This window comes from Picosynechococcus sp. PCC 7002 (assembly GCF_963860125.1).
GTDB lineage: Bacteria > Cyanobacteriota > Cyanobacteriia > Cyanobacteriales > MRBY01 > MRBY01.
In genome coordinates this window covers 2,922,747-2,980,417 of the sequence record NZ_CAWLFA010000001.1, presented here as the reverse complement: position 1 = coordinate 2,980,417, position 57,671 = coordinate 2,922,747, and the positions used below count along the sequence as shown (strand labels likewise).

The window sequence follows — 57,671 nt, the reverse complement described above, 5'->3', positions numbered from 1 at the left end:
TTTAAGGGTCGGCATGATCCCGTTAGGGCTTGTTTTGTCACGGTAGAAGGTTTTACCGTTTTCGCGCACCTCATCATAGGGTTCCCTATGGTAGAGAATGACGAGAGAAGATTTCATTAAGACCTCCAGGGGTTGGTATGGTTCAGATAAAAAAAGGCCGCTTGCGGTAACAATGGGCCTGTGTCCAGCAGATGTTGTGGGCCGGGGGCACCGGGTAAAAATGATTTGCAACCTGGATCTTGGGGGGCAAACCGTTGGCGATCGCCGTTACACAGCACCCAAATCAACCATTGGCTCTAGCCTTGAACTCACTCCCCACAACCAGAGGCACAACACTGGGGCAATGCTCACCAACAAATATTTAGAGGCCCAGCGTCAAGGGCGTTGCCATTATTTCCCGACGAACGGCAAATTTAGTGGGGAAGCTCACCTGGGGAAGCTGGGTTTCAAAACTTCCGAGGGCTTGTTTCATGGGCCGTAAAAACTACAAAAATGGTCGATAAATGGCCATCGTATTCAATTGGACACTTTTTCATTATAACATTTTTCTCAGTTTATGTTTTTGGCTGAGTTAGTGATGGCTTGCCGGAGGGAAAGATAATGATTTATTATGGGTGGGACTTTTTATTTAAACGGTTATCTGTGGGGTGAAAGCTCGTCGAAAGGTTAATCTTTCGGGCAAAACTTAATCTTAAATTAAGGTAGTTTTAAGCTCAAAAAATCGATGCATCACAAAGATTCCTGATGCTTTCTGAAGTAATTAAGGTATGAATAGCCGCATTTTAAAGTGATTTTTTGGGGGCGATCGCCGACAAATTGATAGCCGAAAAAATAATTTGATTCTGTCAGGATATATTGATTTATCTCATCGACTCATCAGTTATCTTTGCTGTTTTGCGATCAAAAGATAAGTCATTCGGCAGATGCGAGGATGCATGGGTTGGCAACGGGCGATCGCCCCAGGCACCCGATCCGATGAATTAGTTGTTGTTACGGTTACTTAGATAGTGAATACGGCCTCTCAAATTCAGCTTAGCGAAGCAGACACCCAAATTTTGTTAGATTGGGCAGCCCAAGTGACCCATTCCAATGAAAGTTATTTCCACAAGGGGCAACGCCTCGCCAAACGCTTGGGGGCCCATTACCGGGCGGATGGCCTCACGGAGATCGGTTTCTGGACACCGGAACTGGCAGGGGAAGTGATCCAAACAAACCGCGATATTTTCTTAGAAGTCTTTACCCCCCTCGAAGCGGTAGACTTTAGCGCCCCCAGCCAAACCATTAAGTGCCGCCGGGACTGTGTAGAACTCAAACAGCAGGGGGAATTCTGTTGGGGGGTAGTTGCGGGGATGCATCCAGGCACGAGGAAGCAAATGGGCTCTCTGTACTGGTTGCGCTACTGTGATCGCCTCCAGAATGAAATTTCGATCATCCGTGATGTTTTGGCCTATTCTCTGCCCTATGGGGTTTTTGGGCCAGCGGAACTCTACGACATGGACAGCCTCCAGCGGCAGCGGACAGACCTTGCCTATTTTGAGGCCCATTCGACCCCCCTCGACCCCGACCAAGCCTCCTGGGAACGGCCGATCCTTGATAATGCCAATGAAGTGCTGCCCCGGGTGCCAGCCCCTTTAAATATTTTGCAGGTTCACCTCAAAACAGCATCCCCCGAAGGAACCCTAGCGGGCCTGACCCAGGTTTACCAGCGCCTCTCGGAAAAGATTGCCGCCGGAGAACCCCTCACCGCTGCCGAACAAAATTATGTCGGTTACGACGCGCTGCAGTTGCTCCCCATTGAACCCACCATTGAATATCGCCTTGAGGGGGACAACCGCCACCACGAATTTTTTGCGATCGCCCCCAATGAAGCTATTGAAACCGGAGAAATGGCCTGTGGCCTCGAAGTAGAAGTCACCCTCCGCAAGGCCAAAACCCAAAATTGGGGCTATGATGTGCCGATTTTAGGGTCGGCGGCGACCAACCCAACAATCCTCAGTAGCCTCCGTCCCGATGAATTGGTGGACTTTATCAGTACCCTCCATAATTTTGCGGGGGGGCCGATCCAAATTATTTATGATCTGGTCTATGGCCATGCGGACAATCAATCGTTGGAACTCCTGAACAATCAGTACCTCAAAGGCCCAAATATGTACGGGCAGGATCTGAACCACCAATTACCCCAAGTGCGGGCGATCCTTCTAGAGTTGCAACGGCGGCGTATTAACTCCGGGGCCGACGGCATTCGCATTGATGGCGGGCAAGATTTCCGCTTCTTTAATCCCCTTTCCGGTCGCGTTGAGCAGGATGATGCTTATCTGTTGGCGATGAGTGATGTGATTCAGGATATTGGCGATCGCCAACGGTTACTCTTCACCATCTTTGAAGACGGTCGGCCCTGGCCCGAAGAAGGCTGGGAAAATTCTTCAACCTATCGCGATTTGATCGAATTACGCCCAGAATCCTACCAGTGGGGGCCATTGATTTTTGCCCACAATACACCCACCATCGAAGGGTTTTGGGATTATAAATGGAACCGCATTATTGAAGTGATGTTCCAAGGCGATCGCTGGATCACCGGTTGTGCCAACCACGATACGGTGCGTCGGGGGAACCAAATCGATGCCCAAGCCGCCGCCATTAACTGGCATTTGGGCGCGACCCTCAACGAAGTTATTTTAAATGCCTACGATAATCCGGCGACTACCCTCTGGGTCTATGGCTTTATGCCCGGCCTGCCGATGGATTTTATTAATTCTTTGATGCGGGCACCCTGGGGCTTTTTCCGCAATACTGACGAACTTTATGGGGTCAAAGTCGCGGCGGAAGAAGTGGGCTTTTTGGACTGGCAGATTACTCCTGAATTATTTGCTAAACCCTGGGCCTTCCGGCACCTCAAACAGTTGGGCTTTGAGGATCTAGATTTTCTGAAGCGGTTTATGCGCGCCTTGAACGAGGCGATGATCGTCACAGATTACGATTTACAGAGAACCGCCGATCTGTGCCAACGTTGTATTGGTAATCCCGACGGGGTCTGTGAAGTCAAACCGATGCAGGAAATTGGGGAGTCCGATCACCAGGCTTTCCTCGACCATTTAACGGTGCCGAAACTGAAGACCATTGCCATGGCGTTTATGGAGGATGGCCACGAAACCTGTCGGGTTTCCCATTATCTCGACCGGGTTGATTCCGCCCAGACGGAATTTAACTTAGCCCTGCGGGAATATCGTCGCGCTCACCCTTGGCTGCGGGAAAATCTCCAGGAAGGCGATCGCTTTAATCGCCTCAGCAATGAGGAACACACGATCTTTTACGGTCTGCGCACGGAACCCCTTGAGGATGAAAGTGACCAAACCCCAGAACAAATCGTGATGGTGACCCACATGGGCGGCGAACCAACCACCATTACCCTCGGTGATTGGCTCCAGTTGGATCTTTCTGAATGGCGTGTGGCGATCGCCACCCCTGGTTTAGACATTGGTCAAACAGAAGATGCGCTGAAGATCTTTGAATTAAAAGATAGCCAAGGCCTCGTTCTTGAGCGTATTTTTGACGAGTAAAAGCTAATGGTCTTGTTAGATCATTCATCCTAGGACTATCGAATGATGTTGCAAAATCAGAAAAGATAGGTTGCAGATAGTCCATAATGATCTGACAAGTCACGCACCATTGTTCCACCAAATAAATTCAAGAAATCACCTTTCCCTGGCAGTTCATACTGGGAGGCTGTACGAAATTTTGTAAGATCAAGTGTTGTGCGATTCGGTTGAATGCTTTCATTACTGACTAATACATAGTCTAGCCATTCAGATGGATCATTTGGATAGCGATATTTTGCGAGATCATTCATGCGAGGATCAAAAGTATAACCCTGGGGAATATTTCCTAAAAACTGAGCATTTAAAGTCTCAAGAGCATTGTCATATTCAGCAGTTTGATAATTAAAGTTCAGGTCACCAGCGATAATGATTGCTTCTCTCCGTGCTTGTGCTCCCCCTGTTTTTTGATTAATAAAAGTCTCCAATTGTCTTAATTGATTTGCTCTGACACCGCTATTTTCCGTATCTGCTTGTAGATGAGTCCCAAAAATATGATAGATGATCCCTTCTTTATTAATTTTGGCGTACACAGCCCCCTTATTCGATTGACAATCAAAACCGCTACAATCAGAAAAAATAATCTGGTCAGTTGCCATGATCGGCCAGTGACTTTGCAGATATACCCCACCATCTTCTAGTTTTCCGTTGTTCATATCTACTACTTCAGTAGCAGAGAAATACCCCGCTTCTTTTAAACTGCGCGATAAGTTGTTTCGAGCTTCATTATCGAAGGCTTCATTAATGACAATGACATCCCATGGGTTTGAATTACGAATCGCTGTGGCAATTTCTTGGGCGCGGTAATTTTGCATGAGATTGCCTTGGCCGGGAATATTGCGGCTTAAGAGCATTACATTGTAATTGAGAATAGAGAAACTTTTGCTCTCAAGATTATTTGAAAATTCAAGCTGGCAGACAGACATAACCCCTGAAATTGTTGTCCACCAGTGACCAGTCCAGGTTCCTCCTTCTTCCTGAGCGAGTCGGGGACACTTGATATTCGCATCACTTTGATTCCAAATTGGTCCAGCTTCAACGGCGCGAGTGGTATTTGCAGTCGCAGGTAAACTCAAAGAAAATAGGAGGCTAATCGTTGAAGTTGTGAAACAGGAAAAGAGAGCAAGTTTGTTAAACATAACTTTTGTCGCTTTGAGTAGTAATTTTGTTGCTTTACGGGGGTGTATTTTGGGGTTGAATTTGACCCAAATAATATTTGATCTGATTACCTTGTGTTTGAGATGCTTACCGTAAAATACTTGATAAGTAAAATAGGCTCCTTGTTTTGAAGCCCTTAGATTACTAATTTGTCAATCGTCATATCCGGTATTAGCGGTAGAAAGAAGTCACAGCATATAGATCGCTCTTCGGCTCGTTATTTTGTCCATAGGAGATCATCTTGCGGTAAACATCCAACTGAAGCTGAACATTCCGGGAGGAATCATTGAGATAGATAGACCAGTCGTCGCGTCCTGTTTCCTGGAAGGTGAATGTTACTTGACCATTAGCATTGAACTCTTGCCAAACTCCGGGACTGGTTTCTCGTAGATGACCATTTGCAAATCTCGCTAGGGTGACGTCGGAAGCCGTAATCGGATATAGATCACTTTTCGGCCCGTTATTTTGCCCATAGGAGATCATCTTGCGGTACAAATCTAACTGAAGCTGGACATTCCGAGAGGCGTCATTGAGATAAACAGACCAGTCGTCGCGTCCTGTTTCCTGGAAGGTGAATGTTACTTGACCGTTGGCATTGAACTCTTGCCAAACCCCAGGACTTGTTTCTTGCAGATAGCCATTCGCAAATTTGATCAGGGTTCCGGTTACGGCATTCGGTGTAGGAGTTGTTGGGTTTACGGGCGGTGTCGGGTTTGTGGGAGGTGCTGGCGTGGATGGTGTTTGACCAATGATTTGACCGCCTTGACCAGAGACAACCCAACCTGCTTGCAACCACTTGGGTAAATATTGACGACGAATCGTATTGACTTGGTCAGGATCGAGATGCGTAAACCATTCGTCCTCTAGTGTATCTAAGCCAATTGTTGTAATTGAACCATCTTCGTTGCGCTGAGGGATAACGAGGAAATCACCTGAACTAACAGGACGAATTTGCGCACCAACTTTGCGGATAGCACGACTTTCACCCGTAGAGGAGCGATACACCTGTTCAGCATAGGGAACCTCAAACGTTATCTTACGGATGATCGCTGTATGAGCTGGTGCCATAAATGCCCAATTAAATTCCGAAGCGCTCATTTTTTCCTGGGATTCGGAACTTGCTTCATTAATGGAACGTTGCCATTCTGCACGGGCCTCTGCCCCAAAGGTTCCAGCCACAGTCTCCGGACTTTCATAGGTGATCGAAATTCCAGCGCCGACGGTATTAGTCGTGTCTTTAGATACAGAAACGCCATCAACCCGACTCCAGCTTTCTGTAATGCGCATTACTTCCTGCTCAAGAGTACCTGGGTTATTGCTGAATTGGGCCAAAGTAATTCTGATCGGGTTATTCACAACGGGGCCAGCAGGCGTAACCGTTACCCTAGGTAGTGCTCCCCCTGTGCGATTGAAGGAGACGGGATCGTAATCTAAAAATTTACGAATTGAGAATTCAGACCATCCGTCTGCATCATCTTTACGATTACAGGTGGTATCACGGTAAACCCGGACATAGTTGGCGGCCCATTTATCAGCTAGCCAGCCATCGACATCAATGGTGACTCTATTGATAAGGCCAATATCTAAGGTTTCATGGACAAATTCATCTAAATCATTATTTTCATGGCTACCTTGCAGTGTGAATTGTTCACTCGTGCCATTTTCGCCGTGCATCGTCATGTAAATGGGATTATCTGTACCAGAGCCGGAATCTGTGTAAGTTTTGACAGAGATACAGTAGGGAATGGTGCTTTGGGCTTGGGCGGGTTGGACTGTGCCCACGAATCCCAGCGTCAGTAAGCTTCCAAGGGCGGCATTTTTGAGGAGGGGAGAGGAATCAAAGTTAAACATAATTCTTAGTCTTTGTAAAAAGTCAGTCAGTTATGAATCAGTTGCAAGGTAGTAGTTATAGAAAAATTTGTCCTATGCAGTTTTTGATGGTTATGAACTGGAATTATTATTATTAATGAAGCCTTGAAACTACTACTAAAAGAGAGTTTCAGGAAAATTTCGATTTTAATCATTGAATATAGACATCACACATAATCTGTCTTATATCCAAAGAACATTATTAAGATTCAGTGGGAAAAACTTCAAAAAACTTGTATCTTTGCTGAGAGTGCTGAGTCGTTTTATTTAAGCTGAATGCAAGCAAATTCAAATAGTGCCATTACTTTTGCATCCTAAAGCTGCATATTACAGCAAAAAAGTATTCTGTTTTACAAAACAGCTTGCATTGAAATATTTCTTATGAACTTTTCCGGATCTTGAGGCCTAACTTTTACAATTTCTCCATTGAAAAATCTGCTATTTTCACCGCCGTTTCTTCATCGACTTGAAGTGTGTTCTGTTATAGATTCCCCTCATCAATTCAGATCAGACTGTAATGAAATACGGCCAAATATAGTCGGTTGAAGAAAGTGGCTTCAACCCTGAACAAAGGGAGCATCAAGACAAAAGTGGCAGCTTTCACAGTTATGATTTTGGGGCTTCGTTAGCTAGGGATGCACTCGCATTTTTATGTTGGGAGATGAGAGCCAGAGTCGTGGCGATCGCCAAACAAACCACCCCGATCAAGCCTTGCAAACGGTTTGCTTCTGTTGGTACCCACTGGGACAAAACCATCCCCGCAAGGCCAGAAATTCCAAAAAAGATGCCGATGCCCAGGCCAGCCCAATCCCCCGGAATTGTCTTAAAAATGTAGGGTAAAGTGCCGTTTCTGACGGTCGCCAAGGCCCAGGCCCAGAGCAAAGCAATAACCACATAACCGCCATCCTGGGCGGGCGCCCCCAACAGCAGCAAGAGAATGACGGTCAACCAACCAAAGGCAACACCCAAGAGGGGATATCGCTGCCACCGGAGCGTTAGCCAACCTACAGGGATCGCCAAGATCGCCACCAGCAAATTTAAGCCTTGGCCGACGGTGAGTCCTAACGTCAGCGGAATCGCTCCAAATAAACCAAGCCACCGCTGTAAAACAATTGCACTTCCCCAAGTAAAGGCGATCGCCATAAGGATCGTTTGTACAAAACCCAGCCAGGGTAAGGGGCTTGGGGTAGGGGCTTCCTCAATTAGGGGCGCAGCAGGCTTCGGCAGCACCAACCCTAAACACAAAGAGGCGATTAACAACGTCACTGATCCCGCGAGGAAAGCCGGTAAAGCTCCCACCGCTAACAATCCATTTTGAATACTCGGTTTCAGAACGCCCATCACCCCGATCACCATCGTCAGCACAGAGATGGCGAGGGGCAACTCGGCGCGGCTGGGGGTACTTTTGAGCAGTAGCACGTAAATCGGGGTACGAAACATCGTCATCGCCAAGGCCCAAGCAATGGCAACTGCGGGCAACACCCACCGCAATGGCAATTGAAACACTCCCAAGATTGGCAGGCCAATGAAAATAGCCGCCGCTAAAATCACCCCCAAGCTGATTAAAGGCAACCGACTCCCTAAAAAACGCTGTTGGCGATCACTCAAGGCCCCAAATACCGGTTCCATCACCACCGCCAGTAAAACCTCTACCGTCAACAGTTGCGCCGTAAAATCCTCTGAAAATCCCCACCCGCCCAACAACGTACCGAGATAGGCACGATAGGCAATCCACATTAAAGTAATCGCTGCCTGGATTGCGGCGATCGCCATTACCCGTCGCCAAAGAATATTGTTCTGTTTGGTTGCCATAAACTTGTTCTATGCCGCCACAATTTTTTTCACCATAGCGAAGAACGTTTAGCCCGCTATAAAAGCCTTACATCTTGCAATCTTGCGATAAAAAACTAAGCTATCCCAACCAATCTAGAGAACAAAAAATTAAGTATTTATTTACAGGATCAATCCTGTTTTATTTGGCTGGACTGGATAGGCGATCGCCCGCTTGGAGTTTGCGGCGGATCTCAGCGTGAAACCCTTGGGTAATCGGATAAAAATAAGCCAGGATCAATCCCCCAATTAGCAACACCGTCCCCAAAGGGCCAATTACCAACCGAATCACCCAGAGGGCAGAATCAGGCTGTACCGCCGGGGGACTCCCCGGAACCCGCTCAATGTAACCCGCCCAATCGAGGGCCTTGCCGACAATGTAAATCCCAAAGGCAATGCCGAGCTTTTGGAGCATCACCATAAATGCATAGAAAACCCCTTCCCGTCGCTGCCCGGTGCGCAGTTCATCGAGTTCGATCACATCCGGCAACATCGACCAGGGAATCAAATAGGCCGTTGAAACCCCCAGGCCCGCCATAAATCCCAACAAAAACAGCCATTTTTCTTGACCCGGTTGCAGGAAAAATAAACCTGCCTGGGCGACAATCCAGAACCCCATGCCTAGAGCATAAACGGTGCGTTTACCCCAACGGCGACTGAGGCGACTCCAGACAAATAACATCAGTAGGGCTGTTCCCTGCACCACTAGGGCAAACTGGGTAAAGACAAAATCCGAAAGCCCCAGCCAACTCACCACAAAGTATTGCATCACCACCGCCGTAAGTTGCGCCCCCAGCCAGGAACAGAGATAAATGCCCATCACCAGCAGAAACGGGCGATTATTAAAAACAATCTGTAGTTGCTGCACCAAGGATAAACGGGGTTGGTGGCGCTGTTGGTGCTGTTGGCGATACTGCTCCATGAACTGCACCCGCTGCCATGTACCACGCACACACCAATACATACTGCCAAGGGCGATCGCCGCTGTGATTACCGCCAACACAAGATAACGCTGGGATACCACCGGCACCACCCGAAACACTCCCTGGGCCAGGGCCAGCGCCAAAATACTGCTTCCAATGGCAAAGGTAAACCGAAAACTATTGAGTTGAGTGCGCTCATTATAATCAGACGTCAACTCTGGGGTGAGGGCGACGTAGGGTAAAAAAATGACTGTGTAGGCCGTATTGAAAATCAGCGCCAAGGTAATGTAATAGATCAACAACCACTGGGTATTTGTTGTGGGAATTCCCCACATAGCCACAAAGCACAACGCAAACGGAACCACCCCAAAGATCATCCAGGGAAAACGCCGGCCCCAGCGAGAAGTGGTGTGATCGCTCAACCAGCCCACAACAGGATCACTAATGGCATCCATTACCTTGCCCACCATCAGAATTAAGGCACTTTTATCCGGTGGTAAACCCGCCACATCCGTAAAAAAAAATAAGACAAAAAAGACCAGGATATTCCCAGTCATAGAAACACCAACAGTGCCTGCGCCATAGGCCAATTGGGTACTCAGTTTGAGGGGAGCGAGGGCCTGATGGGGCGGATTAGAAGACGGATTGGACATTAACAAGTTCACGCAACAGTCTAAAAACTAACACTATTTGCCCAGAGCCGATGCCCTTGATGGTGTTTTAGCCACTTTACTGAGCAGTGTAAAATGAGATTATCCTAAGCAATGATGCCCATGCCTGAAAGTGGAACCAGTGAAAAACTAGACCGAATTGAAGCTACTTTGGAAAAATTGGGTTCTGAAATCAGTTCCCTTGGCGATAAGGTCGGCAAGTTAGATGGTGATGTGCGGATTATTAATGACCGCGTCGATACATACCAAAAAGCCTCTACCCAAGTCGTTAACCTTGCTTTTAGCCTGATTGTGGCGGCAACATTGGCGATTATTATTCCGATCATCTTTGGCAGATAATCCAAGGCGATCGCCACAGTCAAAAAAATTTTCTATCCCATAATTGGGAACACTGCATCGATCAACTTTATTGTGACAAACTAGCTTTGGAATTTTTTGTCACTAAGATCAACATAGTAAAATGGCGACTGTAGCAAGCACGGGTAAATTGTCAATTACAGTTTTGCCCTAAGGTTCGCGTGAATATTTCACCCCCCATTCAACTTGTCGAAGCCCCCACCCAAGCTTTACTGACCTGGGCTAAGGCGATCGCCACGGGCACCCCAGACCCATTTCAGCGGGGGCAACAACTGAGTCAGAAATTGGGCGCAACCTATGGCAGTGATGGCCTAACCCAAATAGGATTCTGGATTCCGGAGGTGGGCGATCGCCCCGTTTACCTCGAAATTTTTACGCCCATGGAGGCAATCGATTTTCGCCTTGCTGATCAAGTCATTCCGTTCCGTCGGGAGGTGCTAGAACTGCCGCGCCAGGGGGAATTTGCCTGGGCCGTTGTGGCGGGTCTCAAAGCTGGCACCCGTACCCAAGCGGGATCGTTTTACTGGTTGCGCAGTGGTGAACAGATTATCCGCGATGTCTTTGCCCACTCTCTGCCCTACGGTGTGTTTGCGCCAGCCGAGCTGTACGACATGGCGCAACTGGAGCGCGACAGGGCCGACCGCGACTATTTTCACCAGGAAACTTGGGTCACACCGCCCCGCAATATTTTGCAGATTCATGTGGGTACCGCTTCCCCCACGGGCACCCTAGCCGGACTCAGCCGCATTTACCGTGACCTCGCCCGCAAATTGGCCAATAGCCAACCCCTCACCGCCGCTGAAAAAAACTATGTGGGCTTTGATGCGATTGAACTGTTACCCATTGAACCCACGGTGGAATTTCGCCCCGCCGAAAATGAAATGATTCATGCTTTTTGGCAAATTCGGGCGATCACCAACCAAGAAGTGCAAGTCCACCTGAAAAAACCAGACACCCAAAATTGGGGCTATGACGATCTGATTTTAGGGGCCGCGGCCACCAGTCCCGCCCTCCTCAGTACCCTCAGACCCACCGAAGTTGTGGATTTTATTGCCACGCTCCACACTGCCTTTGCCCGCCCGATCCAGATTATTTTTGACCTGGTTTATGGGCATATCCATCACCAAGCCCTGGGATTAATCAATGCGCGATTTTTCCGGGGCGCAAATATGTATGGCCATGATACAAACCAGCAAAATCCGATGGTGCGGGCTGTTCTCCTGGAGTTGCAACGGCGAAAAATTAATCTAGGGGCCGATGGGATTCGGGTGGATGGGGGTCAAGATTTTCAGGTGTCCGACGCCATTTCCGGCCAACTAGACTATGACAATGATTTCCTGCTGAAGATGGCTGCGGTACCCCAAACCGTTGGTACAGCGACTCGCGAGTTGTACACCATTTATGAAGATGGCCGCCCCTGGCCCAATGTCGGTTGGGAAGATATGGCTACCCATTTGGATTTAATTTACCTAAAGCCCGATTGTTTTCAGTGGAGTCCGTTGATCTTCGAGCATAATACGCCCACGTTACAGGGATTTTGGCAACGGGAATGGCGGGATGTGTGCAAAATTATGGCCCATGGCGATCGCTGGGTGACCGGTTGCGCCAACCATGACACGGTACGCAAGGGCAACCACATCAACACCGCCGCAATTCGGATTAATGAATATTTAGGGGATTCTTTGCCGGAAATTTTACAAAATGCCTACGATAATCCAGCAACCCAACTGTGGATCCATGGCTTTAGCCCAGGAATTCCGATGGATTTTTTAAATGCATTAATGCACACTCCCTGGGGCTTTTTTCGGAATACAGATGACCAATATGCCGTCAAAATTATGGCGGACGAAATTGGCTTTCTCTATTGGCAAATTACGCCGGAAATTTACCGACAATCCTGGGCGTTTCGGCGGTTTAAAACCATGGGCTTTTATGATCTCTCGTTAATGCGGCAGTTCTTTAAGGCAGTGGAACAGGCCATTGAAGCGATTGGCTATGATCTACCAAAGCTGGCGATTTTTCTGCAAACCGAATTAGAACCACAATTTGATTTTTTAAAGCCGATTACCATTGCCAACCTGAAGGAAATAGCGATCGCCTTTATGGAGGATGGCCACGAGGCTTGTCGGGTCTCCCATTATTGTGGATCGGTACCGGATGAGCGGGCGAGCTTTAATTTACGCTTGCGGCAATATCGCCAGGCCCAGCCTTGGCTGCGAAATCATCTCGATCCTGCAAGGGGCGATCGCCTGCACCATTGGTCGGATCACCAACGCACCATTTTCTACGGCAGGCGCACCAATCCCGACACCCAGCAGCGGCTTGTGTTAGTGGCGCACATGGCCGGGGCTCCGAAGACCGTTGAGATTGGCAAATGGCTCGCCCTGGATTTGGATCGTTGGCAGTTGGCGATCGCCACACCGACTTTGAAGATCAACACCATCTATGACTTAGCCCAAATTCACTTGCACAATGGCGAAGGTTTTCTGTTATCTGAAATTCCTCCCTAAATGATGTCTTTTGAGCCTAAAAACACACTTTTTTGACCTAATTTAACCCATTTAAAAAACTTTATTTAATAATGACCATGGCCCATCAAAAATACATTCTTGCGTTAGACCTCGGTACCACTGGTAATCGTGCCCTTTTGTTTAACCACAAAGGCGATATTGTTGCCCAAGCCTATAAAGAATTAACCCAATATTATCCCCAGCCGGGCTGGGTCGAACATGATGCGACGGAAATTTGGAACGACACCAAAGCCGTCATGCAACAGGTCGTCAACAATAGCAGCATTGAAACCCAGGATATCGCGGCGATCGGCCTGACGGTGCAGCGGGAAACCTGTGTCCTCTGGGATAAAACCACTGGCAAACCACTTCATAAAGCAATTGTCTGGCAGGATCGGCGGACGGCTCCCCTCTGTCAAACCCTCAGTGCGGCAGGCAAAGCGGCAGAAATTTACGATAAAACGGGCTTGGTGTTGGATGCTTATTTTTCGGCGACGAAACTGAATTGGTTATTAAGCTGGGCTAAGGAAAATAGTGCCATTAACCCCAATAATGTCCTCGCTGGAACCATTGACACCTGGGCCTTGTGGAACCTCACGGGAGGCAAAGTCCACGCCACAGATCACAGTAATGCCAGCCGGACAATGTTGCTCAATCTCAACCAAAAAGATTGGGATCCGGATTTGTTGGATTTATTCGATATTCCCCGCCAGATGATGCCAACGGTGCAGTCGAGCCTAGGGGAATTTGGCAAAACCGATCCAAGTTTATTGGGGGCGGCAATTCCGATCACCGCCATCTTTGGGGATCAACAGGCGGCCCTCTATGCCCATGGTTGCGATCGCCCCGGCTTATTAAAATGCACCTATGGCACAGGGGCGTTTTTGGTGGCGCACACGGGCGACGAGATTAAACGCTCCAAACATAAGCTCCTAACGACCATCGCGCAACCATTGGATACAAGCCCATCACGATGGCACAAATCTCGATATTGGCTATGCCCTCGAAGGGAGTATGTTCACCGCTGGGGCTTGTATCCAATGGTTGCGCGATGGCCTACAAATTATCGAAACGGCGGCGGAAACGAATGATCTTGCCCAAGGGGTGAATGATAATGGCGGCGCTTATTTTGTTCCGGCTTTAAGTGGTCTGGGAGCGCCCCACTGGGATATGAGTGCCAGGGGCGCATTTCTGGGTTTAACGAGAGGCGTCAAAAAAGAACACATGGTACGGGCTGTCCTAGAGGCGATCGCCTACCAAGCCAAAGAAGTAGTCGAAGCGATTAACCAAGATTCCGGTACGCCGATCCAAGAATTAAAAGTCGATGGCGGCGCGTGCAATAACGACTTTCTGATGCAATTCCAAGCTGACGTGTTGGGTATTCCCGTGGAACGTCCCGCTGTCCTCGATGCCACGGCCCAGGGGGCAGCCTTTGCCGCTGGATTAGCTGTCGGTTTTTGGGATGATTACCAAACCCTGGTGCAAAACCGCAAAATTGATTACGTCTTTAAGCCCAGTGCCAACGCCTCCCAAGCCCAAGCCCATTTCAAAGTCTGGCAAAAAGCCGTTGAACGAGCGAAAAACTGGGCCTAACCCCCTCTTGCCTACAGCATCTCCCCCAGGGGAGAATTCTTCCTGTTTCAACTCCCTCTAACGTAAACCCATTGAATTTAAAAAAGACTTTATGACTGCTTTACTGCTCCATGACCAACATTATTCCCTTGATCATGAAGCCTTTCTCTCAACCCTCAGCAACACAGAAAATTTACTCATTATTCAAGATCTAGATGGCGTTTGCATGGGGTTAGTCAAAGACCCCTTAACCCGCAAAATTGATCCTGACTATATCCGCGCCACACGCAAGTTTAGAGACCACTTCTTTGTCCTCACCAACGGTGAACATGAAGGCAGAAGGGGAGTAAATCGCATCGTTGAACGGGCATTTCGCAATGTTGAAGCCAAAGAGGAAACAAGCTATTTACCTGGTTTAGCAGCAGGGGGTGTGCAATGGCAGACAGATAATGGCCAAATTTCCCATCCCGGTGTTAGCCAAGCAGAACTCGATTTCCTTGCCACAGTGCCAGATTTAATTGGTCAAAGTTTAGGACAATTTTTTACTAAATATGTTGATATTTTTCCCGCTGAGCTTCAACCTGAGCTGATCCATGCTTCTGTTTTAGATAATCTCGTTTCACCGACGGCAAATTTAAACGTCCTGGCCGAATATTTAGGCGATCGCCTTGAGATTTACCAAGACCTCCAGCGCACCATGGAAACCCTGATGAATGATTTGCTAGAAAAAGCTGGCCAACAGGGTTTAGACAATAGTTTTTTCGTGCACTATGCGCCCAATTTAGGCAGAGATAATGTGGGGAAAGAAATTGTCCGCTTTGCCACAGCCAAGGATTCTGGCACCACAGATTTTCAGTTTATGGTGTGTGGTGCCGTCAAAGAAGCGGGGGTTTTAGTGCTGCTGAATTATTACTATGCCCAACGCACGGGCCACTATCCCCTAGGAGAAACCTTTAACGCCCGCCAAGCGCCCCAAAACCACGAGGAACTATTGCAACTGGTGCAAGACAATTTCGATCCGCAATTGATGCCTTTAATCGTTGGCGTCGGCGATACGGTCACAAGTCACACCGAAGGCGATCAAGTTCGACGGGGGGGGAGCGATCGCCTATTCCTGCAGCTCGTCCAAGACATTGGTAAATGGGCAAAGAGCGGCAATCTCGTCGTGTATATCGACAGCTCCCAGGGAGAATTAAAAAATCGGATTCCCTTAAAACTGGGGACAATCAATGGTCAAACCCAAGTGATTGAGGGCATTACTGATCCGGCTGATCCGTTACAAATTAACGTTGCTTTTCCGGGCGGGTTTGAACAATACACCGCCCTTTTTCAGCAGGCCGCCGCAAACCGATCTGGAACATAGTTGAGGTTAATTTAAGCCTTAGACAAGCTCACTATAATGGCAGTAGTAGCCCACCGGTGGAAGTTTAGGCAATGGACATGACCCTTCCTTTAGAGTTGAACCTCGAAAATTGTAATTTTAGCGACGAACAATTTTTTCAACTCTGCCAGCAAAATAAAAATTTCCGTTTTGAGCGGAATGCCCAAGGAGATTTAGCGATTATGTCCCCCACTGGAGGCGAAACTAGCAACCGCAATATTGATCTGTCCTATCAACTTCAGGCTTGGAACCGTCGTACAAAGCTAGGTATGGCCTTTGATTCTTCCGGCGGGTTTATTTTGCCCAATGGGGCGATGCGATCGCCCGATGCTGCCTGGATTCCCTTGGTGCGCTGGGAAGCCCTCGCACCGGAAGTAAAGACGAGGTTTTTACCCCTTTGTCCGGATTTTATTGTGGAGCTATTGTCACCGACGGATTCCCTAGCCCGCACCCAGGCAAAATTACAGGAATTTATCGACAATGGGTCGCGGTTGGGTTGGCTAATTAATCGTCAAACGCGGCAAGTTGAGGTGTATCGCAGCGGTCAACCCGCAGAAATTCTTGAGCAACCTGAGTTTCTCGATGGTGAAACCGTCTTACCGGAGTTTCAACTGGATTTAAGCACCATTTGGTAAGCGTTGATTTCGTCCAAAACTTAGTCCAACTGCCGCCCGGTGAGTTCGACGAAAATATCTTCGAGGTTGGATTCCCGCACCATCATGCTGGTTTTATCGGGCAAGTTGTCGAGATAATGTTCTGCCTCTTGGAGGGTCGGGAAAAATTTGTATTCCCAGCGATCGCCTTTTTGTTTGACGACTAAACCTTTGCCATGTTTTGCCTGGAGTTCCTCGAAGGTGCCCTCATCGATCAGGCGGCCCGCTTCCATAATGCCAATGCGATCGCAGAGGGTAGCAGCTTCCTCCATGTAGTGGGTGGTGAGGAGAATCGTCATGCCATTTTTGTTGAGGTCACGAATGATTTCCCAGAGACGACGGCGGGTTTGGGGATCCAGGCCAACGGTGGGTTCATCGAGAAAGAGAATTTTGGGTTCATGCAACAGAGCACGGGCAATCTGGACGCGGCGTTTCATCCCCCCCGATAGGGTTTTCACCAGAGCATCGCGGCGATCGCTCAGTTCCACATATTCTAAAGACTGGCGAATTAACCGTTGCCGACGGGGATTGGGAATATGGTGCAGGCGGCCATGGAATTCCAAGTTTTCCCAAACAGTGAGATCCACATCCACACTCATCTGTTGCAACACCACGCCGATATTGCGTTTGGCATGGGCGCGATTTTGCATCACATCTTCCCCAGCAATGGAAATTTTGCCGCTTGTGGGTTCGGTGAGGGTGATCAACATCCGAATCGTGGTGGATTTCCCCGCCCCGTTTGGCCCCAACAAACCGTACATTTCCCCAGCTTGAATCGCAAAGGAAAGCTCATTGACCACCGGGACTTTACTAAAAACCTTGGTGACTTTATCGAGGGAAACCGCCGCAGATGTCATGGAATTTGTAACTGTTTGTAAAGTTTACTGTCCCCATTATGCCCTGTCGCGCTGTTACTTTTTACCGTGGGAGAAGTGATTAGAGGATTTTTCCGCGATGCAATCGAGATTTTTTCAGCCGTCCGCACATCCCCTAATCTTGGGTCATCGAGGGGTTGTGACCGATCACCAAGAAAATACCATGGCGGGTTTCCAAAAGGCGATCGCCTTGGGTTTAGACGGCGTTGAACTCGATACTTTCCTCACAAAGGATGGCAAATTGGTGGTTTTCCATGACCTCTATACCAAACGGCTGACGGGGGTCACGGGGAAAATTACTGAAATGACCTGGCCAGAGATCCAAACCCTGCGCATTAAAGATTCCCTCAAAATCGGCAAACAAATCTACACCTATCCCCAACCCGAAAAAATTCCTCTCCTTGAAGATGTGTTGAGCGAACTGCGGGGCAAATTGTTAATCAATATCGAGATGAAAGCCCCCCGCCTCAACCTCCAGCAACGGAAAACAGGCATTGCCGTCGCCCAATTGATCGAAAAAATGGGGCTGCAACAGGAAGCATTTGTTACCTCCTTTAGTATTTGGGCTTTGATCTGGCTGAAGCTCACCCATCACCCCATTGAAACAGGTATTCTCTACTCGCCTTTGGTGACCAAAAATTTCTTCATTCGCAAATTTACCGAAAGCCACATTTTAGAAAAAATCCTCGATGCCAGCTTAGTCAGTCTTAACGTTAATCTATTTAAAAAACAAACCATTCAGCGACTCCATCAACACCAATTAGCCGTCGGCGCTTGGACAATCTTTTCACCGCCCCATAAAAGTCAAAACCCGAAAAAATTGGCCCAAGAATTAGCCCAGATTGATCGCCTTGTAGAACAAAACATTGATTATTTCATTACTGATCATCCCCGTCACCTCCAGCAGCATCTCCAGCAGCAACCGCAACCAATGGCTCAGCTCCTAGACGGCGGCGAAGTATTCTAAAGACGCAACAAAGACCAAACTAAACGATGACTTTTCGCCCTTTTACTCAGTTAATTCTCAAAACACATCTTCAACCAGCAGCAGTACGACAAAGATTAGCCGATGCCATTCAAAATCGCATTGTTCGAGGTACCGTCAGCCAAAAAACTTTTGAAATTCGACGTGTAATTCATTACACAAATTCTTTTTTGCCGATCATGAAAGGTCAAATCAAGGCCACAAGGGAAGGAACGGTTATTAAAGTGACAATGGCCCCGCATATTTTAATACTTTGTTTCATGGTTGGCTGGCTGGGTTTTGCTTCTGTACTACTGGCGATCGCCGCTTTTCATTTCTGGGGATTATCTATTTTTTTAGTTGGCTTCATTCCTGTGGGTGTATTTATTTTTGGTTACGTTCTGCTCACAGTCGCATTTAAATTTGAGGCCAGTAAATCCATTTTCTGTTTGCGTCAACTATTGGCCACAGCATAGGTCACCAGCAGACAAACGGAGTGCTCGCGCCTAAAATAAAAGGCTTACATTTACAAAAAATGATCGCTGGATTGTAATGTCTTCGCCCCTATTCCCCTACCAACCGCAATTTGAAGCCGATGTTGTCACTGCTTGGTATAAGGGGGTTTGTCCGGCTACCAAACAACTTTGTCGTCTCCCCCGCACCAAAAATGCTGAGGCGATCGCCTGTGAATTAATGGCGGAACTGAGGGAAAATCCGGATTTCAATTGGGAAGGGAAAATGTACGGGGTATTGCTAGCAGAAACGGCCACCGGGCAACGGGTATTTCTCAAGGCATTTTCGGGACTGCTTAAAGGCGGAAAAGTCCTCCCCGGTTGGGTGCCGCCGATGGATGGGGGCGATCGCCTGATTTTAGAAGAGCAAGAAATTCTCGCCCAGTTACGCCAGATTCGCCGGGAAATCCAACGCCTAGAAACCCTACCAGAACGAAAAACTTACCAAACGTTGCAGCAACAATGGCAAACAAAAATCGCGCAGTTTAATCAAGAGCGTCGCCAGAAAAAACAGGTACGCCGCCAAAAACGCGGGGTTTACCAGAATCATTTAACGGGAGCCGAATTAGCGCAAGCGATCGCCGCCCTTGAAGAAGAAAGTCGCCAGGAAAGCAACCACAAACGCGATCTCAAACAGGCCAGGGATCAAGAAATCGACTCCCTCGCTGCGATGATTCACCAAGCTGATCAAGACTTACAAAGCCTCCGCCAGCGCCGCAAAACCCTGTCGCGCACCCTCCAAAAACGGATGCACCAGGTCTATCACCTCAAAAATTTTCAAGGAGAATCAAAGGCGATCGCCGATTTATTTCCCACTGGTTTACCCACCGGCACCGGCGATTGTTGTGCGCCCAAACTCCTAAACTACGCTGCGAAACAGAACCTTAAACCCTTGGCCATGGCGGAGTTTTGGTGGGGTAAAAACAGCCCTGACAAACAAGTAGGCGAATTTTATTTAGCTTGTGAAGAGCGTTGCCAACCGATCCTCGGCTTTTTACTTTCGGGCTTAGGGGGAAAGTCTTTTCAAGATATTTTGACAATCCCAGAAATTCCCCTAGAAATCATCTACGAAGACCACAGCCTAATCGCCATCCACAAACCCGCTGGTCTCCCCTCGATTCCAGGCCGTAGTAGCCAGACCTATGACAGTGCATTTTCCCGATTGCGCCGCGATTATCAAGATATTTTCCTTGTCCATCGCCTCGACCAAGATACGTCCGGAATTCTTTTATTTGCCAAAAATGCTGAAACCCAACAGGATCTGCAAACCCAGTTTCGCCGCCGCAAAATTCATAAGGAATACGAAGCTCTCCTAGAGGAAAAAATTCAGCGTCCAGAAGGAATGATTACCCTTCCCCTCTGGGCAGACCCTGGCGATCGCCCCCGGCAAAAAGTAGATGCGCAACGGGGCAAACCCAGCGAAACCTATTTCGTTAAATTAGATTCCCATCGCCTCAAACTCAAGCCAATTACAGGCCGCACCCACCAACTCCGGGTCCATTGCGCCCACCCCAACGGGCTAAACAATCCGATCCTTGGCGATCGCCTCTATGGTAACCGGGCCGCCCCCCGTCTACATCTCCAGGCCACAGCCTTAACTTTTATGCACCCCGAAACCAAAAACCCACACACAATCCAGAGCGCCCCAGAATTTTAACGTTTGTATCATCAGAATAAGCATCATGAAAGCCGGATGGCATACTTTTTGAACTCTTTACATTTTTCTAAAAAAATTAATGGAATAATAAAAGAAAACTAGGGTTTAAGCTAAACCAATGTTTTAACGCGCGTAATTCTCATCATTTCAATGTCATCCTGTCAGGGGTAATTCCAAAGCCAATGTGGTGAACTTAAGCATTATGATTCAAGATTCTTATCTGCAGCACCGAGGCGATATTTTAATTGTTGATGATGTTCCTGAAAACCTACAACTTCTTTCAGAAATTTTGGTTGAAAAGGGCCACGAAGTGCGACAGGTGATCAATGGTAAACAAGCCCTCAAAGCAGTGGCAGCGGATCCCCCTGATTTGATCCTGCTGGATATTAAAATGCCCATCTTAGATGGTTATGGCGTTTGCCAACGGCTAAAGGCTAATCCAGACACCGCCAAAATTCCCATTATTTTCATCAGTGCTTTAAATGATGTTTTCGATAAGGTGAAGGCTTTTTCCTTAGGGGGCGTTGACTATATCAATAAGCCCTTTGATATGTATGAGGTGCTTGTGCGCGTTGAAAATCAACTTAAGATTTTGCGTAATGCCCAGGAGCTTGAAGAAAAAAATAACCAGTTAGCCCAGATCAACCAAGATCTAAAATCCTTTAACTATATGGTTTCCCATGATTTACGGCGGCCATTAACGAAATTGTTAGGGTTTTGTGACTTGCTCTTAGGTGATGTTGATACCTTTGACGAAGAGACCTTAGAGACGTTAGAGATTATTGCGAATTCTGCTAAGGAAATGAATCATATCATCTCTGACTTGATGCGCCTTGCAGAAATTAAAGAAAAGCAATTAACCCTTGAGAGGATTAATTTAAGTGAAATTGCCACAGAAATTATTCAGGATCTCCAAGGTGAAACCCCTGACCGAGCCATAGAAATTAAAATCGAACCGGATGTGATTATCCTAGGCGATCGCCCGCTCCTTAAGATGGCCTTTGAAAACCTATTTGAAAATGCCTGGAAATACACCAGCAAGGTCAAAAATCCTCAAATAAAATTTTATAAAATTGATTCTCAAACCTACTGCCTAGAAGATAATGGTGTTGGTTTTACCGCAGAACATCTAGAAGAGATTTTTTTGCCATTTAAGCGACTCCACACCCAATCTGAATTTGAAGGAACGGGAGTTGGTTTAGCAATTGTTAGGCGTATTATCGAAGTGCATCGGGGACAAATCTGGGCCGAAACACGGGTTAACCAAGGGGCTAAATTTTGCTTTACTTTTGGTTTTGATCTCCCCCCAACAAATACTTAGAAAATATTCTGTGAATCACAAAAAAGTGTTTAGAAAATTAGCTTATTAAAAATCAATAAATAACGTCGATTTTGCCTCATTAATTTAGTTAAAGCAGCCCGAAAAATTGATAATTAGATCTTAATCTTGTTGGGGTATGGATTAATTTCACTGTATTTTCTATGGCTTCTTGATTTCTTGCCTACAATGGGGAAAGAGTTACAGATTTTTAAAACAGCTATGAGTTCTGCGAGCACAACTGTCTACAGCGATCGCCAAATCACGGCTTGGCTAAGGGGACTATTGACCATTGCCTGGGCCGACGGTCATTTTGATGCCGAAGAGCAAGAGCTCATTACGCGACTGACCCAGGACGAACTCGCCCCCCACAGCAGTCTAGGGGACTTAGAACCGATTACGGGTGAAGAACTGGCGACTGACCTCGGAGAAGAGCCAAATATCCGCGAAAATTTTCTCCGGACAGCGGTAATGATGGCGATCGCCGATGGGGTCTATTCCATCGTTGAAGCCGATCAAATCAAAGCCTTTGGGAAAGCCCTTGGGGTAGATCTCAGCGCCCTCCATAACCTTGAAAAAACCCTCTACGACCCAGAAACTGTCACCACCGAAACCCCCCAACCAGAAGTTCACCTTGACGCCCTTAAACCAATCCGCAACTGGCTCGATGGCATGGACATTGACGATCCCCGTGTGGCCCGCTTCATCTGCAAAATGGTGCCGCCCCAATGCCCCTTTGAGCGCGATATCAAGCTATTTGGCAAAAAAATTGTCCATATCCCACCAATGTGCAAATTAAACCCCCTCTATGAACAATTGGTCGGCCTCCGCTTCCGTTCCTTATCCTATTTAGCCGATGACTGTGACGAAGACATTTCCGAATTTATTTGACCCGACCGCAAGGGATTCGGGACTCACGAGTTGTAAAGTTATGTAAAAACGCGGTTTCATAGAAGATATTCTCAACTCGTTAGGAAAGCATTTTGACGCATTACAGCAACGTTCTTGACCCGATTCCCTCTACACCACCACAACCTAATCCCCGTCCCCGCAACTATTCTCGACTGACTCGCCTCAGTTATGCCACTGGCCCAGTCTGGATTATTCTTTGTCATCTCGGCATGGCGATCGCCTTTTTCACAGGCCTCAGTTGGGGGGCTGTCCTTTGGATTGTGTTTTGGTACTGGCTGAGAATGCTCGGCACCACTGCCATCTACCACCGTCTCCTGACCCACAAAGCCTACCAAGCTTCCCCCTGGGTGAAATGGATTGGCAGTTTTATTACTGCCTCGGCGGGGCAAATGGGGCCGAGTTGGTGGAAAGCCCACCACGAAGATCACCATCGGTTTAGCGATCACCCAGGCGATCCCCACAGCTCTAAGGAGGGGTTTTGGTGGGCCCATTACCGCTGGCTCATTTCTCCCAATACCTTCCCGAAAAAATTGCCCGCTGACATTGAGCGAGATCCAATCCTGAAACTGATTGATCGCTTCCATTTTGTACCCCTCATTGCCCTAGGCGCATTGTCCTATGGGGTCGGCGGCCTGGAATATCTGGCCGCATTTTTTATCAGCACCACCCTCCTGTTCCATGGTGTCGCTTTCGTGAATTCCGTTTGTCACAAATGGGGCGATCGCCCTTTCCAAACCACCGATCACAGTCGTAATAATAGTTGGGTTGCCGTCCTTGCCCTTGGGGAAGGTTGGCACAATCTGCACCATGCCTTTGGTTGGTCGGTACGCCACGGAATCACAATTCAAAAAGGTAAGGTGAAATACCTACCGGACTTTACCTATTCTTTTATTCGTCTCCTGGAGCGTATGGGATTAGCCAGTAAGCTAAAACAACCCACCGTTACCGATCTACAAAACGCGGCCAATCCCTAGATTGTTGTCCCCAAAGGGAAATATCTATTCCGGGTTCTGGCAATACCAATCAATAGTCTCCTGTAAACCCTGCCGTAAACCAATCGCCGCCTCGAAACCAAATTTTTCCTTGGCTTTCTGGGTATCTAGGCAACGGCGGGGTTGTCCATTGGGTTTATCCGCTTCCCAGATAATCTCTCCGTCAAAGGCCATCAGTTCACAAATTAATTCCACTAAATCTTTAATGGAAATTTCTGTATTGGTTCCGAGGTTGATGGGGGCTGCCTCATTATATTTTTGCGTTGCTAAAACGATGCCCTGGGCCGCATCCGTTGCGTGGAGAAATTCCCGGGTCGGGCTGCCATCCCCCCAAACCTTGAGCTGTTTAACACCATCCCGTTGCGCTTCGTAGACTTTACGGATTAAAGCGGGGATCACGTGGGAGCTTTCCGGTTTGAAGTTATCCCCAGGGCCGTAGAGGTTTACCGGGAGTAGATAAATACCATTAAAGCCGTATTGCAGGCGGTAGGCTTCTAGTTGCACAAGGAGCGCTTTTTTGGCGATGCCGTAGGGGGCATTGGTTTCTTCGGGATAGCCTGCCCAAAGATTTTCTTCTTTGAAAGGTACAGGGGTAAATTTCGGGTAAGCGCAAATCGTCCCGACACAGACAAATTTTTCGACCCCCGCTTCGTAGGCACTGTGAATCAATTGAGTACCCATCATTAAATTGTCATAAAAAAGTTCAGCGGGTTTCTCGCGGTTGAGGCCAATCCCCCCCACGTGGGCCGCCAGGTGAATGACGATATCCTGACCTTGGACTGCTTGCTGACAGGCTTCGAGACGACGCAGATCACAACTGGAAGAACGGGGGACGGTAATATTTCCCGGTTGAGCACCGGCTTGGATCAATTGGTGAATTACCTGTTGGCCGAGGAAGCCAGCGCCGCCAGTGACAAGGATTTTTTTCTGGGAAAGATCAATCATGGGTAGGGAAAGAGAAAGGGAAAGGCGTGATTATTCTACGGGGTTTTCTGGGTCGAGGTGGTGGAAAAGTTCCGCGAGAATGGTGTTGGAGAACAGTAATCCTTCTGGATCGCTGAGGGCAAGACGTGGTGGCGTTGTGGGGGAAAGGAGAGCCCAGCCTTTCTGGAAAGCGGGTTTTATGATTTCTAGAATCTGATCCACATTGCTTTGGCCAAATTCTGTGATCAGTTGGGATAAATCTAGACCTTCCGTTAAACGAAGACCCAACATCAAGGTTTCAAGGAGGCGATCGCCTTTTGTTAAGACCGCCACGTCTAAAACACCATTATTTTGTTCGTATTGTTCAACCCAGGTGTAATATTCGGCGCGGGTGCGGGGCCGAGAAAAGCGCTGATTTTGGGTGAAACTGGCGGCCCCCATGCCAAAACCGTAGTAAGGACGATTTTCCCAATACACGCGATTGTGGCGACATTGATATCCAGGCTTGGCGTAGTTGGATATTTCGTAGTGGTCATAGCCCGCCTGCCGGAGGATTTCACTGGCGAGGCGATACATGGCAGCAGTATTTTCATCGGAAGGGAGCGGGCCTTCACCGGGTTCGTATTGTTTACCAAAAGGGGTTTGGGGTTCGATCACCAGGTCATAGCAAGAAATATGGTGGGGGTTGAGGGCGATCGCCTGATCAAGGGAAGCCTGCCAATCGTCGCGGGTTTGATCTGGCAATCCAGAGATCAGATCCAAACTCCAGGGGATCTGCGATCGCTCCAGGTGATCACACGCAGTAAATATATTTATTACCCTGTGCGATCGCCCACAGTTTGCCAGCAAATTATCCTGAAAAGCTTGTACCCCAAGGCTTAGGCGAGAAATACCAATATTTTTGTACCGGATCAGTTGTTCTAAAGAAAAAGTGCCTGGGTCGATCTCCAGGGAAATTTCTGCTGACTGGGCAATGCCAAATCGCTGATCAAGGGTTCTTAAAACTTTTTCCAAGAGATCCACTGGAAATAAAGAGGGTGTGCCACCTCCAAAGAACACCGTCTTTAACTCGCCCCCCAGGATCGGTGTTGCGCGGATTTCCCGACAGAGCCACTCCCCGTATTCCTCCATCTGGGTGCGAATCCCCGCAGTTTGTTTTTCCCCCGTCACCGTAATCGGAAAATCACAGTAGAAACAACGGCGTAAACAGAAGGGGAGATGGAGATAGGCACTGGTAACCACGGTAGAACAGTCTCAATGGGGAATAGGAAGCATTTAGCTGGAAAATTGGCGCAGAAATCAACAAATTTTGTTAATTCCCAGAGGCGCGAAGGAATGGAAGGCCCACCGATATAATGAGGGCATTATTCTCCATTATCCTAAACCCCAAATTCCCCCTAAAACTGGGACTTATAGCCGGGTAAGACCTATGTTCGATATTTTCCTTGTTCTGATCTTTGTGGTGGCGATCGCCCTTGTGGGATTTGATGTCATTGATTTACTCCCTGCCTCTGTGCGCGACCAAGCCTCCAACATTGACGCCCTCCGGTGGGTGGGGGCCGGTTTTGCCTCACTCCTGGGCCTTTCCATCGGTCTTCTCGCCCAGAGTACCTATCGCCGCTTCGAGCAACAATTTCGGCGCACCCCCATCGAAATTATCGTCACCCGTGCTGTGGGTTTAGTGATTGGGCTTTTGGTGGCAAATTTAATGCTTGCTCCCATTTTTCTGTTGCCCATTCCTTCAGAGTTTGGTTTTCTTAAGCCTACCTTTGCCATTCTCGGCAGTATCACCTTTGCCTACCTTGGTGTGAGCCTCGCCGATGTTCACGGGCGTACTTTTCTGCGGCTGATCAATCCCAATAGTTTAGATACTCTCCTCGTTGCTGAAGGAACCCTCCGTCCTTCGCCTACAAAGATCATCGACACAAGCTGTATCATTGACGGTCGCCTAGAAGAACTCCTTAAAACAGGTTTTATCGAAGGACAAATTCTCATTCCAATTTTTGTCCTCAACGAATTACAGCAACTCGCCGACGCCAGTAACGACCAGAAACGCGCCAAGGGTCGTCGGGGCTTAGATATTCTCCAGAGTATGCAAAATCGTTTTCCCAAACGGGTTTCTGTCAACCCCGCAGACTACGATGACATTGCTACTGTGGACGCTAAATTAGTGCATTTGGCCCAGGAAATTAATGGGATTCTTTTGACCAATGATTACAATCTACAAAAGGTTGCTAATCTTCAAAAAGTCGAGATTTTAAATATTAATGACCTTGCCCAAGCGATTCGTCCGATCTATCTCCCTGGAGATAATTTAGATGTAAAAATTCTTAAGCAAGGAAAGGAAGAAAAACAAGGGGTTGGTTATCTCGAAGACGGCACGATGGTTGTTGTCGAAGAAGGAAAACAATTTATGGGTTCCGATGTTGCTGTAACCGTTACTTCATCTTTACAAACCTCTGCGGGACGGATGATTTTTGCGAAATTAAGTTCTTCCCTGGCTCTTTAATTAACTGGTCAATTTTCTTATGATTTAGTGCGTGGAGGTCAGATATATGAGGTTTAAATTCATTGCTTTTAGTACCCTGGTCAGCCTTGGCTTGGGGTTAGGCAGTTGCCAAAATCAGTCTAATCCTTCTGCCCCTGAACCTGATGGAACAACACCTACCGATCCGACAGAAGAACCAATTCCTGTTCCCGCTGAACCATTGCCCCTAGTCAATTCTCAAGGGGCCGATACAAAGGAAGTAGAAGCAGTAGATCAGAACTATTCTTCCCCTGATATTAGCCAAGCAATCATTCCGGAGCTTATGGAAAACCGGGAAGAGTTGGGGCTTTGCCAAGAGTTTAGATTTGAATCGGAGCTCACAGAAGCGGCCTCTAATGTTTACCGCGTGGGTAAAGATGAGTATCTTGTGCACCTTGTTTGTGGCTCGACGGCCTATCAACTGCTCCAGAATTATTTTTTATACCGAAGAGACGAAGATCAATTCGATCTGACGCCACTACCGATTACTTATTTCTACCAAGATACGGATCAACAATTGATTAAAGAAACAGAAGTAACCAGAGCTGGGTATTCAGAATATGATCCGAGTAGCCAAACCATTAGTATTTTTACGAAAGGCAGAGGTTTAGGGGATTGTGGTAGCTTGGGTTTTTATCAATTTACAGGTACAGATCTCAGCTTAAATCGGTTTCTCCTTAAAGATGAATGTGATGGTAACTATATTGAACCCATTAACTATCCTCAAGTTTATCCCTAGAAAAATTATGAAGTGTTTTGCGTTAATTTGTTTAGCTCTGTGAAGTCTTAATCACTTGGCTAAAATGTCACCAAAATAGGACACAATGGGTAGATATATGGTTCTATTTTTGAGTCCATTACCCATGGAACAGAAAAATCTGAAAGCTTACCTTGATTTGGTGCAAAAACTCTTAAACTGCCGCCGGGGTGAAGAGTGGATTGTCCTGCGGCAAAACGAGCAGTTGGTGGATGCCCAATTTATTGAAGTGATGGAACAGGTGGCTAACTACCTTGCGGCGGAAGGTGAACTGAATGGGGCTCGTTATCTCCACAACTGGGCGGGCAAATTACATCACATTCTCACCCAACCGAATCCGGTCGCGCCCCAGCCAGATGCCATTACCCAAGCCTATGCCCAATTGATTGAAGCGCTTTTAAATTGTCGTCGGGGAGAAGAGCAGCAGATTTTAGCGGCGAATCAAAAATTGATCACCCCGGATCTGGTGAAGTTTATGCAGGAGGTAGCCCGGCAGTTTGAAGACCAAGGTAAATCCCAAACGGCGGCTTACCTCCAGGATTTGGCCACTGCGGTTAATCGTACCTGGATTCAAACTCACGATTTTCAGCCGAACTTACAAAAGGCAAATCAATTAGCCCCAGATCCTTGGGATGATGCGCCATCAGCGACTTCCCCTGAATCTATGCCAACTGTTTCGTCATCTCAGCCTGGGACAATAGCAGGGCCAGAAGTTCTAGAAAAAGCAGATCCTCTGCCAACGGATACCCCGACGGTGACAACAATTGCTCTAGAGGAGGTCGTGCAAAATTTAAGTGATCAGCTAGGGGACATGAGAACAGAAATAGCGGCGATCGCCCAGAAGCTTGCCAGAGTAGAAGCGGCTCTTTCGGAATCCCGTCAAGCGTCTAATCCCCTCGCTTATCTCAGCGTTTTAGAACAGGCCGCCACAGCAGGTTGGATGATTTCGACGGACGAAGTGACCCAATTGATCGGCGTTCAACCCAGTCCCAAAAAAGGGAAAAATAGCTTTGAGCGGGGCAATTGGCGGTTTGTCAAAGCGGGTAAGATTGGTGCCCAAACCGGTTGGCACGTGGAAAAAATTCACTAAAGTCGGCTAAATTCAACGGTGCCATCTACTCCTTGCCAACGCAAAAGGTTGATGGGTTTGCCCGTCGTCCAAGTCGCCATACCCAGGGCTTTTCGGGGGGCGACAGTCCCTAAGGCGATCGCCTTTTCTAAATCACAAATACCCCACCGGACAAGGTTTTTGACCCCGGCAAACAGCGGTAACGTCGTGCCGGATAGAGTGCCATTATCCAAGCGAGCCGTGGCGTGGGTGACGGTAATTTGGCGATCGTCCCAGGGATATACCCCATCCGGGAGACCAATGGGGGCGAGGGCATCACTGACTAAAAAAGGTTGTTTCGCGGCCCGCAAAAAAATCTCCAACATCGTGGGATTGACGTGCTGGCCATCGGCGATCAGACCGCAGTAAACGTCAGGATTAACCATTGCTGCTCCCAATAAACCCGCCTCCCGGTGATGCAAACTGGGCATCGCGTTAAAGGCATGGGTGATCATCGTTGCGCCACGGGCAAAGGCTTGATTGGCTTCTGTTTCTGTAGCGAGGGAGTGACCCAAACTAACAACAATCCCCAAAGAGCGCAGATATTCCACACATTTATGGCTGGGATCGAGTTCTGGGGCGAGGGTAATGATTTTGATCATTGGGGCAAATTCGCCGATTATCTGTTGCAGATTCTTCAGGGTCAACGGCTGTAAATGTTGGGCTGGGTGCGCCCCTCGTTTTTCGTAATTTAAAAATGGCCCTTCTAAATGTATCCCCAAAATTTTTGCTGTATTCCGTTTCGGGTCTCCCCAAAGCTTGGCAAAGACAGCCAGCGATCGCCGGATATTTTCTAGAGAGGTGGTGACGATGGTCGGACAAAATGCGTCAATGCCCTGGCCCCAAAGATAATCACAAATTTCTTGAAGTCTCGGCAGATCCGTCTGGGTCACTTCCGGAAACGCTAAACCCAAACCACCGTTAATCTGTAAATCTACTCCTCCTAGGGACAATAAATCTCCGGCAATATCCAAGATATTTTCCTGAAATTCTAGTGGAATTTCGGTTTCCATTGGCTCCAGATGCGTTAAACAACGATTTGCATCGAATCGCAACCAAAATTGACCTTCTAAACCAACAAGACGCGCCCTGATCAGGGTTTGTGCAGAGTTCTCCCTTTGTTTATGATGGTTAGTCGGCATGACATACATGAGCTAAAAACCTATGAGTGTAATTAATCCCCTGGTTGGCATCATTATGGGGAGCGATTCTGATCTTCCCACGATGGAAGCGGCGATCGCCATCTGTAGACAATTTAATATTCCCCACGAGGTTGGCATTGTGTCTGCCCATCGTACCCCGGAGCGCATGGTGGAATACGCCCAAACAGCCCATGAACGGGGTTTAAAGGTGATTATTGCTGGGGCAGGTGGAGCCGCGCATTTACCGGGGATGGTTGCTGCTCTGACGCCTTTGCCGGTGATTGGGGTGCCCGTCAAAACCAGTACCCTCAGCGGTGTGGATTCTCTCTACTCCATTGTGCAAATGCCCCGTGGTATTCCGGTGGCGACAGTGGCGATCGGAAATGCGACCAATGCCGGTTTGTTGGCGGTGCAAATGTTAGGGGCGTTCGATCCAGCGCTATTGAAACAGGTGCAAGCCTATCGTCAAAGTCTCAAGGAGATGGTGCTCGATAAACAAACTCAATTAACGGCGATTGGTTATGAGGATTACCTCAAGCAAATGTAGTGTTTTGCAAAATGGAGGAAGTTGCTACAGGAAATTAGTAGATGAGCGACATTGCTTTTGAAGAAACTTTTGTTGATTCTTTTGTGACCTATTCTGTGGAAATTGCCGGGAAGATTTACGTTGTGGAAAATGTTCCGGCTAGGGTCTGCCAGGAGACGGGCGAGAAATTATTTGCGCCGGAGACGGTGGATCGGTTGCAGGAAATTATCTGGGGTCAACAACCGCTCCTCAAAGTTGTAGAAACGCCTGTGTATTCTTTTTCTTGAAACTTGTTGGTTAGGACGACAAAATATTCAGAATTATTTTAACGAGAATGGCGATCGCCGCTGCGGCAATACTGCCGAGAAGTGTGATTCTGACGTTGGTGGTGTGCTTTTTAATTTCGATTTCGGCCTTTTTTTCCGCCTGACGGGTCATGTATTTTTCTAACTCAAAGGCGAGGGTCGAACCCACTGCAATAATCACCGCTGCATCATCGGCCAACCCCGCAAAGGGAATCACATCTGGTACCGCATCGAGGGGCGAAACTAAATACAACAATGCGGCGATCGCCATAGTTTTTGACCGCCAGGCCACATGCGGATCCTTAATCAGTTGGGCGAGGCCTTGCACCTTTTGCCAAATATCTTTGATTGGCCCCCGGCGCATCTCCCCTAAATGAGCTTTAATTTTTTCAATATCCGCTGGCGTTACCCCCTGGGCAAACCGCTGGAATACCTGGGCAATACGAGTTTTATCCTGTTCCCGTAAATTGGCTTTAACCTGTTCTTCGAGATCGTCGTGGAGAGTTGTGACCGCTGGCTGGGCTGGACGAAATCTATCGATCACCCGTTGCCAAGGCTTGGGGGATGTTTTCTGGGGGGGCGTCTCGATGGGTTCTGCGGCCACATCAATAATTTCTGGAGTTCCTGCTTTCGGCGATCGCCACCATTGCTGCCAAGAGGTTTTCAGATTGTCCAGAAACTTCACCACGACCGCCATTACCCAAGCTCTAGTTTTTACTGTAGCGAATTTAAGTCTCTTTGTAGGCGGCACCGAGGTAGAGTTCACCGACCTTTGGGTTCGTCAGCAAATCTTGCCCTGTGCCCTCAAAGCGATCGCAGCCACTTTCTAAAACATAGCCCCGGTCAGCAAATTCCAACGCCTTTTTTGCATTTTGTTCCACGAGCATAATCGCTTTACCCAGTTGATTGACCGCTTTGATTTGCTCAAAAACACTAGCTACCAGAATTGGTGAAAGAGCTGCTGACGGTATCATCGAGGACGAGAAGATCCGGGTCTAACATCAAAGCCCGACCCATGGCTAACATTTGCCTTTCGCCCCCGGAGAGGGTGCCTGCCCGTTGTTTGCGCCGTTGTTTCAGCACGGGGAACATCGTATAAATTTGTTCCTTGAGATTTTCGAGGGAGCCAGACCGCACAAAGGCCCCCATTTCTAAATTTTCTTCGATACTCAGGTTGGCAAAAACGTTTTGAATCTGGGGGACGTAGCACATACCCCGTTGCACAATTTGGTTGGGACGCAGGCCAGTAATAGGCTTTCCTTTGAACGTAATGTTGCCTTGATTGGGGGTCAGGAGACCAAAAATCGTTTTAGCGAGGGTCGATTTTCCTGCGCCATTGGGGCCAATGACCACCACTAATTCTCCGGGAGCGATCCGAAAGTTAATGCCCTGGAGAATGTTTAGATCTTTGATATATCCTGCATAGACGTCATTGACGACCAAGAGGTTTTCCGCAGTTGCCATAGATTTTGGGTAAAGGTTGCCGATTTTCTCCCTAGCATAAAAGCAAATTGCCCCCCAGTTCACTACTGGGAAGCGGAATTTTTAACGGTGTGAGCGGCGAAAAAAGGCTATTCGGTGAGTTCGTCGTCTTGGCCGAGGAGTTGATTGATCAAGCTGGAAATAAAGGTCAGCACCAGGGAACCAATCACCGCCGGGAAAAAGCCATTGACTTCTAAACCCGGTGTGAGGTAGCCGACTAACCCCAAGGCGATCGCATTGACAACCAGGAGAAACAGGCCGAGGGTCAAAATGGTCAGGGGCAGGGTAAAGAGGATCAAAATTGGTTTAACAATGGCATTCACAAACCCAAGGGCGATCGCCCCGATCAAGGCTGTGGTCAGGCCATTAATTTCTAAACCGGGGACAATGGTGGCCGTAAGAAAGAGGGAGCCAGCCGTCGCTAACCAGGTCAACAAAAACTGAGGCATAGTGAGTGCGGGGATGATATTTTGCTCCCATTCTATCGGGACTTTTTGACCATTAGGGCGTGACGGCGCAAACCTTAAACCTAAGCTTGTTTCCAGAAGTGAATAATTTCCCGCACGTGGTTCAGCACCTGGCTATCTTCACTGAGTTGGGCGATCGCCGTTGTCGCTTCCCGGGCGAGTTGTTGGTGAGCCGCTTCATTGGTGGCTTCTAGTTGTTCGAGGGCGGCCCGCATTTTCGCTAAATCGCGTCGAAGGCTATGCCATTCTTCCTGGTGGGTTTGGCTATTTTTTTCGGTTGTTTCTTGTAGGTTTTTAACTCCTGCCTCTAGGGTCACCACCCGGTGACGCAATGCCACCACATCTTCCCGGGGATATTGAATTTGTTGGCGAATTGACATGAGACGCTGGGCAATAAATTGGTAAGCCCGCACCGCTGGCCGTAACGCCGTGAGCAGTAACATCGCCCCGCCTGTCACATACCCCACCGGACTAATGCCCCAGGCTGCCAGACCATATAATCCCAAGGCCGAAAGCAGATGGAGGGCGATCGCCAACAGCAAACCAAACCGAGCAATTTTTGCCACATAGGCTAACTGTTGGGCATCAACGGGGATATTTTTCTGGCGAGAAATCATCGTCTCTGCCTTGGTCTCCTCCGCCTCGAAATAAATATTCCACGGAATCGTTACCACCGCCAACAGCCACCAAAAACTGGCAATGCCCACTAGCCAATCGACTAAACTCCCCGCCGGAATCTGGAGCCACTGCAAAATGAAAAAGACCACTAGGGCGAGAAACCCCGACCCAAACCCAAAACTCACAAAACTGTAACTGACCATGACGAAAATCTCCTGGGGCGATCGCCTTTATTACCACCATTGTGGCGACCCAATCCCAGAAATTTTCTTGCCCTGTGCCACTTTTTGAACCGTCCAAAAAAAATCCTCCCTTGAGGGAGGTGGCCGATAGGCCGGAGGGTGCCATTCTCCCCTTGAGGGGAGCTAGAGGGGTGTTTCTTCAGGGGTATTCCAACTACAAAGGCCGATAAACCCGATAATCAATATTCGGGAAAATGTTGTCCATCTTCTCAATCTTTTCGAGCCAACCCGCATCAATCTTGCCGACCTTTACGTCCTCATAGATTTTTTCCAGGCGTAACACATGACTCTTTGTGCGTCGTTCCGCGTAGGGCACCATGGTACCTGTGCGCATAATAAATGCCCAATCCGATGACTGTGCCAACAGCAATTCCCTAGCTGCTTGGTTCAAGGCCCGTTCCTCTAGTTCATCGGCTGGTTCCCGCGTCGAAAGCTCGATCATGCGTTCCGCAGCCTTGTGGAGATAGGGATAAATCCAAGCATTCGTCTGGTTGAGCCAATATTCATGGAATCCCTTGTATCCCCAACTCGATTGGGACGGCACAGCCACCTGTTGCGTCGGCTCCATTTTTAGATAATCTGCCAAGTGGGTCATCTGGTAAGTACCTTGGTCGTACCAAGACTTGCGGAAAAAGTAATCCAAGAACCAGGGGCCTTCGTACCACCAGTGGCCAAACAATTCCGCATCATAAGGCGACACTACAATCGGGTGACGCCCCATCATCTTATTCAGACGGCCAATCTGTTGCTCCCGGTTATACATGAAGTTGCCTGCATGTTCTGCCGCTTTCTCCCTTGCCCAGTAGGGATCATAAAGGCCTTTTTCGGATAAACCACCATCACGACTGGTGATCTTGTGGTACTTGATCCCCGTATTTTTCCGCTGGCCGTTGGGCATAATGTAGGGCTTGATATATTCGTAGTCCGCTTCCCAACCGAGATCTTTATAAAACTCTCGGTAACAGACATCGCCCGGATAACCCACTTTCGATGACCATACCTGCTGGGAAGATTCGTGATCACGACCAAAGGCAGCCACCCCTGTTTCGGTGAAAATCGGCGCATAGTTACCATAGCGGGGACGGGGGCGTGCATAGAGAATACCGTGGCCATCGGTGAGGAAGTACCGCAGTCCCGCATCGGCGAGCATCCGCTCCAAACCTTCATAATAAGCACATTCAGGCAACCAAATGCCCTTGGGGGGACGCCCAAAATTCTCTTCGTAGCTTTCACAGGCTACCTGCAATTGTGCCCAAACTGCCTGGGGGTACATCTTCATCAGGGGGAGGTAGCCATGGGTGGCACCACAGGTGATGATTTCGAGGTTGTTACTGTCCTGGAACTGCTTAAAGGCCGTCACGAGATCCCGGTCATAGCGTTCCCAGGTGTCGAGGATGGCGCTAAATTCTTTGTGGTAATACTCCGCTAAATATTTAATATGACCGTTGTATTTGTTATGAACAATTTCCTTTTCGACCAGCTCCATTAACAGCTTCATGTGGGCGTCGTAGCGGTCTTGGAGGAGAGGATCCCGGAGCATCGCCACCAAAGGTGGGGTCATGCTCATCGTAATTTTAAAGTCGATCCCATCTTGCTTTAGCCCTTCAAATACATGAAGCAAAGGGATATAGGTTTCGGTAATTGCTTCAAATAACCACTCTTCTTCAAGGACAAAATCACTTTCGGGGTGACGGACAAAGGGGAGGTGGGCATGGAGAACGAGGGCAACGTAGCCTAAAGCCATAGTGGTATTCCTTCCTTAAAAAGAGTCGCTTGCTGAACGATTTTGAGGCGTCGGTGTCAATTTCCATTAGATTCTAAAACGATTTGGTCAATGCACCGCATCTAACTCAAGTTTGAGGCTCTGGGAACATGGGGTAATTGGTCCTCTACGGATTACAATGGGTTTTGGAGTAAGCTCACCATAAACTGTTCTTTTCCCCTAGATTGTGCATGGTAGACAGATTGTGGATCACTTACTTTCTTGGGGCGAATTTGTCTTGTTTGAACTGCCTGTGTCTGCTGAAGATCAATCTCAACTTTCACCTGTTACGGCCGATATACAACTGCGATTGTTGTTGTTTACGGATGAGCGTTTGGCCCATCGGAGTGAGATCAAGCGGGTGCAAGATTATCTTGAGCGTTTGCGGCAAGAAACGGATTTTTCTTTGGAAATTATCAATATCAAAGATCAACCCCAACTGGTGGAATTGTATCGTTTGGTGGCGACGCCTTCTCTGGTCAAGGTTTTTCCGGAGCCGTTGCAGGTCTTTGCAGGTAGCAATATTTTGCCGGATCTAGAACGGTGGTGGGGTCAGTGGTTGGATACGGTGGCGACACTCAGAAAACAGCTTGGCGATCGCCAATTGGCTGAGGTTGAACGATGCGATCGCCGCTTGGCCGCGTCTCAGACAGAGCATTCTAAGGAAGTAATGCGCCTGTCCGATGAAATTTTTCAATTGCAACGGGAAAAAGAAGCTCTCCTCAAGCAGATAGAATTTAAAGATCAGATTTTGGCGATGCTGGCCCATGATTTGCGCAGTCCTCTCACCGGAACGTCCATCGCCATCGAAACCTTAGAAATCCTCTCAAAACGTCCGGAAACGGAAAAAACAGTTGGATTGCGGGGGCAGCTTTATCAGCAGGCGAAAAACCAACTCCAGATCATGAACCGGATGATCACAGAGCTGCTCCAAGAGTCACGGCAACTGCTGACCAAATTAGATGTTAAGCCCCAGCCGATGGCCCTGAGTCCCCTATGCCAACAAATCACAGAGCAAATTCAGGAGCGGTTTCAACGTAAATCGATTCAATTGGTCTTGGATATCCCCCGGGATCTGCCAGAGGTTTATGGAGACCGGGAATTGATCCGGCAGGTCATTGTCAATTTGCTAGACAACGCCATCAAATATAGTCCTGAAGGGGGGCTTGTGCGGCTTGTGGGTCTCCATCGCACCCTCCAACAGGTACAGGTGAGTGTGATTGATACGGGCCATGGTATCCCAGAGGAGGAACAGGAAAAAATTTTCGAGGGGCATTTTCGTCTTAAGCGAGATGCCACCCAAGAGGGCTACGGTCTGGGCTTAGCTGTCTGTCGACAAATTATCCAAGCCCATCAAGGTCGCATCTGGGTCGATAGTACCCCAGGCCAGGGCAGTGAGTTTCACTTTACGCTTCCGGTGTCAGGCGATCGCCAAGCTTAATGATTTCTGTGCAGTATTGATCGAGTTGGGCCAGACGGGCTTGGATCTGCTGTTGTTTTTGGCTTTGGGTGTTGGGGCTGCGGCTGCCCTGGAGAAAGATTAAATCGGTATTGAGGAGCCGCAACCCCCGATACAATTCCGTGTGGAGCGATCGCCAAGCGCTATAGATTTTTTCAGGAAGCTGTTCCCCAGTGAGGGGGGCTAACTGGGTTTCCCAAAAGCTGAGGAACCCTTGGCCCTGACGGACTAAAGCCCCCGATTCCTGTTGGAGGGGCGTTAAATCTGTGGCCAGGGTTTGCAAATCGATTTTTAATTGTTGATAGGCAGAAAAATTCATCGGGTAGATAGTGCAAATTTAGAGAACAAACAAGCCATCAAAACTGTATCAAAATTAATCTTTCCAAAAATATTTTGTGCAAATCTAAACTTTTAAGTAAGAATTAAGATACTTAAAGCAAATTTAATCTCTGTTTTAAGCTTTTTGTTCAAGTCTCCAGCTTCATCCTTTTGGTTTCAGGAGTCGGCCCCTCGCTTCCCCTTCGACCGAGGAATGCGGGTTAAGGTTGCCCCAAATATCGCCTTCTATTACAACCTTTTTAAGCTCGTCCGCTGTCGTTGTTGTTTTTCTTCTCCCCTGTGTTTCTATGACTGCTTCTCCCGTTCAATTAACTGCCGCATCCGAAACAGAAAAATTTGATGTGCCGCTACCTGCTTGGTTGAAAAATTATCTCTATCAGCCAGAGCAATTGGTCGGGGTCTCCGAAGGCGATCGCCAACTCATCGGTGAAGCCTTTCGCTTTGCCCATGCCCTCCACGAAGGTCAAACCCGTAAATCTGGCGAGCCTTATATTGCCCATCCCATTGCCGTAGCAGGATTGTTGCTCGATCTAGGCGGAAATGGGGCGATGATTGCGGCGGGATTTCTCCATGATGTGGTCGAAGACACAGAAGTCAGTCCCGAAGAAATTGAAGAACGCTTTGGCGCTGAAACCCGCAAGCTTGTCGAAGGGGTAACCAAGCTCACCAAATTTACTTTTTCTAGCAAAACAGAACGCCAAGCAGAAAATTTCCGGCGGATGTTCCTTTCCATGGCCGAGGATATCCGCGTGATCGTCGTGAAACTCGCCGATCGCCTCCACAATATGCGCACCCTCGAACATCTGCGCCCCGACAAACAAGAACGCATTGCCCTGGAAACCCGCGAAATCTTTGCGCCCCTGGCCAATCGCTTAGGGATTTGGCGTTTTAAGTGGGAACTAGAAGATCTCTGTTTTAAGTATCTCGAGCGGGAAGCCTACCGTTCGATGCAAAAACACATTTCCGAAAAACGCACCGAGCGGGAAGCCAAACTCGAAGAGGCCATTGAAATTATCCGCGATCGCCTGCGTCACCTGGGCCTCCACGTCTGGGAAATTAAAGGTCGCCCGAAGCACCTCTACAGCATCTATCACAAGATGCAACGACAACACAAAGAATTTGATGAAATCTTTGACATCGCTGGGATTCGGATTATTGTCGAAACCAATGACGAATGTTACCGCGCCCTGGCGGTGATTCACGATGCCTTTAAACCGATTCCTGGACGCTTTAAAGACTACATTGGCCTGCCGAAGCCCAACCGCTACCAATCCCTCCACACCACCGTTGTCGGCTTAAATGGTCGCCCCCTCGAAGTGCAAATTCGCACCATGGAAATGCACCACATCGCCGAATACGGGATTGCCGCCCACTGGAAATATAAAGAAGCCGGTCATTCCGCTGCTAGTTTCACCTCCGAAGACGAAAAATTCACTTGGTTGCGGCAACTGATCGAATGGCAAAGCGACCTCAAGGATGCTGAAGAATACATTGACAACCTCAAGGACAATCTCTTTGAAGATGATGTGTATGTCTTTACCCCCAATGGGGATGTGGTGGCCCTGGCCAAAGGTGCTACTTCCATCGACTTCGCCTATCGCATTCACACCGAGGTGGGGAACCACATGAAAGGGGCGCGGATCAATGGTCGTTGGTCGGTGTTAGAAAAAAAACTCCGCAATGGCGATATTGTCGAAATTATCACCCAAAAAAATGCCCACCCCAGCCTCGATTGGCTCAATTATGTAGTTACTCCCAGTGCCAAAAATAGGATTCGCCAATGGTTTAAGCGATCGCGGCGGGATGAAAACTTAGCACGGGGTCGCAGCTTACTCGAAAAAGAACTGGGAAAAACGGGCCTCGATTCGATCCTCAAATCCGAGGCGATGCAAACCGTTGCTCACAAGTGCAATTACCAAAATACCGAGGATCTGTTGGCGGCTTTGGGTTACGGCGAAGTCACCCTCAACCAAGTGGTGAACCGCTGGCGGGATCAAGTGCGCGACCAGGAAGAAGAACATCTCCCCCAACTGGAACTAGAAGCTTCTTTAAACACAGCGACGAAACCGGCCAAGCCCCTCCAAGATAGCCATAAATACCCCATTGCTGGCATTGAAGGGTTGGTTTATACCATCGCCAGTTGTTGTGCCCCCTTGCCCGGCGAACCGATTATCGGCATTGTCACCCGCAGCCATAAGGGGATTTCCATTCACCACCGCAGCTGCGCCAATGTGCAAAACTTCGATGGCGATCGCCTAATTCCTGTGAGTTGGAATCCCAGCATCGACCAAAAGCATGCTCCGGTCTACCCTGTGGATCTCCGCATTGAAGTCATTGACCGGGTGGGAGTCCTACGAGATATCCTGTCACGCCTGAGCGATCAGCACATCAACGTGCGGAGTACCAACGTCAAAACGAGCCACAGCCAACCAGCGATTATTTCTTTGCGGATTGAAATTCGTAATGCCCAACAACTGGCCCACAGCATTAATCAAATTAAAAACATGAGCGATACTTTGAACGTGCGCCGCGTCACCCAAATCGAGCAGGAATAGCAATCTAGGTGATCATACTGAAAATCTCTGAAAGGTCGTCAAATTAACATCAGAGGGCCGATTGCCTAGGACAGTAACCCGTTAGAATAACCATATAGTTCTTTTTGTGCCTAGAATCTATGACCGCTGATTCTGTCTCAATGCAGGATGATCAACCGTTAATTCTTGTCATTGATGACGATCCAATTTCGCGTCGCCTGATTCGTTTTTGGATGGAAAAAGAAGGTTATGCAGTCGCTGAAGCAACCAATGGTCAAGAGGGACTAGAAATATTCCAAAAAACCATGCCCGATATTATCCTGTTGGATTTTATGATGCCGGTCATGGATGGCTTGGAATTTTGTAATGCCTTTCGACAACTCCAAGCTAGCACTGAAATTTCTCCTGCAAAAAATACTGAAATTTCCCAGGAAACTTTTCTGCTTCGTCACGAATTGGTGGCCTACCAACAAGCAGAAGATCTACTGACAAAGATTGCCCGCACTCCCATCTTGATGATTACGGCCCGGGAAGATGACGAATCAGTCACCAAGGCCTTTACCGCCGGGGCAACGGATTTCATCACCAAACCGATCCACTGGACAATTTTGCGCCAACGGGTGCGCCACCTCATTTATCAGGCAAAGCTTTACCAACGTTTGGAAGCGACGAATGTGCAATTGCAACGGTTAGCGGCTTTAGATCCTTTGACCCAACTGGCGAATCGTCGAGTTTTTGATTTGGTTTTAGAGCGTCAATGGCGACTGATGCTCCGCAATCAAATACCTCTCTCGATTATTTTCATTGATGTGGATTTTTTTAAAAATTACAATGATACCTATGGTCACCAGGCTGGGGATCATTGTTTGTTTGAAGTAGCCCAGGCGATCGCCAGCCAAGTGAAGCGACCCACAGATTTAGTTTCCCGTTATGGTGGCGAAGAGATCATCGTCATCTTGCCAGATACCCCCGGTGTTGGGGCGCAATTACTGGGAGAAAATATCATCGAGCAAGTCCGCAGTTTGCAGATTCCCCACCAGAGCTCTTTGGTAGCGCCGATTGTCACGGTCAGTTTGGGGGTTGCCTCCATTGAACCAGGCTGTGTGACGACGAATCCAGAAAAATTTGTCGCCCTGGCGGATGTCGCGCTATACGAAGCCAAGGCCCGTGGCCGTAATCAAATGGTCGCTAAGGTGTGGGGCCAGGATTAATCACTTGATAAATAGCAGAGTAGTCTGCCTCGGCGAGATTCAAGGCGATCGCCTGCTCGATAATTTCTCGAATGCCTTCTAGCCCCGTGGTCTCAAGGCCGACGGTTTTTGCTGCTGCTAAAAAGAGCCTAGTATCTTTGAGTAAATGCTTCGTGGGGAAGTTGGGATTTGCAAAGGTGCGATCGCCCATGCGCGGCAGTTTTTTATCAAAGGTGGGGGCATAGAGGGCACTATCTCGCAAAATCCCCATAAATTTATCAAGATCGACTTTTTCCCGTTGAATTAATCCTAAACTCAGGGAAAAACTAGCCGTTAAGCCCGCAATCAACTGATTTAAAGCCAATTTCAGGGCTGCTGCTTGACCTACTGCCCCAATATATTTCGGGTCTTGCCCCAGGGTTTTAAAAATTGGCAAACAGGCTTGGAATAATGTTTCTTCGCCCCCGACCATCACGAGCAATGTTCCCTTTTTTGCTTCGGGAATACTGCCGAGGACTGGTGCTTCTAAATATTGACCTTGACGTCGCTGAACTTCTTCGGCGATCGCCTTACTTTCTTCTGGAGCAATCGTCCCCATCTGGATAATTGTTTTCCCTGTAAAAAAAGTATCTGCGTTTTCTAATAAGACCGTTTGGATTGCCGCCGCATCACTGAGGGTCAAAATTAAATAATCACTGTTGGCGATCGCCGTTTGGGGATTCGTCGTTACCGTTAAACCTTGTTCTTCCAGAGGATTCAGTTTGTCTGCTGTCCGGTTGTAGGCGGTCACCAAAAAATTTTCCTGGGCTAATTTTAGGGCGATCGGTGTCCCCATTAGCCCCATCCCAAAAACACTAATTCTCATCAAATTCTGATTCCATAAACATCACTTACCATCTTCCCCTAATATCCTTCCTTAGAAAAACAGAGTATGAAGGGAATTAGAGAAGCATTAATCCTCCCTAGAGGGAGGTGGCCGACAGGCCGGAGGGTGTCTTCTCCCCTTGAGGGGTGGGGGTGTCCAAAAAGAAAACCCCACCTGGAGGTGAGGCTTTCTCAAAATCAAAAAGTGTGAGAATTAAATCTGTCTAAACAAAGTTAACTGGTTTAGAAAGTGAAGGTAGTGCGGAGAGTACCGATGATGGCATCTTCTTCACCCAGCACACCCTGAGCAGCATCCTTCAACCAGATTACGCCAGGAGTGATGGAGATTCCGTCGGTGAGTTGGTACTTATAGAAACCTTCAACTTGCAGAGGAGTCTTGAGATCACCTTCTGCGAGGTAAGGAGGAGCACCAGCAAAGAGACCAAGAACGTTACCTTCTTTACCAAGGTCGTTGAAGGCTACACCAAGACCATAACTCCAGATGTCGAACTCGTCGCTAGAACCAGAAACTTTGGCATCAGTGTACATCCCGTAAGCGGCTAAGGAAATACGGTCAGTAATGTCAAACTTACCTTGAACACCGTAGCTATTGGCTTCAGTGCCGAACAAGCCAAGAGCGTTCGCCCAAGCTGTACCATTTACTGCAGAACCACCACCGAAGTCATAGATAGCACCGCTGTCGTGGTAGCTGTTGACGTAGGTTACACCCAACTCAGCCCGATCGCCGAGGTTGAAAGCAATCTGTGCTAGTGCACCGTATTCACCGTTGAACAGACCATTGCTTTCAGTGGAATCGGCTGCTTCATCAGCGAGGTAGCCCAAGGAGATATCAACGGGGCCGAGAGGCATGTTGAAACCAAGACCGGAGCCACCACCGATGGTGTAGATGGGGCTAGATGCAGCGAGTTGAGTTAGAGAACCGCTACCACCGGTGAAGTCTTCAAGACCAGTTGCGCCGAAGGTTGTGCTGGTGTAGTCACTGTGGAGACCACCAAAAGCTGCGAGGTAAACATTTGCTCTGCGGAGAGGGAAGTAATAGGCCAACCAGTCGATGACAACGTCGTTGCCAGTGTCGAGGTTAAAGGTTTGGAAGCCTACACCAGAGCCGAGATCAGGACCATCATCAACAACTGCACCTGCAGTGGGGGAGAAAGATGAAGAGTTCCCAGCAGTCAAGCGAGTGATTAAAGTATCTTTACCGGTGAAGCTAGTTTCAAGGGTGAGACGAACACGGTCGGTGAAGGTTGTTTGAGTATCATCATCGTCATTAGCAACGATGGTGGCACCGCCAAACCCGCTAGCTACACCGTCTCTCAAGAAATCAGGGGTGAATACGACATCGTCAATTGTAGTATCTTCTGCAATACGAAAGTCTAGGGCATTGACGTCACCAAAACTGTCGCCAATGGCGAAGACAACTTCACCCTTGAGCTTGGTGGTAGTAGAGAATTGATTATCTTCGAGGAATTCAACGCGACCTTCAAGGTCATCAACGCGAGCACCGAGGGTAGCGAGTTCTGCTTCAAATTCGTTGATCAAGCGACGGAGGGCAGCGAGATCTTCGGGGGTTACTTCAGAACCACCACTTTGAATCATCCGCTCGATTTGTTGTAAACAAGCGTTCAGACCAGCCGCAAATTCATAACGGCTGAGGGGACGGTTACCACGGAAGGTGCCATCGGGATACCCAACAATACAGTTGTAGTTTTCGACTAGGTTACGAAGCGCATCAAAAGCCCAGTCAGAGGGAGAAACATCGCTGAGTTGGAAAACGCTGTTTACCTGAGCAATGTCACCTTGGCTGTAGGTGTTGATTTGGTTAAGGAGTTCGCTGTTATTTGCTTGGGCTTGGGCGGTGCCAGCAGTGGCAACGGAAACGCCGACAGCAGCAGAAGCAATGGATAGAGACTTCCAGAGAGATAAAGATGTTTTCATTTGTTTTTCCTCACACATTAAGGCACTAGATTCTGAGATTTCAGATCAGGCCTTTGTATCAATCATATTAGCTCAAAATTTTGGATTGGGAATGGATTCGTCATAAGAATTTTTTGATGATTCCTTTACCTATCCATTAAGTAAAAGTTACCTGAGAAGTTTTGTCAGAAATGTTACAGCATAGCCTCCTGGATTTTGAATCGATAGAGTGCTTGCGCTTATTTTTTTTCTTCTAGATAGAAAATCTAAAAACTTCCCAGATGTTTTTCCTTAAGGTTTTGTTTGAGGTGTTGGCGGCTTTTGACGTTTACAGTTGATCGAAAGTTCCGGCGAGATCAAAATCTTTTTGGGTAAGGCCGCCAGCGTCATGGGTGGTTAGGTTTACGGTGACTTTGTTGTAGGAAATCTCGATGTCGGGGTGATGGTCGGCGGCTTCGGCCGGTTCGACGAGTTTGTTTACAAAGTCAATGGCCTCAATAAAGTTTTTGAACTTAAATCGGCGTTGAATTTTGTTATCAACCTTTGACCATTCAGGAAATTGACTCAATTGTGCTTGGATTTCGGTGTCGGTCAATCGGGTTGCCATGGAGAAAACCTCCTCTAAAAAACTATCCGCCCTTACTAGGGTTATCTCTACGATAACGAAGCAAGGGCGGTCTAGTCGGGTCTCTTTAGTTAAAATCTGACTGCCGGAAGGAACTCCGACTCTCTTAACCTACTCAACGGAGTAAGCAAAATTTTAGAGAACAGCCCCGGCACGCAGCCGATTTACTTTAACTGTGAGACCCATGTTGTTACTACTGTCATTCATGGGCATCACCTCCTATTCTCCGGCAGGTTTTATCCGGTAGAACCTCTTTATGCTGGCACAAGCATTTTGAAAATTCAACATTCTTTGTTGTAGCGGCACGAATGGCACCCTCCGCCTACGGCACCTCCCTCTAGGGAGGATGTTTAGCCGACGACGACATCACGGATGCGCAGGGAAGGGCCGCCACAACCGACGGGTAAACCGCTTTGGCCTCCCTTGCCGCAACCACCGGATTCGTCCCAGTAAAAATCGTCGGCGATCGCCTCAATATTTTTTAACGTTTTAAAGACGTTGCCAGAGAGGGTGACATCCTTGACGGGTTCAGCAATTTTGCCATCGCGGATCATCCAAGCTTCCCCGGCGCTAAAAGTAAACATTTCGCCATTGGTCATGCCGCCGAGCCAGTTTTTCGCGTAGACTCCTTCTTTGATGTCCGTGGGTAAGTCGGCAACGGGCGTTTTACCCCGCTCGATCCAGGTGTTGGTCATGCGGACAATGGGCGGATAGTGATAGTTCAAACAGCGGGCGTTGCCTGTGGGTTTTTCATCGAGCTTGCCAGCGGTTTCGCGGGAATGGAGGCGGCCCACAAGTTTGCCATCTTGAATCAATTGGGTCGTGGTAGCCGGAACGCCTTCATCATCATATAGATAACTGCCGCGATGGCCTACTGGGGCGGCTCCATCAAAAATCTGGAGATCTTCCCCACCAAATTGTCGGCCCATGCTCATGGTTTCGAGAAGATCGGGATTTTCATAGGCCATATCCGCTTCGGAGAGATGCCCAAAGGCTTCGTGGACAAATAGCCCGGTCAAAATGGGGTCAATGACAACGGTATAGGTGCCGCCTTTGGCTGTGGGGAGGGTCAATGAGTTAACGGCCCGCTGGGCTGCGCCTTTAACTTGCTCATCGAGGTTTTCTAGATCTTCGTAGGCTTTGCGGGATCCAGTAGTTTCCCGCCCCGTTTGCACCGTTTCCCCATCACGGGCTGTGGCGGAAAAACGCATTTCTAGATCAACCCAGGACTGTTCGATCAGGGTGCCCTCTGAAGTCGCCAAGATGATGTGCTGGGTATTGTCGCCGTAACTGACCCTGGTGCTGGTAATCTTACCGCTCTGGCTCAAGAGCAAATCACTGTAGCGATCGCATAATTCTTTTTTCCGTTGTAAAGGGATGTGGCGTGGGTCGCTTCCGCTTAGGGGTAAAGAGCAAACCGCTTGGATTGGGTCAATGGGAGCCAAAAGTGTTTCATCATCACCGATTAAAATCGCGGCGGCGATCGCCTCTTCAATGCGAAGCTTCAGATTTTCGAGATTATTAAAGGCCGCAAACCCCCAACCGCCCTTGTGACAAACGCGCACCTGGCCCCCAAGGGAGGTACTTTCACTGAGGGTCTCGATCTTATTTGACCGCAAGACAATACTGCTCCCCGCTGACTGCTCCAAGCGAATCGCTAGAAAATCCACTTGATTTTTATACCGTTGGATCAGATCCGTTAGCTGATCCTTGTACCCAGCCACAATTTTCTCCATTGCCTTCCCTTTAATCTGAGCGCTAAACATAGAACAATTTTGACATTGACCTTAGATAATTGAGAAAGTGTCGGTGAGATCCAAAAGGCTTGCCTTGTCTAAGTTTCCCACTTTGGCTAATCAAAAGTAATGCGATCGCCAACATATTCTTATTCAAGATGTAAACAATTGTTAAGTTTTTGTGTGTTAACCTTGACTCAAGGACAAAAACTCAAATAACACGGAGCACATCTGTATGCCTTATACTCTCGATGCAGCAAGAAACATTTTCCCCAGTACATTAACTGCGGATGTTGTGCCGGCTACCAGCGCTCGGTTTAGTCAGCTGAGTGCAGAGGATCAACTGGCATTAATTTGGTTCGCTTACCTAGAAATGGGTAAGTCAATCACTATTGCTGCTCCTGGTGCGGCAAATATGCAGTTTGCAGAATCTACCCTTTTGCAAATCAAGCAGCTCTCTTTTAAGGATCAAGCCCAGGTGATGTGTGATCTGGCGAACCGCATCGATACGCCCATTAACCGCACCTATGCGACTTGGTCTGTAAATATTAAGCTCGGTTTCTGGTATCGCCTCGGCGAATGGATGGAAGAAGGCAGTGTTGCGCCAATTCCTGCTGGCTACAAGTTGTCTGCCAATGCTTCTGCGGTTTTAGATACGATCCGTAGCCTCGAACCCGGCCAACAAATTACGGTTTTGAGAAATGCCGTTGTGGATATGGGTTTTGACCCAGCCAAGATGGAAGGCTATCAGCGTGTTTCTGAGCCGGTTGTCGTGCCGACGGAAATTGCACAGCGGGAAAAAATCGAAATTGAAGGTGTCGATAACCCCACGATTAATCAGTACATGACCAACCTCAATGCTAATGATTTTCCGGCATTGATCAGCCTCTTTGCAGAAGATGGTGCTCTCCAGCCGCCGTTCCAGCGTCCGATTGTCGGCAAAGATGCCGTATTACGTTTCTTCCAAGAGGAATGTCAAAATCTGAAGCTCAACCCGAAGAAAGGGGTTGTAGAACCCACTGATGATGGTTACACCCAAATTAAAGTCACTGGTACCTGTGAAACGCCCTGGTTCGGTGCGGCGGTAGGCATGAATGTGGCTTGGCGCTTCCTCCTCAATCCGGAAGGGAAAATTTTCTTTGTGGCCGTTGATTTGCTCGCGTCTGCGAAAGAACTGCTCAACCTTGTGCGCAAGTAGTGAATGCTTGGATGAATTGCCCTAATTCTCAATAAATTCATCCCTAGGTAACGTCCCAATTGGGGCGTTTTTTTGTCAGTATGGCGTGGTTGGAGGCAATATTTTGAAATTGATGCGGCAAGAAGAGGGTCTGGGACTACTGTGGGCGATCGCCATTTTCTCAGCTTGGCTGGGAAGTGCTGTGTATTGGTTGAGTCATCCGCTAATGGGGCTGTCCTGGCCTGGGATTGTTGCGGGAATTTTTGTGAGAACTTTTTTCCACACAGGTTTATTTATCCTGGCCCACGACGCCATGCACGGTAATTTGTTGCCGAGTTCTCCCCGTTGGAACCATCGCCTGGGCCGTTGGGGGGTCAGCTTGTACGCTTGCTTGTCCTACAAAGACTGCATTCGCAACCATGCTAAGCACCATCGCCACCCCGCCCAATCCGGAGACCCGGACTTTCACAATGGGCGGCACCGCCATCCGCTGCTGTGGTACTGGCATTTTATGGGGAAATATTTAGCGTGGCGGCAGTTTTGGGGATTTGTGCTAATTTTCGGGGTGATCGCCTTACCGTTAAATGTGCTGGGCCATGTGCCCTACGAAAATTTTTTTGTGTTTTGCCTGCTACCGATTTTTCTCAGTTCTTGGCAACTGTTTTTCTTTGGGACTTATCTGCCCCACCGTGATCGCCCTTCTCCCCCTAAACGCATCAGTAAACAGTCAATTCGGTGGCGAATTTGGTCATTTTTGAGCTGCTACCACTTCGGCACATTTCACGAAGAACACCATCATCATCCCCATGAACCTTGGTTTCAGTTACCGGATCACGGTGTTTCTTAACAAAATTGTAATAAAAACCTTAAATTCCTGTGAGCACTTCGCTTGAGCGGTATTCGTGTCTCGGCGATCGCCGCCAAATGGCGGAATTATGAGAATTTAGACTGCGCTTTTGATACATAACTTATTATAATCTAGCCCATTAGTTTGAACTTACTAAAGTCAAAACGATATTTATTTTAAAATTCACTTTTTTACTTACCCATGCTAACGATGCCCACTGCGAATACTCAATGGTCACTGCAAGAAAAAACAATCGCCAAGGAAGCGTTTGAATTATCCTACCGCCGAGAAATTGCCGCAGTGATGGCCGAAGCAAAACGCCAGGCAACCCTCGCCGCAGACCCCGCTGATCTTTGGCAGCTCAATGATTTTTTGAGTGCCCGGCGGCATTATCTAGATGGCAAATACGATTTCAGTCCCGAAAGCCTCGTCTTTACCTTCGCTCAACTCATTAAAGAAGGTTGGTTAGAACTGCAAGAATTAGACGGTTTAGCCGCCGAAAAACTCTCAAAAATCCGCATCCTCACCCTAATGTAGGCTTTTGGCGAGGGCTTTGCGACGCGGAATCGCATAACTTAAAAAGTCTTTCGCCATGATCGTCTTGGGGAAAATCGCCTGGGCCTCAGCCAAAAGATCATCTAACGTCAGCTCATTTCCCGGCATATAACGGGGGCTAAAGTGGGTCATGATTAGTTGCTTCACTTGGGCCAAAAGGGCAACCTGGGCGGCCATCGTCGAAGTGGAATGGAGGCGATCAAAGGCCATCTCTGCATCCTTGTGGGCAAAGGTCGCCTCGTGAATTAAGACGTCCGCATCCTGGGCTAACTCCACCGCCGTCTCACAAAAAACGGTGTCGGTACAATAGACCATTTTTCGGCCAATTTCCGGTTGACCACAGAGGTCTGAACCGTTGATTTTGCGACCATCGTCGAGGGTGACGACTTTCCCTTTTTTGAGGTCGCCATAAATGGGGCCAGGGGGAATCCCTAATTTTTGTGCTTTTGCTAAGTTAAATCGGCCGGGACGATCCTTTTCAGTCACCCGATACCCAAAGGCTGTAACCCGGTGTTTGAGCGGTAAACAGGTCACTTGAAATTCTTTGTCTTCGAAGACTAAGCCGGGTTTGACTAAATGTACCCGCAGGCGATCGCCAATGCGCATATAGGAATACTTTTCACAGGCCCGCAGATATTCTTCTAAACCAGGGGGGCCATAGATTTCTAAGGGATGTCCCGTCCCCGCGAGGCCCATGCTGGCGATCAGACCCATTAGCCCAAAGATATGATCGCCGTGCATGTGGGTAATAAAAATGCGGCTAATTTGGGACGAACGAAGATCACTACGGAGAAGTTGGTGCTGGGTTCCTTCGCCACAATCAAAGAGCCAAGCCTCGGCCCGCTGCGGTAATCGCAACGCCACACCTGATACATTGCGTGCCCGGGTCGGCACACCAGAACTGGTTCCTAAAAATGTGATTTCCATTCAGGCGATCGCCCATAATCTACATCCTATCCATCATAAATCTTCCCCAGAAGCAAAGCCGCTTAAAAAAATCCTCCCTTGAGGGAGGTGCCGAAGGCGGAGGGTGCCTTCTCCCCTCATAGGGGAGTTAGAGGGGTGTTCCCTTGAGGAGAACTAGAGGGGTGTCCCTAGAGGGAGGTGGTCGAAGACCGGAGGGTGTTCGTTTACTTATTTGCCTGAGCCCAAACACGGGTGGGCAGACCCCAAATATAAATAAACCCTTCTGCTGACTCGTGGTTAAACTTGTCATCAGCCCCGTAAGTGGCCAGATCCGGCGTGTAAATTGATTTTTCAGAACGACGGCCAACAATCCGCGCCGTACCCTTATGGAGTTTGAGGCGCACAACGCCCGTAACCCGTTCCTGAGTTTGCTCAATAAACGCATCCACGGCTTGCTTCAGGGGCGAGAACCACAGACCCCGATAAATCAACTCGGAATAAGTCTGCTCCATGCCGCGCTTATATTGGGTCACATCGGCGGTGAGGGTTAAACTTTCCAAATCGCGGTGGGCATCCACCAGGACACACATCGCCGGAGATTCATAAATTTCACGGGATTTAATCCCCACAACGCGGTTTTCGATCATGTCGATCCGGCCAATGCCATGGTTTCCGACGATCTCATTCAGTTTGGAAATCAAAGCCACCGGGCCAAGGGCTTCGCCATTCACCATCACCGGGACGCCTTTTTCAAAGCCAATCTCTAAATATTCCGGTTCATCGGGGGTGTCAGAAATAGCTTTCACCATTTCAAAAACCTCTTCGGGGGGTTCGCACATCGGATCTTCGAGGGGGCCAGCCTCAATACTGCGACCGAGCAGGTTTTTATCAATGCTAAACGGCGAAGATTTTTTCACGGGGAAGGTCAGCCCATATTGTTCACCATAGGTAATCGCTTCTTCCCGGCTCATGCCCCATTCCCGCGCTGGGGCGAGCACTTTGATTTCTGGGTTTTGCGCCAAAATCCCCAGGTCGAAACGTACTTGGTCATTCCCTTTCGCGGTACAACCGTGGGCAACGGCATCGGCCCCATATTTTTCGGCGGCCCGGACGAGCATTTTCGCAATGAGGGGACGCGCTAAAGCGGTGGCGAGGGGATAGCGATTTTCGTAGAGGGCATTGGCTTTAATCGCTGGGAAAGCGTAATCGGTAATAAATTCTTCGCGGCCATCTTCAACGAGGGAAACCACAGCCCCAGAATTTAAGGCTTTTTGTTTAATTGGGCCTAGCTCCTCGCCTTGTCCTAAATCTGCGGCAAGGGTAATTACTTCCTTGACACCCCATTCGTGCATGAGATAGGGAATACAAACGGATGTATCGACACCGCCGGAATAGGCGAGGACAACTTTTTCTGCGCGACCCATAGTTTAAATACCGTATATAGATGAATCAAGGCAGATTATAGCTTGACATTGCCCTGGAAAAAGCTTGAAAAACCCGGACTTTTGCTGCTATCACAAAATGCTGACAACCTTCCCCCTCTAGGGACACCCCTCTAACTCCCCTACGAGGGGAGAACTTTTTTTGGGGGGTGGGTGAGGAGCCAGGTTTTGATAGTTTTGGCGATCGCCTCTGGGTGATTTTGGGCATCGTATTCGCTGAAGCGGAGGAAAGAAACGCCTAGGGCTTCGAGTTTGGCTTGGCGATAAGCGTCTCGTTCTTGGGCGGCGAGGCTATCGTGGCTACTGCCGTCGATTTCGATGGCGAGCATCCAGTCCTTGCAATAGAAGTCAACGATAAATTGGTCGATGGGGCGTTGGCGCAGAAAGCTGACACCAAGGATTTGTTTTTTGCGGAGGTGTTGCCAGAGGATTATTTCGCCTTTGGTCATAGTTTTGCGGAGTTGGCGGGCGCGTCCGACGAGATGTTTGTTGTAGGGCAGGATGTTACGGCGCATAGGAAGGATGGTTTTTCTTTTAATCTTACGTTCTACTTTTTTTTGGGACAGCCCTCTAGGGATACCACCCTCCGGTCTTCGACCACCTCCCTCAAGGGAGGATTTTTAGAACTTTCCGGAACACCGGCCAACTGTTCCCCTCTTGAGAGGGGTTAGGGGAGTGTTAACCAGCAACCTACTGAGAACACCTCTCTAACTCCCCGCAATGGGAGAATGGCACCCTCCGTCAAGGGAGGATTTTGTGGGGGGGTGATAGGAAAAGAAAGTGGGTGGGTAATTTAGGGTTAACGGATACATAATTCCGGTTGAAGCCGGGATAAGGAGATGCCCCCAAATGAAAAATTTCACTTTTAAGCTTCTGCAACAACTCAACAAGAAGAAAGCTGACAAAGGTTTTACCCTGATTGAACTGCTCGTTGTAATCATCATCATCGGTATTCTGTCTGCTATCGCCCTACCTGCATTCTTGAACCAGGCTGCTAAAGCGAAACAATCTGAAGCAAAACAAACCCTTGGCGCACTAAACCGTGGCCAACAAGCCTATCGTCTTGAAAGTCCTGAATTCGCTCCAGAAGTTGATCTACTTGCCCTTGGCGTCGAAATTGACACCACTAATTATGCTTACGGTGATGATGGAAGTGCTACTACTGGAAACGGTGAATTTGCCTTTAACTTTAACAACTTAGAGGGAACTGACTTCACAGAAACGGCAGGGATTGGTGCTCGTGCAAAAGATACTGCCGCAGTTCGTGACTATGATGGAGCCACTGGAGCCACTGAAGATTCAGAAGGCAATGCAACTACTGTTACTGTAATTTGTGAAGAAACTGCTCCACAAGATGATGATCAAGACATGAGTTATTCTTTCGCCGATGGATTAGGCTGTGATGCTGGAAATCAGCTTTAGACATTTTGCTGCAGTGAGATCTGCGTAAATCACGAGTAGTAACTATTCTTATCCCTTCAGCGAAACTCTATGATAGAAAAAGCACCTTCTTGATTTACTTGGGGGTGCTTTTTAATTGATTCAATACATACCTTAGATTAAATTCATGAAGCTAAAGATATACTTAATATGTCCAGTTACAAAGCGATTTGTGTTTGGTTAATACACTATAGTAAGAGAAATAATCAAGGATTTACCTTGATTGAATTACTCGTCGTTATGATTATCATTGGCATCTTATCAGCAATTTCTCTACCTGTAATGTTTAGTATGGCAGCGAAAGCACGACAATCTGAAGCAAAAACAACTTTATCGGTGCTTAATCGTGGCCAGCAAGCCTATTATGCAGAAAAAAGTACTTTCTCACCAGATATTCTTAACTTAGGTGTGACTACAATTATAGAGACAAATAATTTTAGCTACGGTAATGCAGGCTCACTTGTCAATTATCAAACAGGTGCTGCATATGGTGCAACACCAAAAGATCCGGCCACGGTGAAAGATTATTCGGCAGGCGTAACTTCTTTAGCAATAGCCAGAGTCCCTTTAATTATTTGTGAAGAAGAGGACCCTACCGTAGTTGGCCCATTTCCTCCTCTCTTAGATAGTGGTGCTGGAACTTTAAGTTGTCCAGTTGGCTACATAAAATTAAGATAAGATATCAATTTAGTTGATATTTCTTTCGCATAAAGCAGTTTTCTCTAAGAGATAAATTTCTACTTATTCATATTCCGATAAGTGGCGACGGCAGAAGGCGAAATACGATTCAGATAACAAAAAAATACTTTAAGACCCTATCCAGAATTCTCCAACCTCAGCAGCCTACTCTTCAGATTTAGTCTCCTGATCTAGCTCCGCAATGGTCTGCGGAAATACACCACGCCGCACCAGCTTTTCAAAAACCCCATAACAATCCCGCTGATCGCCCGCCTTCCTCGGAAAATACTGTCTGACAAACCATCTAAAGAGGTAAAATCCTGACCTTTGTTCGCTTCAAATCTAGCGTGATCAACGCTCCCGATTTCAATTCTGACGAAAATCTTTGCAAACTCTCCATAACGATTTGTCCAATCGATACAGGCAGCAAGTCTTGAGTGCGTACCTGAAACACACTCGGTGAATTTGCTTGGGACGCCGCCAAAATCGCCCCAAAATCTAAATCATTGGTAAAAATAATCGCTTGATTTTCCTTTGCCCATTGAAAAATCACTGTATCAGGTGCATTAGGCTTACCGATTGTTGACTAGTGGCTCACCTTGAACCCATATTTTTGTAGATATGGAACCCAGAGTGGGCTAAGGTTCATGTCAATAATAATTTTCATGCCGTTGCTACGTTGACCTCATATTCCTCAGATCGCCAGGCCGCAAAGGCTAGTGCCGCAAGAATATCTTCCCTCTCCAGATATGGATAAGCTTCCAAAATCGCCTCTATTGAATAACCTGCCGCCATTAAACCAATAACCGTTCCTACCGTTACCCTTAAACCGCGAATACAAGGCTTACCGCCCATCACTTGAGGGTTTAGGGTGATGCGTTCTAAATGTTGCATAGTCGTTACTATTGTGCTCGATGATTATCTTGATTCTATCTGCTTGACCCAAGTTGATTATTCTCCTCTACTGCTGAGATAAAATTGGGCTAACTGAGAAAAGAAAAACTTAAGGATGTAGATTAAAGGAATTAAACGGGGTCAGCAAATTGAGTTACTGGCATCATTAGATGTGCCAGACGGTTAGAAGTTGTCCCCGAGCGATCATCGCCTACACTTTGGTGGCAAGCTTTAAGTGAAATGCGAAGAGAGATTGAGGCAACGGGGAAAGGATTAGTTGATGATTCATTTTTAAGGACGCGAGATGAGTTATTTGCGGGTGAAACCGTAGAGTCCCTAGGGGAACAAATCTTGGCGTTTGAGGCGGAACGTTCCCAGGAAAAGTCTGTATGATGGCACCTCTCTAGCTCCCCTCCAGGGACACCCCTCTAGCTCCCCTCAATGGGAGAATGACACCCTCCGCCTTCGGCACCTCCCTCTAGGGAGGATTTTTAGGTCTTGCCAGCACACCCGACAACTGTTCCCCTCTTGAGAGGGGTTAGGGGTGGGTTAACCAGTAACCTACTGAGGACACCCCTCTAGCTCCCCTCAATGGGAGAAGGCACCCTCCGCCTTCGGCACCTCCCTCTAGGGAGGATTTTTACTCGTTCATATTGCGATAGGTAGCGACGGCAGAAGGAGAAATGCGGTTGAGATAACGAAAAATCCAATACTTTAAGACCGTATCCAGGATTACAGGGAATGTTGCAATAAAAAGAAAATTAAAATCTCGGCTCTCGGCAATACCAAAATGTTTTGCTACATTTTCAAGGATAATTTCCCAGCCATGGGGAGAGTGATACCCCACAAAAATATCCGTAAACAAAATAATTAAAAATGCCTTTGCCGAGTCACTGAGGCCATAGACAATTTCATCTAAAAAGCCCTTTAACATCGCAATTTCGCGCTTACTGATTAACAAAATCCCCACAAAAGCAAAGAAGCTAAAAATATCTGAAAAAATGTTTTCGTAAGCATTGTAACTTTCGGCGCGATAATCCTGGGCAATTTCCGTCGCTTTTTCTTGGATTTTTTCGGTGATTTCTACCTCTGTGAGGGCTGGTGCCAACCCTACCAACTGCCGCATTTCTAAAGTTGCTCGGTAATGCTCTAACTCTTCAAAAGCTTCATTTTCAAGGTCGGAATTTACAAACAACGCCGGGCTTGCCTCTGTGAAAAAATGCTCCTCCACGAAAGGCGTAATCGCAATTTTTGCGAGCTGATGCACCAACAAGGGCACAATGACGAGGGTGAGGAGAAATCGAATCGAAACAGCGGTTTTGTTGCGCGATCGCCGAAATTTTGTGACGACTTCTGCTTCTGCTTCGTTGGACTTGGGATCGATCTCCCGCTGGATTCGGGAGAATGTCCGCATGATGGAGCGGGGCACGAGACCAGTTTTGTCCGATACCGTTTCCACCTTGGGTTTGTTGTCGGGGCGATCGCCATTGGTTTGGGGAGCCTCTGGGCCATTCAGGGGAACAAGGGCGACGGATTGTTTCGACAGACCACGGCCATAGCGTCCGGTGATTTCGTCAATAAAGCGTAGTTTCTCGATAATCAGGGTCGGCTTGTCGGCAGCATCAGGGTAGTAGATATTGCTCGCTTTTTTTTGGATTGTTTCCTCGGAGACGGGCACGACAGTATTAAAGGAGCGAAATTCCCGCAGGCGCACCTCGATAATTTTGAGTTGTTTGCGCACCTCCCCTTGGAAATAGCGGATCACACTGTCGCTGTAGTCAGCATTGTGGCCAGAAACGGGTTTGCCACCAAAGTGTTCGAGTTCAATGGCCTGGATATTGAGGGCGGCACGGTAGGCTTGCTCCAGGGCACGGTCTGGGGTGTCGTAAAACCAGCGGCGGGCTTTTTTGATGAAAGTGCTTAGATTCATTGGGTTTAGATTTGCTTGTATGGCCTGGGCAGACACCCTCCGCCTGCGGCACCTCACTCAAGGGGAGAAGACACTCTCCGGCCTGACGGCCACCTCCCTCTAGGGAGGATTTTGGGGAGGTTTTGTGTTAGTTGGTTATTGTAATCGAAGTAGATGGGATTGTTGGGTGGTCTGATGGGGGCAATTTGGTTACGGGGTCAGTCGCGCTCTGGGAAAACGACGGCATTGGTGGCGCGGCTAAAAGCTTGGGTGGCAGGGCAGGATCCCCAGGCGGTATTGGTGCCGGGATTATTGGTCTTGGCGGCAAATAATCAAAATCAGCGGCTGCTGGCGGACTTGATTCACCAAGAAATTCGCGGGAGCTATCCCTTTGTAAGTAAAACCCCAGTGGCGTTTATGGCCGATGAGGTGGAGCTATTTTTCCCACTAATCTGTGAACAGTTGGCGATCGCCCCCTCCTTTCCCCTACGGTTGCGGCCAGAGATGGAACAAAAGTTAGCGCGGGAACTGTGGGCCGACACCCTAGCTACCTGGGAGTTACTGCCCAATGAGCGGTTTCAGAATCGCTTGGTGCGACGACTATTGGATATTTTGCTGCTGGCGGGGGCGGCGGGCATCGCCCTAGCGGAGATTCCCCAACGGCTGATGGTGGGGCAGTTATCCTTACTGACGGGAACGGTGGCCATTGGTGCAGAGACAAACCGAGAGGAATTTACAGAAACGGCAGGAAAACTGATTCAACAGTGGCGAGATTGGTGCTTAGGACGAGGTTTTCTTACCTATGGCATTATTTACAATCTCTACGGGCAATATTTGCTCAAAAATGGACAATACCAAGCGTCCCTAGGGCAACGGTTTGGGGCAATTTTCGCCGATGATGGCCAAGATTATCCGGCGATCGCCAAGGATTTAGCGGACATTTTATTAGATCAAGGTTGCACCGGAGTCTTTACAGAAAATCCCGTTGGGAGAATTCGCCTCGGTTTAAGCGGTGATCCTGATTATTGGAGCCAATTGGCGCAACGGTGCGAGGTGATTCACCTAGAACGACCAGCGGGCCTGGGGGCGACTCTCACAACGCAAATTCAAAAGACCGTGACCCAACCCCAGTTTGGGGGACAACTACCCGCCACCATCCAATCCATTCAAACCGTTGCCCGCGCCCAACTGTTGACACGGGTTGGTGAACAAATTCAATTTTTAGTGAAAGATCAAGGAGTTGCGCCAGCAGACATTGCGATTATTGCGCCTGGGTTAGATGAGGTCGCCCGTTATACCCTGATGGAAAGCCTCGCCGTCGCCGAAATTTCCCTGGAACCCCTGCGGGAACAGCGGCCCATTGCCAGTTCTCCCTGGGGGCGATCGCTACTGACTTTGTTGGCGTTGATTTATCCGGGCAGTGGACGGCTGATCCAAAGCCAAGCTGTGGCGGAAATGCTCATGATGCTATCCCAGACCGCCAGCGAAAAGCCATTAATCGATCCCGTGCGGGCTGGTTTGTTGGTGGATTATT

At 48.2% G+C, this 57,671-nt stretch carries 53 protein-coding genes and 3 pseudogenes (2 of these 56 cut by a window edge); 29 read left to right on the top strand and 27 right to left on the bottom strand.

Features of this window, described 5'->3' with window-relative positions; all coding sequences use genetic code 11:
- Window positions 1–117 carry the start of a glucosylglycerol-phosphate synthase gene (gene ggpS, locus AACQ84_RS14315; protein WP_012308437.1) on the bottom strand. The gene continues 1,386 nt to the left of window position 1, outside the view, so only the first 117 of its 1,503 coding nucleotides appear in the window; it begins with the start codon at window positions 115–117; its stop codon lies beyond the left edge, outside the window.
- A gap of 103 nt (window positions 118–220) precedes the next feature.
- Here ggpS and AACQ84_RS14310 point away from each other — a divergent pair, with 103 nt between their 5' ends.
- Window positions 221–481, top strand: a complete 261-nt coding sequence (locus tag AACQ84_RS14310) for a hypothetical protein (RefSeq protein WP_143589382.1) — start codon at window positions 221–223, stop codon at window positions 479–481.
- A 526-nt stretch (window positions 482–1,007) separates the two neighbouring features.
- Window positions 1,008–3,557, top strand: coding sequence for a glucosylglycerol hydrolase (gene gghA, locus AACQ84_RS14305; RefSeq protein ID WP_012308435.1), 2,550 nt, complete (start codon window positions 1,008–1,010; stop codon window positions 3,555–3,557).
- A 56-nt stretch (window positions 3,558–3,613) separates the two neighbouring features.
- On the opposite strand, the gene AACQ84_RS14300 is transcribed toward gghA (AACQ84_RS14305), so the two are convergent.
- The 4 genes from AACQ84_RS14300 to AACQ84_RS14285 form a co-directional block, all read right to left on the bottom strand.
- The gene (locus AACQ84_RS14300) at window positions 3,614–4,669 is read right to left on the bottom strand and encodes a mannan-binding protein (RefSeq protein ID WP_159449829.1); all 1,056 of its coding nucleotides are present in this window, start codon (window positions 4,667–4,669) and stop codon (window positions 3,614–3,616) included.
- Window positions 4,670–4,922: 253 nt separating this feature from the next.
- On the bottom strand, window positions 4,923–6,602 hold the full coding sequence (locus AACQ84_RS14295) for a PLAT/LH2 domain-containing protein (protein ID WP_012308433.1): 1,680 nt from the start codon (window positions 6,600–6,602) through the stop codon (window positions 4,923–4,925).
- 624 nt (window positions 6,603–7,226) lie between these two features.
- Window positions 7,227–8,432, bottom strand: a complete 1,206-nt coding sequence (locus AACQ84_RS14290) for an MFS transporter (RefSeq protein ID WP_012308432.1) — start codon at window positions 8,430–8,432, stop codon at window positions 7,227–7,229.
- A gap of 160 nt (window positions 8,433–8,592) precedes the next feature.
- Entirely contained in the window at window positions 8,593–10,026 is a 1,434-nt protein-coding gene (locus AACQ84_RS14285) for an MFS transporter (protein WP_012308431.1), read from the bottom strand.
- A gap of 120 nt (window positions 10,027–10,146) precedes the next feature.
- On the opposite strand from AACQ84_RS14285, the gene AACQ84_RS14280 reads away from it, so the two are divergent.
- The 6 genes from AACQ84_RS14280 to AACQ84_RS14255 all read left to right on the top strand — a co-directional run bounded on the left by AACQ84_RS14280 (window position 10,147) and on the right by AACQ84_RS14255 (window position 16,499).
- On the top strand, window positions 10,147–10,383 hold the full coding sequence (locus tag AACQ84_RS14280) for a hypothetical protein (protein WP_030007702.1): 237 nt from the start codon (window positions 10,147–10,149) through the stop codon (window positions 10,381–10,383).
- A 179-nt stretch (window positions 10,384–10,562) separates the two neighbouring features.
- Complete coding sequence (gene gghA, locus AACQ84_RS14275; protein ID WP_012308429.1) at window positions 10,563–12,911, top strand: glucosylglycerol hydrolase; 2,349 nt, start codon at window positions 10,563–10,565, stop codon at window positions 12,909–12,911.
- Between the two features lie 77 nt (window positions 12,912–12,988).
- Window positions 12,989–14,002: an FGGY family carbohydrate kinase gene (locus AACQ84_RS14270; protein ID WP_315862533.1), complete on the top strand. Its 1,014-nt coding sequence runs from the start codon at window positions 12,989–12,991 to the stop codon at window positions 14,000–14,002.
- Window positions 13,926–14,504 carry an FGGY-family carbohydrate kinase gene (locus AACQ84_RS14265; RefSeq protein ID WP_315862532.1) on the top strand — a complete coding sequence of 193 codons (579 nt, stop codon included), beginning with the start codon at window positions 13,926–13,928 and terminating at the stop codon, window positions 14,502–14,504. The genes AACQ84_RS14270 and AACQ84_RS14265 overlap by 77 nt, the downstream gene beginning before the upstream one ends.
- Window positions 14,505–14,595: 91 nt before the next feature.
- Window positions 14,596–15,846 carry a glucosylglycerol 3-phosphatase gene (stpA, locus tag AACQ84_RS14260; protein ID WP_012308428.1) on the top strand — a complete coding sequence of 417 codons (1,251 nt, stop codon included), beginning with the start codon at window positions 14,596–14,598 and terminating at the stop codon, window positions 15,844–15,846.
- Window positions 15,847–15,923: 77 nt separating this feature from the next.
- Entirely contained in the window at window positions 15,924–16,499 is a 576-nt protein-coding gene (locus AACQ84_RS14255) for a Uma2 family endonuclease (RefSeq protein WP_041443685.1), read from the top strand.
- Window positions 16,500–16,519: 20 nt separating this feature from the next.
- Here AACQ84_RS14255 and ccmA read toward each other — a convergent pair whose 3' ends face one another.
- On the bottom strand, window positions 16,520–17,374 hold the full coding sequence (gene ccmA / locus AACQ84_RS14250; RefSeq protein WP_012308426.1) for a heme ABC exporter ATP-binding protein CcmA: 855 nt from the start codon (window positions 17,372–17,374) through the stop codon (window positions 16,520–16,522).
- 157 nt (window positions 17,375–17,531) lie between these two features.
- Here ccmA and AACQ84_RS14245 point away from each other — a divergent pair, with 157 nt between their 5' ends.
- The 6 genes from AACQ84_RS14245 (at window position 17,532) to AACQ84_RS14220 (ending at window position 23,729) form a co-directional block, all read left to right on the top strand.
- Window positions 17,532–18,359 (top strand): glycerophosphodiester phosphodiesterase, encoded by an 828-nt coding sequence (locus AACQ84_RS14245; RefSeq protein WP_159449828.1) that lies wholly within the window; start codon window positions 17,532–17,534, stop codon window positions 18,357–18,359.
- Window positions 18,360–18,385: 26 nt separating this feature from the next.
- Window positions 18,386–18,832 carry a hypothetical protein gene (locus tag AACQ84_RS14240; RefSeq protein ID WP_012308424.1) on the top strand — a complete coding sequence of 149 codons (447 nt, stop codon included), beginning with the start codon at window positions 18,386–18,388 and terminating at the stop codon, window positions 18,830–18,832.
- 76 nt (window positions 18,833–18,908) lie between these two features.
- Window positions 18,909–20,525, top strand: a complete 1,617-nt coding sequence (locus tag AACQ84_RS14235; RefSeq protein WP_012308423.1) for an RluA family pseudouridine synthase — start codon at window positions 18,909–18,911, stop codon at window positions 20,523–20,525.
- A gap of 202 nt (window positions 20,526–20,727) precedes the next feature.
- Window positions 20,728–21,846 carry a response regulator gene (locus AACQ84_RS14230; RefSeq protein ID WP_012308422.1) on the top strand — a complete coding sequence of 373 codons (1,119 nt, stop codon included), beginning with the start codon at window positions 20,728–20,730 and terminating at the stop codon, window positions 21,844–21,846.
- A gap of 219 nt (window positions 21,847–22,065) precedes the next feature.
- Window positions 22,066–22,734 (top strand): Mo-dependent nitrogenase C-terminal domain-containing protein, encoded by a 669-nt coding sequence (locus AACQ84_RS14225; RefSeq protein WP_012308421.1) that lies wholly within the window; start codon window positions 22,066–22,068, stop codon window positions 22,732–22,734.
- A 92-nt stretch (window positions 22,735–22,826) separates the two neighbouring features.
- A complete protein-coding gene (locus AACQ84_RS14220; RefSeq protein WP_012308420.1) occupies window positions 22,827–23,729 on the top strand; it encodes an acyl-CoA desaturase in 903 nt (300 codons plus the stop codon).
- Window positions 23,730–23,753: 24 nt separating this feature from the next.
- On the opposite strand, the gene AACQ84_RS14215 is transcribed toward AACQ84_RS14220, so the two are convergent.
- Both AACQ84_RS14215 and hemW read right to left on the bottom strand, forming a co-directional pair.
- Entirely contained in the window at window positions 23,754–24,692 is a 939-nt protein-coding gene (locus AACQ84_RS14215) for a GDP-L-fucose synthase family protein (RefSeq protein WP_012308419.1), read from the bottom strand.
- A gap of 30 nt (window positions 24,693–24,722) precedes the next feature.
- Window positions 24,723–25,913: a radical SAM family heme chaperone HemW gene (gene hemW / locus AACQ84_RS14210; RefSeq protein ID WP_012308418.1), complete on the bottom strand. Its 1,191-nt coding sequence runs from the start codon at window positions 25,911–25,913 to the stop codon at window positions 24,723–24,725.
- A 187-nt stretch (window positions 25,914–26,100) separates the two neighbouring features.
- Here hemW and AACQ84_RS14205 point away from each other — a divergent pair, with 187 nt between their 5' ends.
- The 3 genes from AACQ84_RS14205 to AACQ84_RS14195 all read left to right on the top strand — a co-directional run bounded on the left by AACQ84_RS14205 (window position 26,101) and on the right by AACQ84_RS14195 (window position 29,045).
- Window positions 26,101–27,180 (top strand): PIN/TRAM domain-containing protein, encoded by a 1,080-nt coding sequence (locus AACQ84_RS14205; protein ID WP_012308417.1) that lies wholly within the window; start codon window positions 26,101–26,103, stop codon window positions 27,178–27,180.
- A gap of 46 nt (window positions 27,181–27,226) precedes the next feature.
- Window positions 27,227–27,937 carry a DUF1176 domain-containing protein gene (locus AACQ84_RS14200; protein ID WP_012308416.1) on the top strand — a complete coding sequence of 237 codons (711 nt, stop codon included), beginning with the start codon at window positions 27,227–27,229 and terminating at the stop codon, window positions 27,935–27,937.
- A 124-nt stretch (window positions 27,938–28,061) separates the two neighbouring features.
- Window positions 28,062–29,045 carry a hypothetical protein gene (locus AACQ84_RS14195; RefSeq protein ID WP_041444048.1) on the top strand — a complete coding sequence of 328 codons (984 nt, stop codon included), beginning with the start codon at window positions 28,062–28,064 and terminating at the stop codon, window positions 29,043–29,045.
- Here AACQ84_RS14195 and nagA read toward each other — a convergent pair.
- The gene (gene nagA, locus AACQ84_RS14190) at window positions 29,042–30,205 is read right to left on the bottom strand and encodes an N-acetylglucosamine-6-phosphate deacetylase (protein ID WP_012308414.1); all 1,164 of its coding nucleotides are present in this window, start codon (window positions 30,203–30,205) and stop codon (window positions 29,042–29,044) included. The two genes, AACQ84_RS14195 and nagA, sit on opposite strands and share 4 nt — an antisense overlap.
- A 22-nt stretch (window positions 30,206–30,227) precedes the next feature.
- On the opposite strand from nagA, the gene purE reads away from it, so the two are divergent.
- Together purE and AACQ84_RS14180 are read left to right on the top strand one after the other, a co-directional pair.
- Window positions 30,228–30,752: a 5-(carboxyamino)imidazole ribonucleotide mutase gene (gene purE, locus AACQ84_RS14185; protein WP_012308413.1), complete on the top strand. Its 525-nt coding sequence runs from the start codon at window positions 30,228–30,230 to the stop codon at window positions 30,750–30,752.
- A gap of 41 nt (window positions 30,753–30,793) precedes the next feature.
- Window positions 30,794–31,018: a YgiT-type zinc finger protein gene (locus AACQ84_RS14180; protein WP_012308412.1), complete on the top strand. Its 225-nt coding sequence runs from the start codon at window positions 30,794–30,796 to the stop codon at window positions 31,016–31,018.
- A 10-nt stretch (window positions 31,019–31,028) separates the two neighbouring features.
- On the opposite strand, the gene AACQ84_RS14175 is transcribed toward AACQ84_RS14180, so the two are convergent.
- From AACQ84_RS14175 to AACQ84_RS14155, 5 genes and pseudogenes are all read right to left on the bottom strand, one after another.
- Window positions 31,029–31,733: a YkvA family protein gene (locus AACQ84_RS14175; protein ID WP_012308411.1), complete on the bottom strand. Its 705-nt coding sequence runs from the start codon at window positions 31,731–31,733 to the stop codon at window positions 31,029–31,031.
- Window positions 31,734–31,764: 31 nt separating this feature from the next.
- Window positions 31,765–32,500 (bottom strand): annotated as a pseudogene (locus AACQ84_RS14170) (ABC transporter ATP-binding protein).
- 107 nt (window positions 32,501–32,607) lie between these two features.
- The gene (locus AACQ84_RS14165; protein WP_012308408.1) at window positions 32,608–32,967 is read right to left on the bottom strand and encodes a phage holin family protein; all 360 of its coding nucleotides are present in this window, start codon (window positions 32,965–32,967) and stop codon (window positions 32,608–32,610) included.
- An 80-nt stretch (window positions 32,968–33,047) separates the two neighbouring features.
- The gene (locus AACQ84_RS14160; protein WP_012308407.1) at window positions 33,048–33,806 is read right to left on the bottom strand and encodes a hypothetical protein; all 759 of its coding nucleotides are present in this window, start codon (window positions 33,804–33,806) and stop codon (window positions 33,048–33,050) included.
- Window positions 33,807–33,999: 193 nt separating this feature from the next.
- Complete coding sequence (locus tag AACQ84_RS14155; protein ID WP_012308406.1) at window positions 34,000–35,589, bottom strand: glycoside hydrolase family 57 protein; 1,590 nt, start codon at window positions 35,587–35,589, stop codon at window positions 34,000–34,002.
- Window positions 35,590–35,860: 271 nt separating this feature from the next.
- On the opposite strand from AACQ84_RS14155, the gene AACQ84_RS14150 reads away from it, so the two are divergent.
- A complete protein-coding gene (locus AACQ84_RS14150; RefSeq protein WP_012308405.1) occupies window positions 35,861–37,048 on the top strand; it encodes a histidine kinase in 1,188 nt (395 codons plus the stop codon).
- On the opposite strand, the gene patD is transcribed toward AACQ84_RS14150, so the two are convergent.
- Window positions 37,014–37,385, bottom strand: a complete 372-nt coding sequence (patD, locus tag AACQ84_RS14145; RefSeq protein WP_012308404.1) for a heterocyst frequency control protein PatD — start codon at window positions 37,383–37,385, stop codon at window positions 37,014–37,016. The genes AACQ84_RS14150 and patD overlap by 35 nt on opposite strands.
- Window positions 37,386–37,692: 307 nt before the next feature.
- On the opposite strand from patD, the gene AACQ84_RS14140 reads away from it, so the two are divergent.
- On the top strand, window positions 37,693–39,960 hold the full coding sequence (locus AACQ84_RS14140) for a RelA/SpoT family protein (RefSeq protein WP_012308403.1): 2,268 nt from the start codon (window positions 37,693–37,695) through the stop codon (window positions 39,958–39,960).
- Between the two features lie 119 nt (window positions 39,961–40,079).
- Complete coding sequence (locus tag AACQ84_RS14135) at window positions 40,080–41,150, top strand: GGDEF domain-containing response regulator (RefSeq protein WP_012308402.1); 1,071 nt, start codon at window positions 40,080–40,082, stop codon at window positions 41,148–41,150.
- Here AACQ84_RS14135 and AACQ84_RS14130 read toward each other — a convergent pair.
- The 4 genes from AACQ84_RS14130 to AACQ84_RS14115 all read right to left on the bottom strand — a co-directional run bounded on the left by AACQ84_RS14130 (window position 41,128) and on the right by AACQ84_RS14115 (window position 46,289).
- A complete protein-coding gene (locus tag AACQ84_RS14130; protein WP_012308401.1) occupies window positions 41,128–41,994 on the bottom strand; it encodes an NAD(P)-dependent oxidoreductase in 867 nt (288 codons plus the stop codon). The two genes, AACQ84_RS14135 and AACQ84_RS14130, sit on opposite strands and share 23 nt — an antisense overlap.
- A 242-nt stretch (window positions 41,995–42,236) precedes the next feature.
- On the bottom strand, window positions 42,237–43,949 hold the full coding sequence (locus AACQ84_RS14125) for an iron uptake porin (protein WP_012308400.1): 1,713 nt from the start codon (window positions 43,947–43,949) through the stop codon (window positions 42,237–42,239).
- Between the two features lie 307 nt (window positions 43,950–44,256).
- Window positions 44,257–44,535 carry a 4a-hydroxytetrahydrobiopterin dehydratase gene (locus AACQ84_RS14120; RefSeq protein WP_012308399.1) on the bottom strand — a complete coding sequence of 93 codons (279 nt, stop codon included), beginning with the start codon at window positions 44,533–44,535 and terminating at the stop codon, window positions 44,257–44,259.
- Window positions 44,536–44,903: 368 nt separating this feature from the next.
- The gene (locus AACQ84_RS14115; protein ID WP_012308398.1) at window positions 44,904–46,289 is read right to left on the bottom strand and encodes a TldD/PmbA family protein; all 1,386 of its coding nucleotides are present in this window, start codon (window positions 46,287–46,289) and stop codon (window positions 44,904–44,906) included.
- A 235-nt stretch (window positions 46,290–46,524) separates the two neighbouring features.
- Between AACQ84_RS14115 and AACQ84_RS14110 the strand changes: the two genes are divergently transcribed.
- From AACQ84_RS14110 to AACQ84_RS14100, 3 genes are all read left to right on the top strand, one after another.
- Window positions 46,525–47,487, top strand: coding sequence for an orange carotenoid protein N-terminal domain-containing protein (locus AACQ84_RS14110; RefSeq protein ID WP_012308397.1), 963 nt, complete (start codon window positions 46,525–46,527; stop codon window positions 47,485–47,487).
- 112 nt (window positions 47,488–47,599) lie between these two features.
- Window positions 47,600–48,313, top strand: coding sequence for a fatty acid desaturase (locus AACQ84_RS14105; protein WP_049761683.1), 714 nt, complete (start codon window positions 47,600–47,602; stop codon window positions 48,311–48,313).
- 210 nt (window positions 48,314–48,523) lie between these two features.
- On the top strand, window positions 48,524–48,850 hold the full coding sequence (locus AACQ84_RS14100; protein ID WP_041444047.1) for a hypothetical protein: 327 nt from the start codon (window positions 48,524–48,526) through the stop codon (window positions 48,848–48,850).
- Here AACQ84_RS14100 and AACQ84_RS14095 read toward each other — a convergent pair.
- The 3 genes from AACQ84_RS14095 to AACQ84_RS14085 all read right to left on the bottom strand — a co-directional run bounded on the left by AACQ84_RS14095 (window position 48,842) and on the right by AACQ84_RS14085 (window position 51,731).
- Window positions 48,842–49,795 (bottom strand): ribonuclease Z, encoded by a 954-nt coding sequence (locus AACQ84_RS14095; RefSeq protein ID WP_012308394.1) that lies wholly within the window; start codon window positions 49,793–49,795, stop codon window positions 48,842–48,844. The two genes, AACQ84_RS14100 and AACQ84_RS14095, sit on opposite strands and share 9 nt — an antisense overlap.
- A 203-nt stretch (window positions 49,796–49,998) precedes the next feature.
- Entirely contained in the window at window positions 49,999–51,198 is a 1,200-nt protein-coding gene (locus tag AACQ84_RS14090) for an argininosuccinate synthase (RefSeq protein WP_012308393.1), read from the bottom strand.
- A 140-nt stretch (window positions 51,199–51,338) separates the two neighbouring features.
- Window positions 51,339–51,731, bottom strand: coding sequence for an endonuclease domain-containing protein (locus tag AACQ84_RS14085; protein ID WP_012308392.1), 393 nt, complete (start codon window positions 51,729–51,731; stop codon window positions 51,339–51,341).
- Window positions 51,732–52,065: 334 nt separating this feature from the next.
- On the opposite strand from AACQ84_RS14085, the gene AACQ84_RS14080 reads away from it, so the two are divergent.
- A complete protein-coding gene (locus tag AACQ84_RS14080) occupies window positions 52,066–52,638 on the top strand; it encodes a type IV pilin-like G/H family protein (protein ID WP_012308391.1) in 573 nt (190 codons plus the stop codon).
- Window positions 52,639–52,806: 168 nt separating this feature from the next.
- Window positions 52,807–53,334 (top strand): type IV pilin protein, encoded by a 528-nt coding sequence (locus AACQ84_RS14075; protein ID WP_012308390.1) that lies wholly within the window; start codon window positions 52,807–52,809, stop codon window positions 53,332–53,334.
- A gap of 59 nt (window positions 53,335–53,393) precedes the next feature.
- Here the strand turns inward: AACQ84_RS14075 and AACQ84_RS16395 are convergent.
- The 4 genes and pseudogenes from AACQ84_RS16395 to AACQ84_RS14065 form a co-directional block, all read right to left on the bottom strand.
- Window positions 53,394–53,482 (bottom strand): annotated as a pseudogene (locus AACQ84_RS16395) (hypothetical protein); the annotation flags it as partial.
- Between the two features lie 17 nt (window positions 53,483–53,499).
- Window positions 53,500–53,586 (bottom strand): annotated as a pseudogene (locus AACQ84_RS16390) (hypothetical protein); the annotation flags it as partial.
- 52 nt (window positions 53,587–53,638) lie between these two features.
- Entirely contained in the window at window positions 53,639–53,914 is a 276-nt protein-coding gene (locus AACQ84_RS14070) for a DUF5615 family PIN-like protein (RefSeq protein ID WP_159449839.1), read from the bottom strand.
- 83 nt (window positions 53,915–53,997) lie between these two features.
- Entirely contained in the window at window positions 53,998–54,228 is a 231-nt protein-coding gene (locus AACQ84_RS14065) for a DUF433 domain-containing protein (RefSeq protein WP_012308388.1), read from the bottom strand.
- Between the two features lie 240 nt (window positions 54,229–54,468).
- Here AACQ84_RS14065 and AACQ84_RS14060 point away from each other — a divergent pair, with 240 nt between their 5' ends.
- Entirely contained in the window at window positions 54,469–54,621 is a 153-nt protein-coding gene (locus tag AACQ84_RS14060) for a hypothetical protein (RefSeq protein WP_012308387.1), read from the top strand.
- Between the two features lie 247 nt (window positions 54,622–54,868).
- On the opposite strand, the gene AACQ84_RS14055 is transcribed toward AACQ84_RS14060, so the two are convergent.
- Window positions 54,869–56,158 carry a proton extrusion protein PcxA gene (locus AACQ84_RS14055; RefSeq protein WP_012308386.1) on the bottom strand — a complete coding sequence of 430 codons (1,290 nt, stop codon included), beginning with the start codon at window positions 56,156–56,158 and terminating at the stop codon, window positions 54,869–54,871.
- Window positions 56,159–56,311: 153 nt separating this feature from the next.
- Between AACQ84_RS14055 and AACQ84_RS14050 the strand changes: the two genes are divergently transcribed.
- Window positions 56,312–57,671, top strand: partial view of a hypothetical protein gene (locus AACQ84_RS14050; protein WP_143589408.1) — the 5' portion only. It continues 758 nt past the right edge of the window; the window shows 1,360 of its 2,118 coding nt (coding positions 1–1,360); its start codon is at window positions 56,312–56,314; its stop codon lies beyond the right edge, outside the window.

Bases quoted from the DNA above. Each gene is read 5' to 3' on its own strand.
- AACQ84_RS14200 (WP_012308416.1), top strand. From the start codon at position 27,227: ATGAGGTTTAAATTCATTGCTTTTAGTACCCTGGTCAGCCTTGGCTTG.
- AACQ84_RS14055 (WP_012308386.1), bottom strand. From the start codon at position 56,158: ATGAATCTAAGCACTTTCATCAAAAAAGCCCGCCGCTGGTTTTACGAC.
- AACQ84_RS14105 (WP_049761683.1), top strand. From the start codon at position 47,600: ATGCGGCAAGAAGAGGGTCTGGGACTACTGTGGGCGATCGCCATTTTC.
- AACQ84_RS14125 (WP_012308400.1), bottom strand. From the start codon at position 43,949: ATGAAAACATCTTTATCTCTCTGGAAGTCTCTATCCATTGCTTCTGCT.
- AACQ84_RS14235 (WP_012308423.1), top strand. From the start codon at position 18,909: ATGTCTTCGCCCCTATTCCCCTACCAACCGCAATTTGAAGCCGATGTT.
- AACQ84_RS14085 (WP_012308392.1), bottom strand. From the start codon at position 51,731: ATGCGCCGTAACATCCTGCCCTACAACAAACATCTCGTCGGACGCGCC.
- AACQ84_RS14290 (WP_012308432.1), bottom strand. From the start codon at position 8,432: ATGGCAACCAAACAGAACAATATTCTTTGGCGACGGGTAATGGCGATC.
- stpA (WP_012308428.1), top strand. From the start codon at position 14,596: ATGACTGCTTTACTGCTCCATGACCAACATTATTCCCTTGATCATGAA.
- AACQ84_RS14130 (WP_012308401.1), bottom strand. From the start codon at position 41,994: ATGAGAATTAGTGTTTTTGGGATGGGGCTAATGGGGACACCGATCGCC.
- AACQ84_RS14110 (WP_012308397.1), top strand. From the start codon at position 46,525: ATGCCTTATACTCTCGATGCAGCAAGAAACATTTTCCCCAGTACATTA.
- AACQ84_RS14100 (WP_041444047.1), top strand. From the start codon at position 48,524: ATGCCCACTGCGAATACTCAATGGTCACTGCAAGAAAAAACAATCGCC.
- AACQ84_RS14135 (WP_012308402.1), top strand. From the start codon at position 40,080: ATGACCGCTGATTCTGTCTCAATGCAGGATGATCAACCGTTAATTCTT.
- AACQ84_RS14195 (WP_041444048.1), top strand. From the start codon at position 28,062: ATGGAACAGAAAAATCTGAAAGCTTACCTTGATTTGGTGCAAAAACTC.
- AACQ84_RS14175 (WP_012308411.1), bottom strand. From the start codon at position 31,733: ATGGCGGTCGTGGTGAAGTTTCTGGACAATCTGAAAACCTCTTGGCAG.
- AACQ84_RS14205 (WP_012308417.1), top strand. From the start codon at position 26,101: ATGTTCGATATTTTCCTTGTTCTGATCTTTGTGGTGGCGATCGCCCTT.
- patD (WP_012308404.1), bottom strand. From the start codon at position 37,385: ATGAATTTTTCTGCCTATCAACAATTAAAAATCGATTTGCAAACCCTG.
- AACQ84_RS14115 (WP_012308398.1), bottom strand. From the start codon at position 46,289: ATGGAGAAAATTGTGGCTGGGTACAAGGATCAGCTAACGGATCTGATC.
- AACQ84_RS14255 (WP_041443685.1), top strand. From the start codon at position 15,924: ATGACCCTTCCTTTAGAGTTGAACCTCGAAAATTGTAATTTTAGCGAC.
- AACQ84_RS14065 (WP_012308388.1), bottom strand. From the start codon at position 54,228: ATGCAACATTTAGAACGCATCACCCTAAACCCTCAAGTGATGGGCGGT.
- AACQ84_RS14095 (WP_012308394.1), bottom strand. From the start codon at position 49,795: ATGGAAATCACATTTTTAGGAACCAGTTCTGGTGTGCCGACCCGGGCA.
- AACQ84_RS14215 (WP_012308419.1), bottom strand. From the start codon at position 24,692: ATGATTGATCTTTCCCAGAAAAAAATCCTTGTCACTGGCGGCGCTGGC.
- AACQ84_RS14285 (WP_012308431.1), bottom strand. From the start codon at position 10,026: ATGTCCAATCCGTCTTCTAATCCGCCCCATCAGGCCCTCGCTCCCCTC.
- AACQ84_RS14270 (WP_315862533.1), top strand. From the start codon at position 12,989: ATGGCCCATCAAAAATACATTCTTGCGTTAGACCTCGGTACCACTGGT.
- AACQ84_RS14140 (WP_012308403.1), top strand. From the start codon at position 37,693: ATGACTGCTTCTCCCGTTCAATTAACTGCCGCATCCGAAACAGAAAAA.
- ccmA (WP_012308426.1), bottom strand. From the start codon at position 17,374: ATGACATCTGCGGCGGTTTCCCTCGATAAAGTCACCAAGGTTTTTAGT.
- AACQ84_RS14280 (WP_030007702.1), top strand. From the start codon at position 10,147: ATGCCTGAAAGTGGAACCAGTGAAAAACTAGACCGAATTGAAGCTACT.
- AACQ84_RS14120 (WP_012308399.1), bottom strand. From the start codon at position 44,535: ATGGCAACCCGATTGACCGACACCGAAATCCAAGCACAATTGAGTCAA.
- purE (WP_012308413.1), top strand. From the start codon at position 30,228: ATGAGTGTAATTAATCCCCTGGTTGGCATCATTATGGGGAGCGATTCT.
- AACQ84_RS14075 (WP_012308390.1), top strand. From the start codon at position 52,807: ATGTCCAGTTACAAAGCGATTTGTGTTTGGTTAATACACTATAGTAAG.
- AACQ84_RS14080 (WP_012308391.1), top strand. From the start codon at position 52,066: ATGAAAAATTTCACTTTTAAGCTTCTGCAACAACTCAACAAGAAGAAA.
- AACQ84_RS14230 (WP_012308422.1), top strand. From the start codon at position 20,728: ATGATTCAAGATTCTTATCTGCAGCACCGAGGCGATATTTTAATTGTT.
- AACQ84_RS14295 (WP_012308433.1), bottom strand. From the start codon at position 6,602: ATGTTTAACTTTGATTCCTCTCCCCTCCTCAAAAATGCCGCCCTTGGA.
- AACQ84_RS14160 (WP_012308407.1), bottom strand. From the start codon at position 33,806: ATGGTCAGTTACAGTTTTGTGAGTTTTGGGTTTGGGTCGGGGTTTCTC.
- AACQ84_RS14240 (WP_012308424.1), top strand. From the start codon at position 18,386: ATGACTTTTCGCCCTTTTACTCAGTTAATTCTCAAAACACATCTTCAA.
- AACQ84_RS14180 (WP_012308412.1), top strand. From the start codon at position 30,794: ATGAGCGACATTGCTTTTGAAGAAACTTTTGTTGATTCTTTTGTGACC.
- AACQ84_RS14265 (WP_315862532.1), top strand. From the start codon at position 13,926: ATGTTCACCGCTGGGGCTTGTATCCAATGGTTGCGCGATGGCCTACAA.
- AACQ84_RS14090 (WP_012308393.1), bottom strand. From the start codon at position 51,198: ATGGGTCGCGCAGAAAAAGTTGTCCTCGCCTATTCCGGCGGTGTCGAT.
- AACQ84_RS14225 (WP_012308421.1), top strand. From the start codon at position 22,066: ATGAGTTCTGCGAGCACAACTGTCTACAGCGATCGCCAAATCACGGCT.
- AACQ84_RS14060 (WP_012308387.1), top strand. From the start codon at position 54,469: ATGCGAAGAGAGATTGAGGCAACGGGGAAAGGATTAGTTGATGATTCA.
- AACQ84_RS14165 (WP_012308408.1), bottom strand. From the start codon at position 32,967: ATGCCTCAGTTTTTGTTGACCTGGTTAGCGACGGCTGGCTCCCTCTTT.
- AACQ84_RS14310 (WP_143589382.1), top strand. From the start codon at position 221: ATGATTTGCAACCTGGATCTTGGGGGGCAAACCGTTGGCGATCGCCGT.
- AACQ84_RS14155 (WP_012308406.1), bottom strand. From the start codon at position 35,589: ATGGCTTTAGGCTACGTTGCCCTCGTTCTCCATGCCCACCTCCCCTTT.
- nagA (WP_012308414.1), bottom strand. From the start codon at position 30,205: ATGCCGACTAACCATCATAAACAAAGGGAGAACTCTGCACAAACCCTG.